This is a genomic window from Bartonella harrusi (assembly GCF_024297065.1).
Lineage (GTDB): Bacteria > Pseudomonadota > Alphaproteobacteria > Rhizobiales > Rhizobiaceae > Bartonella > Bartonella harrusi.
Genome location: NZ_CP101114.1, coordinates 1,151,088 through 1,208,758 on the forward strand (window position 1 = coordinate 1,151,088; position 57,671 = coordinate 1,208,758).

At 35.5% G+C, this 57,671-nt stretch carries 44 protein-coding genes, 1 tRNA gene, 9 pseudogenes and 1 other annotated feature (2 of these 55 cut by a window edge); of the genes and pseudogenes, 24 read left to right on the forward strand and 30 right to left on the reverse strand.

All coding sequences use genetic code 11. The features are described from left to right. The 5 genes from NMK50_RS05440 to NMK50_RS05460 all read left to right on the forward strand — a co-directional run. Positions 1 to 610, forward strand: partial view of an aminotransferase class V-fold PLP-dependent enzyme gene (locus NMK50_RS05440; protein ID WP_254769621.1) — the final stretch only. The gene continues 635 nt to the left of window position 1, outside the view; the window shows 610 of its 1,245 coding nt (coding positions 636–1,245); the start codon falls outside the window, past its left edge; the stop codon is at positions 608 to 610. Continuing rightward, on the forward strand, positions 603 to 1,004 hold the full coding sequence (locus tag NMK50_RS05445) for an SUF system Fe-S cluster assembly protein (RefSeq protein ID WP_254769622.1): 402 nt from the start codon (positions 603 to 605) through the stop codon (positions 1,002 to 1,004). Before NMK50_RS05440 ends, NMK50_RS05445 begins: the two co-directional genes overlap by 8 nt. Before the next feature lie 61 nt (positions 1,005 to 1,065). Then, positions 1,066 to 2,709, forward strand: a complete 1,644-nt coding sequence (locus NMK50_RS05450; protein ID WP_254769623.1) for a site-specific DNA-methyltransferase — start codon at positions 1,066 to 1,068, stop codon at positions 2,707 to 2,709. 21 nt (positions 2,710 to 2,730) lie between these two features. After that, entirely contained in the window at positions 2,731 to 5,514 is a 2,784-nt protein-coding gene (locus tag NMK50_RS05455) for a DEAD/DEAH box helicase (RefSeq protein ID WP_254769624.1), read from the forward strand. A 204-nt stretch (positions 5,515 to 5,718) separates the two neighbouring features. Continuing rightward, the gene (locus NMK50_RS05460) at positions 5,719 to 6,666 is read left to right on the forward strand and encodes a COG2958 family protein (RefSeq protein ID WP_254769625.1); all 948 of its coding nucleotides are present in this window, start codon (positions 5,719 to 5,721) and stop codon (positions 6,664 to 6,666) included. Between the two features lie 364 nt (positions 6,667 to 7,030). On the opposite strand, the gene sodC is transcribed toward NMK50_RS05460, so the two are convergent. The 4 genes from sodC to NMK50_RS05480 all read right to left on the reverse strand — a co-directional run bounded on the left by sodC (position 7,031) and on the right by NMK50_RS05480 (position 10,147). Then, entirely contained in the window at positions 7,031 to 7,558 is a 528-nt protein-coding gene (gene sodC, locus NMK50_RS05465) for a superoxide dismutase [Cu-Zn] SodC (protein ID WP_254769626.1), read from the reverse strand. Positions 7,559 to 7,884: 326 nt separating this feature from the next. Beyond that, on the reverse strand, positions 7,885 to 8,211 hold the full coding sequence (locus NMK50_RS05470; protein WP_254769627.1) for a hypothetical protein: 327 nt from the start codon (positions 8,209 to 8,211) through the stop codon (positions 7,885 to 7,887). Continuing rightward, positions 8,183 to 8,533 carry a hypothetical protein gene (locus NMK50_RS05475; RefSeq protein ID WP_254771198.1) on the reverse strand — a complete coding sequence of 117 codons (351 nt, stop codon included), beginning with the start codon at positions 8,531 to 8,533 and terminating at the stop codon, positions 8,183 to 8,185. The genes NMK50_RS05470 and NMK50_RS05475 overlap by 29 nt, the downstream gene beginning before the upstream one ends. Before the next feature lie 390 nt (positions 8,534 to 8,923). Beyond that, positions 8,924 to 10,147 (reverse strand): UbiH/UbiF family hydroxylase, encoded by a 1,224-nt coding sequence (locus NMK50_RS05480; RefSeq protein WP_254769628.1) that lies wholly within the window; start codon positions 10,145 to 10,147, stop codon positions 8,924 to 8,926. Positions 10,148 to 10,324: 177 nt separating this feature from the next. Here NMK50_RS05480 and pcsA point away from each other — a divergent pair, with 177 nt between their 5' ends. From pcsA to NMK50_RS10685, 3 genes and pseudogenes are all read left to right on the forward strand, one after another. Beyond that, on the forward strand, positions 10,325 to 11,128 hold the full coding sequence (gene pcsA / locus NMK50_RS05485; protein ID WP_254769629.1) for a phosphatidylcholine synthase: 804 nt from the start codon (positions 10,325 to 10,327) through the stop codon (positions 11,126 to 11,128). Positions 11,129 to 11,154: 26 nt separating this feature from the next. Beyond that, positions 11,155 to 12,195, forward strand: coding sequence for an enoyl-CoA hydratase/isomerase family protein (locus tag NMK50_RS05490; RefSeq protein ID WP_254769630.1), 1,041 nt, complete (start codon positions 11,155 to 11,157; stop codon positions 12,193 to 12,195). Between the two features lie 6 nt (positions 12,196 to 12,201). Beyond that, positions 12,202 to 12,378: pseudogene (locus NMK50_RS10685) on the forward strand (DUF6163 family protein); the annotation flags it as partial. Positions 12,379 to 12,884: 506 nt separating this feature from the next. On the opposite strand, the pseudogene NMK50_RS05500 reads toward NMK50_RS10685, so the two are convergent. The 10 genes and pseudogenes from NMK50_RS05500 to NMK50_RS05545 all read right to left on the reverse strand — a co-directional run. Next, a pseudogene (locus NMK50_RS05500) lies at positions 12,885 to 13,223 on the reverse strand (hypothetical protein). A 60-nt stretch (positions 13,224 to 13,283) separates the two neighbouring features. Beyond that, the gene (locus NMK50_RS05505; protein ID WP_254769631.1) at positions 13,284 to 14,099 is read right to left on the reverse strand and encodes an MBL fold metallo-hydrolase; all 816 of its coding nucleotides are present in this window, start codon (positions 14,097 to 14,099) and stop codon (positions 13,284 to 13,286) included. Between the two features lie 11 nt (positions 14,100 to 14,110). Then, the gene (locus NMK50_RS05510) at positions 14,111 to 14,884 is read right to left on the reverse strand and encodes a TatD family hydrolase (RefSeq protein ID WP_254769632.1); all 774 of its coding nucleotides are present in this window, start codon (positions 14,882 to 14,884) and stop codon (positions 14,111 to 14,113) included. Next, on the reverse strand, positions 14,874 to 16,433 hold the full coding sequence (gene metG / locus NMK50_RS05515) for a methionine--tRNA ligase (RefSeq protein WP_254769633.1): 1,560 nt from the start codon (positions 16,431 to 16,433) through the stop codon (positions 14,874 to 14,876). Before metG ends, NMK50_RS05510 begins: the two co-directional genes overlap by 11 nt. Before the next feature lie 61 nt (positions 16,434 to 16,494). Further along, complete coding sequence (locus tag NMK50_RS05520; protein WP_254769634.1) at positions 16,495 to 17,550, reverse strand: DNA polymerase III subunit delta'; 1,056 nt, start codon at positions 17,548 to 17,550, stop codon at positions 16,495 to 16,497. After that, on the reverse strand, positions 17,547 to 18,191 hold the full coding sequence (gene tmk, locus NMK50_RS05525) for a dTMP kinase (protein WP_254769635.1): 645 nt from the start codon (positions 18,189 to 18,191) through the stop codon (positions 17,547 to 17,549). The genes NMK50_RS05520 and tmk overlap by 4 nt, the downstream gene beginning before the upstream one ends. 32 nt (positions 18,192 to 18,223) lie before the next feature. Then, positions 18,224 to 19,387, reverse strand: a complete 1,164-nt coding sequence (locus NMK50_RS05530) for a D-alanyl-D-alanine carboxypeptidase family protein (RefSeq protein ID WP_254769636.1) — start codon at positions 19,385 to 19,387, stop codon at positions 18,224 to 18,226. A gap of 482 nt (positions 19,388 to 19,869) precedes the next feature. Further along, positions 19,870 to 20,724, reverse strand: a complete 855-nt coding sequence (locus tag NMK50_RS05535) for a septal ring lytic transglycosylase RlpA family protein (protein WP_254769637.1) — start codon at positions 20,722 to 20,724, stop codon at positions 19,870 to 19,872. 563 nt (positions 20,725 to 21,287) lie between these two features. Continuing rightward, complete coding sequence (locus tag NMK50_RS05540) at positions 21,288 to 21,431, reverse strand: hypothetical protein (RefSeq protein WP_254769638.1); 144 nt, start codon at positions 21,429 to 21,431, stop codon at positions 21,288 to 21,290. Then, a pseudogene (locus NMK50_RS05545) lies at positions 21,418 to 21,645 on the reverse strand (phage terminase large subunit); the annotation flags it as partial. The gene NMK50_RS05540 and the pseudogene NMK50_RS05545, both read right to left, overlap by 14 nt. Before the next feature lie 185 nt (positions 21,646 to 21,830). Here NMK50_RS05545 and NMK50_RS05550 point away from each other — a divergent pair. The 5 genes and pseudogenes from NMK50_RS05550 to NMK50_RS05570 form a co-directional block, all read left to right on the forward strand. Then, positions 21,831 to 22,999: pseudogene (locus NMK50_RS05550) on the forward strand (tyrosine-type recombinase/integrase). Between the two features lie 218 nt (positions 23,000 to 23,217). Next, positions 23,218 to 23,424 (forward strand): helix-turn-helix transcriptional regulator, encoded by a 207-nt coding sequence (locus NMK50_RS05555; protein ID WP_254769639.1) that lies wholly within the window; start codon positions 23,218 to 23,220, stop codon positions 23,422 to 23,424. 98 nt (positions 23,425 to 23,522) lie between these two features. Beyond that, positions 23,523 to 24,429: pseudogene (locus NMK50_RS05560) on the forward strand (DUF7146 domain-containing protein). Further along, positions 24,426 to 25,455 (forward strand): annotated as a pseudogene (locus tag NMK50_RS05565) (DUF3987 domain-containing protein); the annotation flags it as partial. The pseudogenes NMK50_RS05560 and NMK50_RS05565, both read left to right, overlap by 4 nt. Then, positions 25,451 to 25,967, forward strand: a pseudogene (locus tag NMK50_RS05570) (DUF3987 domain-containing protein); the annotation flags it as partial. The pseudogenes NMK50_RS05565 and NMK50_RS05570, both read left to right, overlap by 5 nt. A 1,687-nt stretch (positions 25,968 to 27,654) precedes the next feature. Beyond that, positions 27,655 to 28,186: a sequence feature (23S ribosomal RNA rRNA prediction is too short), on the reverse strand. Between the two features lie 671 nt (positions 28,187 to 28,857). Here NMK50_RS05570 and NMK50_RS10595 read toward each other — a convergent pair. The 6 genes and pseudogenes from NMK50_RS10595 to NMK50_RS05585 form a co-directional block, all read right to left on the reverse strand. Next, complete coding sequence (locus NMK50_RS10595; protein ID WP_374112212.1) at positions 28,858 to 29,088, reverse strand: cupin domain-containing protein; 231 nt, start codon at positions 29,086 to 29,088, stop codon at positions 28,858 to 28,860. Positions 29,089 to 29,158: 70 nt separating this feature from the next. Then, positions 29,159 to 29,502, reverse strand: a pseudogene (locus tag NMK50_RS10600) (YqcI/YcgG family protein). Positions 29,503 to 29,564: 62 nt separating this feature from the next. Then, entirely contained in the window at positions 29,565 to 29,789 is a 225-nt protein-coding gene (locus tag NMK50_RS10605) for a YqcI/YcgG family protein (RefSeq protein WP_374112163.1), read from the reverse strand. Positions 29,790 to 29,998: 209 nt separating this feature from the next. Next, positions 29,999 to 30,301: a hypothetical protein gene (locus tag NMK50_RS05575; protein WP_254769640.1), complete on the reverse strand. Its 303-nt coding sequence runs from the start codon at positions 30,299 to 30,301 to the stop codon at positions 29,999 to 30,001. A gap of 103 nt (positions 30,302 to 30,404) precedes the next feature. Continuing rightward, positions 30,405 to 31,046 (reverse strand): ATP-grasp domain-containing protein, encoded by a 642-nt coding sequence (locus tag NMK50_RS05580; RefSeq protein WP_254769641.1) that lies wholly within the window; start codon positions 31,044 to 31,046, stop codon positions 30,405 to 30,407. Positions 31,047 to 31,102: 56 nt separating this feature from the next. Next, complete coding sequence (locus tag NMK50_RS05585; protein ID WP_254769642.1) at positions 31,103 to 31,879, reverse strand: MFS transporter; 777 nt, start codon at positions 31,877 to 31,879, stop codon at positions 31,103 to 31,105. 853 nt (positions 31,880 to 32,732) lie between these two features. Between NMK50_RS05585 and NMK50_RS05590 the strand changes: the two are divergent. Then, positions 32,733 to 32,967: pseudogene (locus NMK50_RS05590) on the forward strand (tyrosine-type recombinase/integrase); the annotation flags it as partial. Between the two features lie 68 nt (positions 32,968 to 33,035). On the opposite strand, the gene NMK50_RS05595 reads toward NMK50_RS05590, so the two are convergent. The 3 genes from NMK50_RS05595 to NMK50_RS05605 are packed head-to-tail and all read right to left on the reverse strand — an operon-like array spanning position 33,036 to position 35,377. Next, a complete protein-coding gene (locus NMK50_RS05595; RefSeq protein WP_254769643.1) occupies positions 33,036 to 34,457 on the reverse strand; it encodes an ATP-binding protein in 1,422 nt (473 codons plus the stop codon). Next, positions 34,454 to 35,122, reverse strand: coding sequence for a response regulator transcription factor (locus NMK50_RS05600; RefSeq protein WP_254769644.1), 669 nt, complete (start codon positions 35,120 to 35,122; stop codon positions 34,454 to 34,456). Before NMK50_RS05600 ends, NMK50_RS05595 begins: the two co-directional genes overlap by 4 nt. An 18-nt stretch (positions 35,123 to 35,140) precedes the next feature. Further along, complete coding sequence (locus NMK50_RS05605; RefSeq protein ID WP_254769645.1) at positions 35,141 to 35,377, reverse strand: hypothetical protein; 237 nt, start codon at positions 35,375 to 35,377, stop codon at positions 35,141 to 35,143. Between the two features lie 343 nt (positions 35,378 to 35,720). On the opposite strand from NMK50_RS05605, the gene NMK50_RS05610 reads away from it, so the two are divergent. The 4 genes from NMK50_RS05610 to NMK50_RS05625 all read left to right on the forward strand — a co-directional run bounded on the left by NMK50_RS05610 (position 35,721) and on the right by NMK50_RS05625 (position 40,383). Continuing rightward, positions 35,721 to 37,871 (forward strand): transglycosylase domain-containing protein, encoded by a 2,151-nt coding sequence (locus tag NMK50_RS05610; RefSeq protein ID WP_254769646.1) that lies wholly within the window; start codon positions 35,721 to 35,723, stop codon positions 37,869 to 37,871. A 17-nt stretch (positions 37,872 to 37,888) separates the two neighbouring features. Next, positions 37,889 to 38,485, forward strand: coding sequence for a DUF1214 domain-containing protein (locus tag NMK50_RS05615; RefSeq protein ID WP_254769647.1), 597 nt, complete (start codon positions 37,889 to 37,891; stop codon positions 38,483 to 38,485). Continuing rightward, positions 38,478 to 39,017: a DUF1254 domain-containing protein gene (locus tag NMK50_RS05620; RefSeq protein WP_254769648.1), complete on the forward strand. Its 540-nt coding sequence runs from the start codon at positions 38,478 to 38,480 to the stop codon at positions 39,015 to 39,017. Before NMK50_RS05615 ends, NMK50_RS05620 begins: the two co-directional genes overlap by 8 nt. Before the next feature lie 580 nt (positions 39,018 to 39,597). Beyond that, positions 39,598 to 40,383, forward strand: a complete 786-nt coding sequence (locus NMK50_RS05625; RefSeq protein WP_254769649.1) for a DUF1499 domain-containing protein — start codon at positions 39,598 to 39,600, stop codon at positions 40,381 to 40,383. Between the two features lie 1,545 nt (positions 40,384 to 41,928). On the opposite strand, the gene NMK50_RS05630 is transcribed toward NMK50_RS05625, so the two are convergent. Then, on the reverse strand, positions 41,929 to 42,183 hold the full coding sequence (locus NMK50_RS05630; RefSeq protein WP_254769650.1) for a hypothetical protein: 255 nt from the start codon (positions 42,181 to 42,183) through the stop codon (positions 41,929 to 41,931). Between the two features lie 335 nt (positions 42,184 to 42,518). Here NMK50_RS05630 and NMK50_RS05635 point away from each other — a divergent pair, with 335 nt between their 5' ends. Genes NMK50_RS05635 through NMK50_RS05645 form a run of 3 tightly spaced genes read left to right on the forward strand, consistent with a single transcriptional unit; the run spans position 42,519 to position 45,878 of the window. Then, positions 42,519 to 44,096, forward strand: coding sequence for a peptidase domain-containing ABC transporter (locus NMK50_RS05635; RefSeq protein ID WP_254769651.1), 1,578 nt, complete (start codon positions 42,519 to 42,521; stop codon positions 44,094 to 44,096). Further along, a complete protein-coding gene (locus tag NMK50_RS05640; RefSeq protein WP_254769652.1) occupies positions 44,086 to 45,414 on the forward strand; it encodes an HlyD family type I secretion periplasmic adaptor subunit in 1,329 nt (442 codons plus the stop codon). Before NMK50_RS05635 ends, NMK50_RS05640 begins: the two co-directional genes overlap by 11 nt. Continuing rightward, complete coding sequence (locus tag NMK50_RS05645) at positions 45,414 to 45,878, forward strand: toxin-activating lysine-acyltransferase (protein ID WP_254769653.1); 465 nt, start codon at positions 45,414 to 45,416, stop codon at positions 45,876 to 45,878. The genes NMK50_RS05640 and NMK50_RS05645 overlap by 1 nt, the downstream gene beginning before the upstream one ends. Positions 45,879 to 46,149: 271 nt before the next feature. On the opposite strand, the gene NMK50_RS05650 is transcribed toward NMK50_RS05645, so the two are convergent. Next, a tRNA-Gln gene (locus NMK50_RS05650) sits at positions 46,150 to 46,224 on the reverse strand. Positions 46,225 to 47,180: 956 nt separating this feature from the next. Here NMK50_RS05650 and NMK50_RS05655 point away from each other — a divergent pair. Then, positions 47,181 to 47,783, forward strand: a complete 603-nt coding sequence (locus NMK50_RS05655) for a superoxide dismutase (protein ID WP_254769654.1) — start codon at positions 47,181 to 47,183, stop codon at positions 47,781 to 47,783. A gap of 87 nt (positions 47,784 to 47,870) precedes the next feature. Here NMK50_RS05655 and NMK50_RS05660 read toward each other — a convergent pair whose 3' ends face one another. Beyond that, positions 47,871 to 49,964 carry a S9 family peptidase gene (locus NMK50_RS05660; RefSeq protein ID WP_254769655.1) on the reverse strand — a complete coding sequence of 698 codons (2,094 nt, stop codon included), beginning with the start codon at positions 49,962 to 49,964 and terminating at the stop codon, positions 47,871 to 47,873. A 752-nt stretch (positions 49,965 to 50,716) separates the two neighbouring features. Here NMK50_RS05660 and NMK50_RS05665 point away from each other — a divergent pair. Next, a complete protein-coding gene (locus NMK50_RS05665; protein ID WP_254769656.1) occupies positions 50,717 to 51,154 on the forward strand; it encodes a Ros/MucR family transcriptional regulator in 438 nt (145 codons plus the stop codon). A 77-nt stretch (positions 51,155 to 51,231) separates the two neighbouring features. Here NMK50_RS05665 and NMK50_RS05670 read toward each other — a convergent pair whose 3' ends face one another. Both NMK50_RS05670 and NMK50_RS05675 read right to left on the reverse strand, forming a co-directional pair. Next, positions 51,232 to 51,642 carry a SufE family protein gene (locus NMK50_RS05670; protein ID WP_254771199.1) on the reverse strand — a complete coding sequence of 137 codons (411 nt, stop codon included), beginning with the start codon at positions 51,640 to 51,642 and terminating at the stop codon, positions 51,232 to 51,234. A gap of 136 nt (positions 51,643 to 51,778) precedes the next feature. Further along, positions 51,779 to 52,129: a DUF5330 domain-containing protein gene (locus NMK50_RS05675; RefSeq protein WP_254769657.1), complete on the reverse strand. Its 351-nt coding sequence runs from the start codon at positions 52,127 to 52,129 to the stop codon at positions 51,779 to 51,781. A 917-nt stretch (positions 52,130 to 53,046) separates the two neighbouring features. Here NMK50_RS05675 and NMK50_RS05680 point away from each other — a divergent pair. Further along, the gene (locus NMK50_RS05680) at positions 53,047 to 53,892 is read left to right on the forward strand and encodes a peptidoglycan-binding domain-containing protein (protein WP_254769658.1); all 846 of its coding nucleotides are present in this window, start codon (positions 53,047 to 53,049) and stop codon (positions 53,890 to 53,892) included. Positions 53,893 to 54,326: 434 nt separating this feature from the next. On the opposite strand, the gene ppdK is transcribed toward NMK50_RS05680, so the two are convergent. After that, positions 54,327 to 56,993 carry a pyruvate, phosphate dikinase gene (gene ppdK / locus NMK50_RS05685; RefSeq protein ID WP_254771200.1) on the reverse strand — a complete coding sequence of 889 codons (2,667 nt, stop codon included), beginning with the start codon at positions 56,991 to 56,993 and terminating at the stop codon, positions 54,327 to 54,329. Between the two features lie 181 nt (positions 56,994 to 57,174). Further along, on the reverse strand, positions 57,175 to 57,671 hold the 3' portion of the coding sequence (locus NMK50_RS05690) for a DsbA family protein (RefSeq protein WP_254769659.1). The gene runs 160 nt beyond the window's last position; the window shows 497 of its 657 coding nt (coding positions 161–657); the start codon falls outside the window, past its right edge; the stop codon is at positions 57,175 to 57,177.

A 57,671-nucleotide genomic window follows, 5' to 3' on the forward strand; every position in this document is an offset into this window, starting at 1 on the left:
TGTCCATTTGACAGTTGATGTGCAAAATCTTGATTGTGATTGGTACGTTTTTACGGGGCATAAGCTTTATGGTCCTACGGGTATTGGTGTTCTTTATGGTAAGAAAGATCGGCTAGAGGAAATGCATCCTTTCCAAGGAGGAGGAGAAATGGTTGAGGATGTAACAACTGATAAAGTTTCTTATAATACTCCTCCCTACCGCTTTGAAGCAGGAACGCCTCCCATAGTTCAAGCCGTTGGATTGGCTGCTGCTATTCATTATGTACAAGAAAAGGATAGAAATGCTATTCATGCACATGAAACAACTCTGTTAACCTATGCACATGAAAAGCTTGAAACGGTTAAGTCATTGCGTATTTATGGACGTTCTCCTCATAAAGGCGCTATTATATCTTTTGAAATGGAAGGTATCCACGCCCATGATATTGCTATGTTTATTGATAGACAAGGGGTTGCTATACGTGCGGGAACACATTGTGCACAGCCTCTATTACAACGCTTTGGTTTAACATCTATTTGTCGTGCTTCGTTTGCTATGTATAATACTTACGAAGATATTGACCAGTTAGTGGAAGCATTAGAAAAAGCAAGGACATTTTTTAATGGCTAAAACAGTTGAAGAGCATCATTCTACAGAATCTGTTGAAACTGTAAGTGAAAATGAAAAGGCTTATATATCAGCAATTCCAGCAGATGAAATTGAGCGTATGACGAATGATATCATTTCTGCTCTGAAAACGGTTTATGATCCAGAGATTCCTGCTGATATTTATGAGCTAGGATTGATTTATCGTATTGATATTGAAGATGATCGTTCAGTAAAAATTGAAATGACGCTTACAGCACCAGGATGTCCCGTTGCTGGTGAAATGCCAGGTTGGGTAGAAAATGCTGTAAGCGCAGTTGAAGGGGTTTCGCACGTTGAAGTCACCATGACATTTGATCCTCCATGGACACCTGATTGTATGTCAGAAGAAGCGCAAATTGCTGTTGGATGGTATTAAAAATTATTATCTATGATATATTTATTTAGTTTTTTTAAATTTTGCATTTAAGAATGTTCGTATGCTCTATAATAAACAAAAGTTGGAACTCACTTGGATTGGAAAAGAGAAACGCCCAAGACTTGAACCTCGTATTTTATTAGAAGATCTTGAGAAATCTTATCATGCTCCACACCAAGTATCTGCTCAAGATATTTTTGATAATAAACTCATCTTTGGTGATAATCTACTCGCGCTCAAAGCGCTTGAACAAGAATATACAGGTAAGGTAAAATGTATTTATATTGACCCACCTTATAATACGGGCAATGCATTCGAACATTATGAAGATGGATTAGAACATTCCATATGGCTTAGCCTTATGAGGGATAGGTTAGAGCTGTTGCATCATTTACTTGCAAATGATGGAAGTATTTGGATATCCATTGATGATGATGAACAAGCTTATCTTAAAGTTATGATGGATGAAATTTTTGGTCGACGAAATTTTGTAAACAATATCATTTGGCAAAAGAAATACGCTCCACAAAATGATGCAAAGTGGCTTTCAGATAACCATGATTTCGTGATGGTTTATGCTAAAGATAAAACTGTTTGGCGACCTAATTTGCTTCCTCGTTCAATCAATATGGATGCGCGCTATAAAAATCCTGATAATGATCCACGTGGTCCATGGCAGTCCGGAGATTTATCGGTAAAAAGGGTGACACCTAAGGATATTTATGAGATCATCACGCCTTCTGGACGCAGGGTGATGCCTCCTGCTGGAACGAGTTGGCGGGTTAGCAAACAAAAATTTTTAGAGCTATTAAAAGATAATCGTATTTGGTTTGGATCAGATAACGGTGGAGTACCACGTATTAAACGCTTTGTTTCAGAAGTAAAACAAGGAATAACAACTATGACCATTTGGCCTTATCAGGAAGTTGGTCATAATCAAGATGCAAAAAAAGAAGCCAAAGTCTTTAATTATGATAATGTATTTGCAACCCCAAAACCTGAACGTCTTATGGAACGCATTATTCAGCTTGCCTCCAATCCTGGAGATCTTGTATTGGATTCCTTTGCCGGCTCGGGTACCACTGGAGCAGTTGCTCACAAAATGGGCCGTAAGTGGATTATGATTGAACTTGGGGAGCATTGTCATACACACATCATACCTCGTTTAAAACAAGTGATTGATGGAACTGATCAAGGTGGTATTTCTAAAAATGTAAATTGGCAAGGTGGTGGAGGTTTTCGCTATTATCGTCTTGCACCTTCTTTGTTGCAAAAAGATCCATGGGGACAGTGGATTATTAGTCGCGAATATAATGCTGCTATGCTTTCGGAAGCCATGTGCAAACATATGGGGTTTACCTATGCTCCTGATGAAAACCATTATTGGATGCAAGGATATTCAACCGAAACGGATTATATTTATGTAACGACCAATGCAATGACACATGAACAACTCCGCGTTATCAGTGAAGAGGTTGGTCCTCATCGTACTTTGCTTATTTGTTGTGCAGCCTTTGATACAAAACCAGAATCTTTTGAGAATCTCACGCTTTCTAAAATACCGCGTGCTGTCTTAGAAAAGTGTGAATGGGGGAGGAATGATTACAGTTTGAATGTAGCAAATCTTGAACCAATGGTGGTAGTAAACGAGCCCACCAAAAAAGATACAGATATTGCACAAGCAGAATTAGATTTATTCGAATAAATAGAAAAAGCGGAGTTTTTCATGAACGCAGTTGAAAAAAAAATTGCTGCTCGTTTATCATTGCGCTACCCTCAACACAAATCCTTGAATGTTTTGGTGCAAATTCTAGAGAATATTGAACTTTCTAAAAATACTGATTTAGTTGCAGATTTAGAAGCAATAAAAAAACTTTATCCTTCTGTACAAGATTTTGAACGCGATTTTCCTTCTTTTTGTTTTGCTTTGGCAACTGGAGTTGGGAAAACACGTTTGATGGGCGCTTTTATCAGCTATCTTTATTTAACAGGACGCAGTCGCAATTTTTTTATATTGGCGCCAAATTTGACTATTTATGAAAAATTAAAACAGGATTTCAGTCCTCAAAGTCCCAAATATGTATTCAGTGGAATGAATGAGTTTGTTGCAAATAGACCGGTAATTATTACAGGTGATGATTATGAAAGTGGTAAAGGAATTCACTCTAATGAACCAAAATTTTATGGACAACAGCGTTTGTTTGAGGATGAAAATACAGCTTTTATCAATATTTTTAATATTTCCAAAATTAACACAACGGATCATAAAAAAGGAACTGCAAAATCAAATATTCCACGGATTAAACGCTTACAAGAAACTATTGGCGAAAGTTATTTTGATTATCTTGCAAATCTTCCTGATCTAGTGCTTTTAATGGATGAAGCGCATCGTTATCGTGCTTCTGCGGGTGTTTCGGCGATTAATGAGTTGAAACCTGTTTTAGGTTTAGAACTTACAGCAACACCGAAAACAATAGGGGCAAAGCCTGTAAATTTTAAAAATGTTGTGTACGGCTATTCACTTGCAGAGGCTATGAGAGATCGGTTTGTGAAAGAGCCTGCTGTCGCTACACGTAAAGACTTTCAGCCGAAAAACTACACGTCTGAACAATTAGAGTATATTAAACTACAAGATGCAATTCATGCACACGAAAAAGTAAAAGCAGATTTGGTTATCTATGCTAGTGATTATAAAAAAAAGTGCGTTAAGCCTTTTGTGTTAGTTGTAGCGCAAGATACAGAGCATGCGCAGAAATTGCATAATTTGTTAGAAGCGGATGATTTTTTTGCCGGAGCTTATAAGGGAAAGGTTATAGAAATTCATTCAAAACAATCGAATACAGAAGAAGATAAGAATATTCAGAAACTAATTGCAATTGAAGATCCAAATGAGCCAACGGAAATTGTTATTCACGTTAATAAACTGAAAGAAGGATGGGATGTCACTAATCTCTATACTATTGTACCGTTGCGTGCATCTACTTCAGAGATTTTAACTGAGCAAACGATAGGTCGTGGGTTACGTTTGCCGTATGGTAGTAAAACCGGCATAGAATCCATAGATCGTTTAACAATCATTGCACATGATCGTTTCCAAGATATTATTGATCGTGCTAATGAGCCAAACTCAATTATTAAAAAGCATATTGAGATTGGAATAGGGGGAGATATATCGGCCGAAAAATCAGATATACTCACAGTACCAAGTTGTGCAGAAACAGAATCAACAAAGACGACGGTGACACGCTACTCCAATATAAACGGAGCATCTGATTTCCAAGATGTCGCGTTGCATAATACGGCTCCGTCTTTCACTCCCGAGGAGAAAAAAATTGCTGATATCACGTGGAATATTATCAAAGGATATGAAAAATTGCCAAATTCTCAGGCACTTTGCTCCACTATAATACAAGAAAAAATCAGTAATGAAGTTATAGAAACCATGCACGCGTCAAAGGGTACTCTTATTTGTGATAACATAAAAGCAGAGACTGAAGCTTTGGTGCAAAAAGTGGTTGCAGACCTAACAGAAAATTTAGCAAAACGTATAATAGATATTCCCAATATTGTGCTTATTCCCTCTGGTGAGGTTACTTATGGTTTTTCTGACTTTGATTTAAAAAACCTAGAAAGTTTAAACTTGCAACCCGTGAGTAGAGAGCTTTTAATTCGAGAATTACGCACACATAAAAGTATTTTTCTTACCTCTGAAAATGAGTATCTCAAAGAGCCTCATCTTGAAAATTATATCATTCGTACTTTAATTGATAATGATTTTATTGATTATGACAACCATACGCCACTATTACGAAAATTAGCGGGGCAGTTGGTGCAACATTTTCGATCTTCTTTATCAAATGATGCTGCTGTTGAGAATGTATTGATTCATTATCAGCATCAACTTAATAATTTTATAGTTACTCAATTAAAATCACACCAGTGGGAAACACAACAAGATTATGAGGTTAAAATTACACGGGGATTTACAACCTTAACACCTCTTCACTACACACTACCACAGGGTACATTTCCTCTTGATTTTCGTTGTATTCCTTCCAATAAAAGCGATATTAAAACACTTGTATTCAAGGGATTTAAAAAATGTTGTTATCCTTTACAAAAATTTGATTCAGTGGAGGGGGAGTTGCGATTTGCTCAAATATTAGAGGATGATGTAAAAGTATTAAAGTGGATGAAGCTTGCTCGAGGTTTTTTCAAGATAGAATATGACAAAGGATTGATCTATGAACCGGATTTTGTTGTAGAAACGAAAGATGCCAAATATCTTTGTGAACCTAAAAAAGCATCTGAAATACACAATCCTATTGTTTTGAAAAAGACAAATGCAGCTGTTCAGTGGTGCTATCATGCAACGAGTTATGTTGTTACGAATGATGGAAAACCATGGCATTATGTTCTTATTCCACATGATGCTATTAAGGCCAATCGTAGTTTTGAGGGTTTGTGTGCAGAGTTTACAATTTCAAGAGCTGAACTTAATGCAGAATAGCTCTTTTGCCAAACAATAATAATCTTGATGAGAGAAAAAGAAGTCTTTTCAGAAGAAAAAACATCTGGATTCCATTTAGAAAATTGAGCAATGTAAAAGGAATAAGCTCTTCTCAAAAAAATAAAACCACTTATTGTTCTCTCTTGTAAAAGATAACTAGAGTGGTCTAACCATAGTAGACTATAAAAATGGATAATTTGATATATGTTCCTAAATTTAACGAAAACGACTTTTAGCTTTTTAAAGCAAAACCCAACAAAAAAATTTACAGCGAGAGAAATCGCTCAATGGATATTCGAAAATTATCCCGAGGAATGTCACAAAAAGCAAAAGCGCTCAACTGCGACAGTTGCTCCCCTTAACAGTGAGGCTGCTCTCATTCAGCAAATTGTTGCTGAAATAGGCTCTATGCGCCCTCAATTGCAAAAACGTTATCCAGAAATTAAAACCACGGAAGGTCGACCACGGCAATATTATTTTACACAATTAACAGATAAAGATGAAATTGACGAAGTAGAAGAAAATGTTGTGTGTTCGACTTCTAAGATAAATGATCTTTCTGTTAGAGAGCATGATCTGTATCCATTATTATCTCAATTTTTATGGACAGAGCTTGAAGTATATAGCAAGCGTATTGACGAAAAACGCTCTCGTAACAAACATGGCAATGGTGGCAATAAATGGCTTTATCCAGATGTTGTAGGGCTACAAGATTTAAGTAATGAATGGCACCATGAAATCAAAGATTGTGTTTTGCAGTATTTTGATAAAAAAACAAAACTTTGGTCTTTTGAAGTTAAAATTCTTATCAACCGTTCAAATCTGCGGCAAGCTTTTTTTCAAACAGTTAGCAATTCCTCATGGGCTAATTTTAGTTATTTAGTTGCGAGTGAAATTGAAGGTATTGATACTTTAAAAGAACTTCGGATACTTTCAAGTTTACATGGAATTGGATTTATAAGATTAGATAAGGAAAACACATCCGAGAGTCAAATTATCATTCCTGCTAAGGAACGCAATGAAATTGATTGGAATACTGCCAATAGATTAATAGAAGAAAACAAAGACTTCTTTGATTATATTAAACTCATTCGTCAATTCTATCAGACTGGCGAGATTCGCCCATCTGATTGGACTCAAATAACCCCATGAATAGTTTTAAAATTGCTCCTCATTCTCAAATTTTTAGTTTATTGTTTTTAAATACTCGCTATCAATATAAAGTTGTTGATTGTATCTTGAAAAACTCTTTATTTATGTTTCTCTTAATTAAAAAAATATTATTTTCGTAAGTACTTATGTCACAGACAAAAAATGACAAAATCAGTGATCAATGAAAGAATCCATCACTATTTACCGCACGGGTAAAGTTAGTAAATATAAAAAAACTCTCCTAAAAAAGTAAATATTTATAATCTCTTAATAAGAAATCACATGAAAAATTTTAGCAATAAACTATAAGGCTGATGAACTATAAAAAAGTTGTATATTTCTATAGTTCATTGCAATTTTTAGCTTATTCTTCGATAACGCCACATGCCAAACGCACTCCACCTCCGCCAAGTGGTAATGGCTTATCAGAGTGATTATCTCCTCCTAAATGAATTATTAATGAACGTCCTTTAATTTCAGAGATTGTTTTAAGTCGTGGGGCGAGAACACCCATTGTTGATTGCCCTTTATCATCAACATACAGCGCAGGTAAATCGCCCAAATGACCATTGATATTATAAGGTCCAAGATGTTTGTTAGTATGCTGCGGATCATAATGTCCACCAGCAGCACCACCAATGATACCATCTTTCGTATCACATGAAGGATTTACATGCACATGAAAACCGTGCAAACCTTCTGGCAAGGTGGATAAATTGGGTACAAAAATCAGACCATATATACTTTCTTCAATTTTAATTGTACCAATAGGCTTTCTTGTATTGATATTTTCTAACTCATAAACCTTTACTTGTATAGATTTTGCTAATGCCGTAGAATAATGAAATAAAAATATTAACAAAGTTAAGAAGAGAAAGAAAATTTTATTCATAGAACACCTTTTTATAATTTTTTAAAGTAAATTTTGTTAATGAAATACAAAATAAACAACTTAATGATAAAAATACTTTTATATTTTATGTAATTTTATACTTTATAGAACCTAGAGAAATCATACTTTTTCAAAAAACTCCTTTTATACATCTTTAAGTATATCTAAAAATAGTCTCATCGTTTTAAATGAATAATGTGTCTTTTATAGGTATTCTATCTATATTTTTAAAAAAAATTTAAAGCGGATTTCATAATTTTATAAAATATTTCTGTTGTTAAGAACGGTTAACTTACAAAAATTCCTAATTTATTATAAAGTTTAATCTATTGTAAGGTGTATTTGGTTCCTAAAAAAGTACAAAATGTACCAACAAAAATCCCCATTATTGATCCTATGATTACCCCAATTATCGTTCCGATGAAAAATGCTATACTTATACCCATTGCGATGATTGGGCCAAATCCTGGCAGAGAAATATACCCATAAGTTGCGAGAATTGATGCAATTGCTCCTGATACACTACCATTTAAGCCTCCTATAAAAGCAGGTTCTTTAATAGAATCATAAACTTTTTTTAAAAAAGTTCTCTCATAGCTAATAGGATTACCATTGCTATAAGTATTAAAATTCATCATATTGTTTTCTTTCATTTTGAATAGCAACTGTTCCAGAGTAATCAACTGATACGAGAAAATGGTGGTTTTTAAATTCTACTAAAGCGCGCCAAATACCTTTATCATCTAAACGCAATCGTTTAATATCCATGAAACCATTTTGCATGAGACAGTTTTTAATTTGTGAAGCCGTAAATGAATTTTGGCCTTGTTTCATAATATCTTTAGTAAAATTATAAGAAAAAGCTTGACAATAAGGAGTATAAAAAATCTTATTTACCGAAACTGCAACTATAGATGAGAGGCAGAACATTGCTATAAAAAAAATAGCTGAGTGCAAAAATTTACTTAATCTCATCATTTCACCATCTGTTAAAATAATACTTTATTAACATCTGTATTGCGAACAGGTTCCCAAAGCTCTTTTATTTTCAATGGTATACTTAATGAAGCAATTTTTTAAAATTTATGTTGATTAATCGAAATCATTTTATAAGAAAAAATGACGCGCGTTTCTGTTCTTAACAACCTTTTCTATTTTACAGGGTATATCTGCAAATAAATGATATCAAAAAGACTTATAATAACAGATTGCACGCATTATCATTTTTTATGCGCTTTATACATGAAAGAGCATTGCAAATTTAAATGTTGGATCATAATTTGAATGTCAAAAACACCTCCCAGTACAGGTATAAACGATCCTTTTTCGTCTTTAATTATTGTATGTTTGACTTTATTAAAAAATTTAAATGGAAGAGTTTCTAAGATTTTTGGAAAATTTTTGCATAATTGCTTTAAATCCTTGACCAGGAGACATTCCTTCACGCATAAATAAATTCCGTAACGGTGAACAATTACGTAATAATCCAAGCCCAACACTGCGTATAATATGAACAGGCAACAGACCAGAAAGTAAAGAAGAATTAAGCATATGAACAGCTCCACTTCTGACCAATATATCAGCTTTGCGGCGCCTATTATAGTGTGTAACAATTGTTTCAGAATTAGATTCGGATATTTGGTTGGGTAAAATATCAATCAAAGTTTGGACATCACGGATTCCTAAATTCAATCCCTGCGCCCCAATAGGAGGAAAAACATGGGCTGCTTCACCCACTAAAATTGTTCGATTAGCAGCGAAATGATGAGAGATAAGTCCTGAAAGTGGCCATGCTTGAATAGGAGTTTCTACTGTCAGTTTTCCAAGCATTGACTGCATCTGATTTTCTATTATTTTTTCAATTGCCTTTGACTCTATGTTTAACAATTTTTCAGCATGAGAAGAATGAACAACCCATATAAGACTGGATCTTTTTCCTGGTAATGGAACCTGTGTAAATGGACCATTTTCTGTATGAAATTCAGTTGATGTATTTTGATGAGAAAATTCATGAGAAAAATTGAGAACAAGTGCTTTTTGCGGATAATTCCACTGCTTAACACCGATATCCGCTGCTCTTCGTGCTGAAGAGTGGCGCCCATCAGCAGCCACAACAAGCGGCGTTTGAATATTCCTGCCATCTGCAAGAGTGATATATACATGCTTTTTTTTATGATGAAAAAAATTTGCTAAAGAAGTAAACCTTGTAATATTGGGTGTTAGTGCAATTTTAGAGAGTAGCGTATTGTTTAACTCTATATTAGGGATATTATAACCGAAAGCTTCTTCACCAATTTCAGCAGAAGAAAAATTGACAGTAGGAGCACGCATAACTCTAGAAGTTAGATCTATAATTCTCATGAACGATAAAGGTGCTGCATGATGTTTGAGAATATTCCAAATGTTGAGATCTTGAAGCATATATATTGCTGGCATCATAAGAGCCGTTGTTCGTAATTCATCTGCATGCGTAGGGGGGCCAATAAGAGAAACAGAATAGCCCTTATATCCAAGACTAAGCGCTGCTATCATTCCCACTGGTCCCGCACCAATGATAGCAATGTCTTTATGCGTGTTTTTTAATGTCACTGTTTGTTGAACCTTTTTTCATTTAATAAATATTTTTGTGTTTCCAAATGAATAATCTCTTTTTATTGTATGAAGCTTTTCTATTATATTATGTAATAATAAAGCGATATAAAAAAGTAACCTTTTTATGATTTTTTACTAAAAATCATATCATAAGTAAAAATAGCGTATTGGTATATGGATGAAACTTGTAGAAACGAGGGTAAGAAAACTTTGAAACGTAAGCTAACAAAAAAAATTAAAACGAATGCCGATCGATTGCGCCATAAAAAAGTAACAATGCCACAAGCAAAAGCCTTTTCCGTTCATTTACTAACAGCTTCCGGTTCGTTTTTAGCGTTTCTTTCTCTTATATCAGCATCACAAAAAGAATGGACTGCTATGTTTTGTTGGCTTGGACTTGCACTTCTCGTTGATGGTATTGATGGGCCAATTGCACGCAAACTTGATGTTAAATATATATTACCAACTTGGTCTGGTGAACTGTTAGATAATATTATTGATTATGTAACTTATGTTTTAATTCCAGCTTTTGCGCTTTATCAAAGTGGTTTAATAGGTTCAGGGCTGTCGTTTTTATTGAGTGCTATTATTGTCATTTCATCAGCTATCTATTATGCAGATACTGGGATGAAAACCAAAGAAAACTTCTTTAAAGGTTTTCCTGTCGTTTGGAATATGATGGTTTTTACCCTTTTTGTAGTAAAGCCAGGGGAGTGGGTTACTTTTATCATTATTGTTTTATCAGCCATTATTTCTTTTTTACCGGTTTATTTCATTCATCCAATAAGAGTTATCCGTTTGCGATGTTTTAATTTTCCAATTTTTCTTTTATGGTGTTCCTTTGGCGTTGTTGCTTTTTTTTACAAATTAGATGCTCCTTATTGGGTTAAGTTAGGAATTTCACTAACAGGCATTTATATGTATTGTATTGGTGCTATCATGCAGCTATTTCCTCAATTTGGTTTTAAAAAACAATAATATAAATATTATCAAAAGGAGATGAGATGCAAATTGATTTTGGAGCAGGTGATGATATTCTTTTTACAAAAGAGGGGCATGCTGGCGTTATAAAGCTCACGCGTCCTTTAGCATTAAATGCTCTTAATCACCGGATGGTTTTTGCCTTTAAAAAAGCTCTCAATACATGGGAAACAGATGATGATGTTTTATGCGTCTTGGTTGAAGGAGAGGGGCGTGCTTTTTGTGCTGGTGGAGATGTTGTCGAAATTTATCATATGGGGGAAAAAACTGCTTCTTATCAATATTTTAGTGATGAATATCGTTTAAATGCTTACATTCAGCGTTTTCCAAAACCCTATATTTCTTTTTTAAACGGTATTTGGATGGGAGGAGGGGTAGGTATTTCCATATATGGTTCACACCGAATTGTTACAGAAAATACACTCTTTGCTATGCCAGAATGTGCTATTGGATTTTTTCCAGATGTTGGTGCAAGCTTTTTCTTACCCTCTCTTCCTGATCATTTTGGCATTTATCTTGCATTGACCGGTGCGTACATAAAATGGGGCGATTGCTTAAATTTAGGGTTAGCAACACATGCTGTTCCTGAAATTGAATTAGAATGCATTAGAAAAACGATTATTGAACAAGGAAATCCTAAACTCGCTCTAGAAAAACGGGCTATCACAAAAGACTACGAAACAAGTTATGAAATACGCTGTATTATCAATGCTTATTTTAGTGCGGATACGTTAGAAGAATGTATTGAATTGCTTTATAAAAAAAGCAAAGAAGGTGTCTTATTCGCCAAAAAATGTTATGATATTTTGCAGTCACGGTCTCCAACAAGTTTAAAAGTTACTTGGAAACAAATGAAACGAAATCTATCTTTGGAAGATTGTATGAAAATTGAAAATCGTATTGCGCATCATATGATCCCTTCGCATGATTTTCGTGAAGGTGTGCGTGCCATGTTAATTGATAAAGACAAAACACCTCATTGGCAGCCAAACAAACTTTCATCTGTCTCAAATGAAATGATAGATGCTTACTTTCAACCTGTTGAAAAAGAATTATTATTGTGAAAAAAGATCTTCAAAAACAGATTAATTTATAACGGTTATTTGCGATTTTTAGTGCTCATTTTCTTAGGTTTAAGTATTTTTTATTGGATACGTCTTGTTCTTGTTGGTGTACTTCTTGATCTCATGCCATGGCAATTTGCATCAACCATGATGTATTCATTATGGGGAATTGTTTTATGGTGCACTTACTGACTGAGATATTAACGATTTTTATTTCCGTCATACCGTTTTTCACACGATGTTATTTCTAGTTAATAATAAGTTTTTGAGCCAGAATAACTGGCTCGATATTTTTAATTTTAAAAAAGTTTTCTCACACAAAAGGCACCCACCATAAATCAAAATAACTCTTGGCTTTTATTGAAAATATCCACAATAATGATGAGAGTGTACCCCAAACTGCCATTGCAACCATATAATTCATATCCTTTTTCTTAAAAGTTCCATAATATAAATTATGCGATAACATGATATAAAAAAGCCTAATCTCTAGAGCATCCCTTACTTTAGACGTATTATTCATAATTATGTCGCATAATTCATTATTTAAACAAAATTATGGCAATAGTTTGGCAAAATATATTAATAGAAAATAATATATTAAAAAATTGGCTTTAATTAGTATTACTTAAAACAAAAAAGTAAATATACTATAGTAATAAAAAATTATTTTGGTAGTTTACAATGTTTCATAGTTTTATATATGCGAGATCACTTAAAACAGCATTACGGTTGTTTAAAGCTGTAATTTTGTTGCTTTTACTTGACTTTACATCTAGAAAAAAATCAGGAACAAACACAACACTTACTTCTGTTAAAGCTACGTTTTTGTTTCTTGCCTTAGACCGCTCTATATCGTGTCATTATTTGCCTTTTATTAGCAAAAAACTCTCGTTGAATATCAGGGCAGTTCATTGCTTCATCGTGTAATGTTGTGACTGAAATGTTTTTTCTACACGTCCCCCACATGCTGACAAAGAAATCGCTAAAATCATAATACATGTGGCCCGCTTTAAATACCTATGCATAAAAACCTTACTTTTATATAAAAAATATAGTTTTGAAGATCATCTTAATTATTATTAATACTAAGTTTGTGCTTCTGTTTCAAAAATAAGTCCTTGATATGCAGGCTTAACGTGTGATGGGGTATAATTTACAACTTCATTGTAATCAAGCGATCTATCCATATGTGTGAGTATTGCTTGTTTTGGTTTTAAATATTTTATCCATTGTAATGCTTGATCAACAGAAAGATGACTTGGATGAGATTCAAATTGTAGAGCTTCAATAATTAAGACATCCAAATTCATTAATTTTTGTAATGTTTTTTCAGAAAATTTACTGACATCTGTACAGTAAGCAACATTACCAATACGAAAACCTAAAGAATGAATTTTCCCATGATATTGTAGATGTGTACGAACAGTTATTGTTCCACCCTGCCCTTGAATTATGAACTGGCTATCTTCATTAATAAGATGTTCTTTTAAAATGGGTGAATAAGGTGAATTTTTTGGATTTTGAAAACAATATCCGAAAGCATTTTTTAAATGCCTTAATGTGTCAGTATCAGCATAGATATCTATTAAGCACTTTTGTGCAAGTGCATAACTACGCAAATCGTCAATGCCATGAATATGATCAGCATGAAAATGCGTATAAAGTGCAGCATCAAGATGATTTACACAAGCCTCAATCATTTGTGATCTAAAATCCGGACCAGTATCAATAACGATGGTTGTTTTTTTTCCTGATTGATGAACACGTTCAACTAATAAAGAACTTCTGTACCTTTTATTTTTAGGGTTATTAGGATCACAATCTCCCCAATCACCATTAGGGCGTGGTACACCAGGAGAAGAACCACAGCCTAAGATTGTAAATCGGTACTTATCAGACATACCCCTTTACCTTATTTCATTTTTCTAAATAAACGAAAAGCATTGCACGTTGTTATCTGAACTGTTTTTTCAATGCTTAAACCAATCGTTTCAGCCAAAATAGCTGCTGTATGGCAAACAAAAGATGGCTCATTTCTTTTACCTCGATGAGGAATAGGCGCTAAAAATGGTGCATCTGTTTCCACCAATAAATGTTCATGAGAAACAATTTTTGCTATTTCACGGATTTTAAGCGCATTTTTAAAGGTAAGAATACCTGAAAAAGAAAGATAACCACCAAGTTCAATGCCAGCACGAGCAAGCTGCATTCCAGACGAATAACAATGGAGTACAAATGGAAAAGTACCTTCCTTTATCTGTTCGCGTAATATTTTCTCCATATCAGAATCAGCATTACGTGAATGTATAATAAGAGGAAGCTGTGTTTCTCGAGAAGCAATGATATGTTCTTGAAAAACTTTCTTTTGTTCTTCTGGTGAAGAATAATCATAATGATAATCGAGACCAGATTCCCCAAAAGCAACAATTTTAGGATGCTCCGAGTGATGAATAAGCTCTTCAGCTGTGATATCTTGTTCTTCATGGGCATGATTGGGATGTGTTCCAACAGAGCAAAAGACTTGTTCATAATTTTGTGCAATTGCTAAAAGCTTATCCAACTTATGAACATGTGTTGAAACTGTTATCATACGTTTAACATCAGAATCTAAGGCCCGTTGGATAACATCATCCAAATCTTGTGAGAAATCTTCAAAATCAAGATGACAATGTGTATCAATCAACATGGTGAAGCGCGTCTTTCTTCAAGATATAACGGGGGAAAATTGGTTCTGGTGGTGGAAGATCAAGACCTGCTTGAATTTCTGAATGACTGATATGATGTAGTAATCGACTGTCTTTTGCAATCGCAAGGCTATCAAGAAGCTTGGTTGCTGACTGTGGTATGAAAGGCAAGAGCATAATCCCTATTCGCCGCAGTGTCTCTACAGTGATGTAAAGAACTGTAGAAAATCTTTCTGGATTATTGTTTCGTAAACTCCAAGGCTGTTCGCTGGCAAAATAGCGATTAGCATCTGTTACAACTGAAAAAATAGCTGAAAGTGCTACATGCATCTCATGAGAAGACATAGCTTGGCGTATCATCTCAAGCGCTTGAAGAGATTGTTGTAAAAGCTGTTGATCTTGAACGAAAAGTGCAGCGGGGATAGGAATTTTTTCATTACAATTTTTGGCAATCATAGACAAAGAGCGCTGTGCTAAATTGCCAAGATCATTAGCAAGATCCGCATTAATGCGATTTACAAAGCTATCATGGCTATAACTACCATCTTGTCCAAATGGCACTTCACGAAGAAGAAAATAACGTACCTGATCGAGACCATAGTGATCAACCATTTCAAACGGATCAACAACATTTCCAATGGACTTTGACATTTTTGCACCACGATTGAGTAAAAAACCATGTGCAAAAATATGCTTAGGCATTTCAATTCCAGCAGACATTAAAAATGCCGGCCAATAAACCGCATGAAAACGAATAATATCTTTACCAATAATATGAGCATTTGCAGGCCAAAAATTACGTTTATTCGAATTTTTATCGAAAAAGCCAATTGCTGAAAGATAATTTGTCAGGGCATCAACCCAAACATACATCACGTGTTTTGTATTACCTGGAACAGGAACCCCCCAATTAAAATTCGTTCGTGAAATGGAAATATCTTTTAAACCTGATTTAATAAAACTTATAATTTCATTACGTCGCTCAAATGGAGCAATAAAATCAGAATGTTTTTCATAATATTCAAGAAGCGTTTTTTCATAACGGGAAAGTCTAAAAAAATAACTTTCTTCTTCGTTCCATTCAACTGGAGAGCCTAGCTCCTTTTCACGACGGATATTATCTTCTCCAACGACAGTATCCTTCTCATCATAATAAGATTCCTGACGAACTGAGTACCAACCCGTATAACGGCCAAGATAAATATCGCCATTTTCTTCCATCTTTTTCCAAATTTCTTGACAAGCTTGATAATGGCGCTCTTCTGTTGTGCGAATAAAATCGTCATTAGAACAATTTAATACTGTAAGCATTTTTTGAAATACTGCACTGTTGCGCTCTGCAAGCTGTTTAGGTGTTATACCTAATGCTGCTGCTGTCTGTTGCATCTTTAAACCGTGTTCATCTGTCCCAGAGAGAAAAAATACATTTTTTCCGTCCAATCGTTGAAAACGGGCCAAAACATCGCTTGCAATAGCACTATAGGCATGCCCAATATGGGGCGTGCCATTCGGATAAAAAATTGGAGTTGTTATGTAATATGTGTCACGCATGTCAAACTCGTCGTAAAATACAATAAAAGATACAATGACATAACGTCTGTTAATCACATTGTCACGGAAAAAGCTCACTTTCACGAATGATCTTGTGAACTTTAAAAAGCAGATTAATAATGAATTGCTTCTTATCGAGATTAAACGCTTGTATTTCCCCTATCTCTTGATGAATTTCCTGCCATGCTTGCGCACATTTTTTTGAGAGAGCTAAATTTTCCCTTTCGATAAGCATAATAGCTTTTTTTTGAATTTTATCAAGAATTTCATCACAAAATTGTTGAAATTGAACCCCTAAAGAAAGAGAGGAAAGTGTTTGTGCAACTGTATGTACAACCGTTGGATTGCAAACAGATTGTTCTAAGAGAGTATCAATAGTTCTCATAATTTCAAAACCACCATCGCAAAGAAATAAAGTCGCTTTCCGAGGACTTCCTTTAGACCTTTGAATAATCATTTCAACGGTTTTTTCATCCGGTAAATTCTGATTGGAAAAAATATGTGTAATGGCTTTTTTCATTTCATCATCACACAATGGTCGCAAAGAAATTTGCTGACAGCGTGAACGAATTGTTGGAAGTAATTTTCCTAGAGAATGGGTGATAAGAATAAATAAAGTCTTTTTAGGAGGCTCTTCAAGCGTTTTAAGAATTGCATTCGCCGCACTTCTCTTCATATCATCCGCAGAATCAATGATAACAATACGCCACCCATTATCTTGCGATGTTTGATTTAAAAAATGCATAATATCGCGGATATCATCAATGAGTATACCTGTTTTAAACTTTTGCGTTTTTAAATCAAAGCGACGTGAAATATATAAAAGATTAGGATGACTTCCCTGCCCAATTTGGTGCCATGTCATAGAATGATGTTCTGGTTGCAGGAAATTATCTCTTTGAGAACTTAAGATATTCCAAGCAAGATGAAATGCCAATGTAGCTTTACCAATTCCTTGCTTTCCTTCAAATAATAAAGCATGATGTAAACGCCCTTCTTTAAGCATTTGTGCTAAAAAATGACGAACATCTTTATGCCCAAAGATCCTGTTATTCTGCGAAGGGGATAAAACTGTATCAATATCATCATAATGGCGCAAAAAATTTACATCACTCATGAAAACTGTTCCAACATTGCCTGATAACAAATGTCTTTTATTTGTTGTGCAATAATTTCCACTGTACTTGTAGCATCAATTACACGAAACCGATGAGGTTCCTGTTTAGCTAATTGCAGAAAGGCTTGTCGCCTTTGCTCTTGTATCTCGACATTATCTTTTTCAAAATAATCTATCGTTGCTGTTTTGTTTCTTCGCAAATTTGCACGCTCCAGCCCATATGTTGCTGGTATATCTAACAAAAATGTTAAATGAGGCATTATTCCATTGAGGGCAATACATTCTAATGTAGAAAGAGTAGAAGAACTGATTTGACCATTGAGTCCTTGATAAACGCGTGTAGAATCAATGAAACGATCACATAAAACAACTTTGCCTTTTTGCAATGCAGGTATAATAACTTCACTCACATGATCGGCACGTGCTGCTGTAAATAAAAGCGTTTCCATTAACAATCCATACTGTTGAGCTTGACCAGACAATAGAATATAGCGGATCGCTTCTGCGCCTTCTGTCCCTCCTGGCTCTCGTGTTGTAACAACATCATACCCTTGGCTAGAAAGATACTGAGAAAGCAAAAAAACTTGTACTGTTTTTCCCGCTCCCTCTCCTCCTTCAAATGTAATAAAATAACCTGACACGTATAAACCTTAATCTTATTATGGAGCACATATTATAAATATTTTCGTAACCATCCAATTGTTATTTCATAGAATGCATTTTTTGCTTTTGCAAAAAAGCTTCCCTCCTGAACAATATTTCCAGCAAAAACCTTTTTTTCAAGAAGAACTTTTTTATCTTCTAGAATTTGAAGAACACCAACTTTTTGCCCCAGAAAAATGGGGGCTTTTAAAGGACCTCGATATTTAATTTTTGCCTTAACATTTAAATTTTTTTCATTTGAAAGCATAATGTCTACATGTTCTTTAATAATAAGGGAAACAGAGTTTTGTGTTCCACCATAAACAGAAGCATGGCCAACCGTCTCTCCCTTTGTAAAAATCGTTTTAAGATCAAAAGCTGTCATTCCCCATTGAAGAATGCGTTCTATTTCTTTTGTATGCCCTTTGTCCTTTTGCAAACCATTTATTGCTAAGAAAAGACGTCGATGATTTTGATAGGCGGCAATAACCATTGAAAAACCTTCTTCTGTACTGTAGCCGAACCCAAATCCTTCTACACCAATTTCCTTAGAAATAAGAGGATTTTTATTCCGTTGAAAAATCTTATTCCAAGTAAAATCAGGTTCACGGTAAAGCATATAATAATCAGGATACTCACGAATAATATGACGCACTAATATAATCATATCGCGTAATGTCACGAACTGCCCTTCTTCTGGAAGACCTGTCGCATTAACAAAATGGCTATGCGATAATCCAAGCACTTTTGCTCGTTCATTCATCAGTTTTGCAAAATCAGACTCGTTTCCCGATACTCCTTCAGCAAGGGTAATAGCAGCATCATTTCCATTGACAATAATTAAACCGCGCAAAAGATCAGAGATACTAACTTCTGACTTCACTTTCGCAAACATCGTTGTTGTACCGGAGGGTGCTCCCCCCTTACGCCAAGCATTTTCACTTACAGTAAATGTTTGTGTACTGCTTAACAATCCTTTTTTTAATTGATGAAATATGACTTCAGCTGTCATCAATTTTGCTAATGAAGCAGGAGGAAAAGTCATATCACTCTGTTTTTCAAAAAGTATTGTATCTGTGTCATTATCTAATAGCAATAATTGTGATGCAGAAGTTTGAAAATCCTGCGCGTTTCCCCCTCCATCCAATATTAATATCCAAAATAATGTAAATAAAATTCTCAATGCTCTGCGCATAACCGCTCCTCCCATATCTAAAGGAGAAGCATAAAGAATCTTCTCATACAAGGAAAGATTTGTTTTTTCGCAAACTGAGAATCATTAAAAAATGAAAACAGTTTTTTATTTTTGCTCAGTATCATCAAAATAAATCAGCATGCTATGCTCTCTTTTTTTCTCGCATAAAATTTATTTTTGATATCTTAAATACGTGCAAAACGTTTAGCTATTTAAAAACGGTTTTGCTTTTTCTAATGCTTCCACTAACTGATCAATATTTTCGTGAGTAATGACTTAACCGTTTAAAGCTTTTTGTGTGTATAGGTTAACAGGATTGCTTCATGTGAATGATGCTTTTAGAAGATTACCTTTTTTACAACAATACACAATCTCATTTTTTTTAAAGACAGAGTTCTAATACAAAACAGCGCTCCTTATCATCTATAATTTTCAAATCATAGATAATAAGAGACAAAAATATTCTATTAAAATACTTGTCATTAATTGAGGTGTATCTTTTTTGCTGGTTTATTTACAAAAGCTACTTGATCAAACAATATTGGCTTATCAATCAAAACAGGACCAATTTCTGGCAATCTTATTAAACCAGCCTCATTTGGTCGCTTTTGGTTATCTGCTCCGAACTTTCTCTCTAATATGGCTTTTTCTCTTTCTTTAGAAAAATTTGCCAATACCAATGAGGATGAAGCGTAATTTCCTGATGTATAAGAAGCCATTAAATAATTACTATCATAATGGCCAACTGGTGCTTCAGAAATATATTCCACTTTAACATTTGCCACACCTGCACTTGCATAACCAAGCATTTCCGCAGCTTTTTTTGATAGATCAATAATTCTATCTTTCATAAAAGGACCACGATCATTAACTCTAACAACGATAGAAGATCCATTTGCTAGATTAGTAACACGAGCATAACTGGGCAAAGGCATAGTCGGGTGAGCTGCAGTCAAAAGATTCATATCATAAACCTCACCATTTGCTGTTAAACGCCCATGAAAATCTGAACCATACCATGATGCTTCACCAATACGTTTATAAGTTGGATCATTTTGGGGATGATACCATTTCCCTTTTATTTGGTAAGGTTTACCAACAACAGCACGTCCACTTCCCTTTCCTTTTGATTGACTTTGCTTACTTGGTGTTTTTTTAAGAAGTACAGCAATTTTTACATCCGTTGGTTTATTATTATGATAAAAATTCTTTACTCCCAAGAATGTTGTTTGGCTTGCGCAGCAAGATACCAGTAACTGGGAAACAGCAAATATAGAAAAAAAATGAAATATTGAATTAAGAATGGAAGTAAACTTCTCTTTGCTAATTAAAAGCATCTGTCAGCTCGCTCATTTCTATTGAAGTACATACTGCAAAAACCACACTGCATCTTCATGCCATAGTGAAATTCACATTTTTGGATGATTCCCCTCGCGCACTCACAATATCTTTAAAAAGCATTTTTTATCAAGAAATTAATACAACATTAATCTTTTTATGATCTTTCACAAAAAAGATTAGAGTATAACAAACATTAGAATGAATTAAAAAAATAAATAAATCAATATATTAATAAAAAATACAATCACACGATATAAACTGTGGATAAATACAATTATTCTGCAAAATGAGCGACAAATTTTTCTGATTACAATAGAAAAAATCATTATTAACGAAGCAGTTGAATAACTACGTACTATTCCTCTTAATATTGGTGAGCGCGTAGGGATTCGAATCATATTTTACGATACAAAATATTGATTTTATTGATATTTTAAATGGTTAGTGACCTTATAATAAGGTGTGAGAATAAGATTTTCTAACGCACCTCCGCAACATGAACATTTTTTTATTTTCCTCTTTTCTAATCACTCCTAATATTTCTTTGAAGGATTTTCAATCATGTTATAAAAAACTTTAAAAGTTTTATAAACATACCAACAGTTTTACGATACAATGGATCAGAAGATGTAATAGTGAAACTATCGCGACAAACATCCGATTCTGTCCTTAAACGGGCAGCCGCCTCTTGGTTCTGCCTCATCAACCCAACAAAGCAAAATACGCCCCATCGACTTAATGCTTGCTATACTGCGGTCAAGACCTGAAAGCTGAAAGGCGATACGATCATCACGAGACTTAATTGAAGACTCCCCAACCTTGTAATAGTCCTTTAAGAAATCATGACCTTCAATGGCTCGTTTGATTTCCTCCAAAGAGCTCTCTGCGAGCGAATTCTGGAACTGACGTGCACAAAGGGTATCCAATTCAACGTATTGATTTATAAAGACAATTTAGCGTTATTCATATTGAATGAGAGACCCGAATATTGTAAGATTCTCTCATCTCAAATCCCCTTATCTTGAATCAATCAAAACCATCCCTTTGCACGTCACAAGTGGGGTTGGTGTGTGGGGTGAAAACCGTTTAGAAAGGAACAAAAATGCCTCTTATGAATCGTCTCAATACCAAGGGCTGTCGCAACATTGGGGGCCGGTAAATAGTATGATGGTGCCAGCTTGCACCTTCATAAGTGTAAAGATGGGGGATGCTCAATGGCTTTATCGCTATACCATTCACGGGCGGCGGCGTGAAATGGGCTTGGGTGCTTTAAGAGATGTCTCTTTAAAACAAGCCCGTGAATTGGCAACTGGGTGGCGTTCTGTTTTACGTGAGGCTTGTAACCCCATTAAAGAACGTGAGAAACAAAAGCGTGAAGCGATGCGTAATCTGCATTACTTAAAAGATATCGCTCTCGATGCTTTTGAAAGCCGTAAAGCTGAACTCAAAAATGATGGTAAAAATGGAGATTGGTTTTCATCTTTACAACTTCATATTCTCCCCAAATGAGGTTGCTTACCGGTTTCAGAGATTACACAAACAAAGATACGCAATACACTCGCACCGATTTGGCATACAAAAGCTGGGACTGCCTATAAAGCACTAAACCGCCTTAATATTTGTTTCAAACATGCTGCTGCATTGGGTTTGGATGTTGATTTACAAGCAACAGAAAAAGCAAAAGCTCTTTTAGGCAAACAACGCCATAAAACGCAAAACGTACCGGCTATGGATTGGAAAGAGATACCGGCTTTTTATAAAATGCTCTGTCAAAAAGCAATCATGACACAACTGGCTTTGCGTCTGCTTATTCTGACAGGGGTTCGTACATATCCTTTGCGTCATATCCATAAAGATCAAGTTGATGAAGATATATGGACCATCCCTGCTGAGAATATGAAAGGAAGGCGTGATGCTACAACAGAGTTTCGCATGCCTTTATCAAATGAAGCATTGGAAATTTTAAAACAAGCACACTTGCTTTTTCGCAATGATTTCTTTTTCTCTGCAACTGGTCGTGGTCCCCTTGGTGAAACTTGTATGTCACAATATATGAAAAAAACTGAACTTGATGCCTGTCCGCATGGTTTTCGTTCTAGTCTACGAGATTGGCTCGCAGAAACAACTGATGCTCCTTTTGAGGTCGCAGAAACCATTCTAGGTCATACGGTTGGGGGTAAAGTAGAGCGTGCCTACCGTCGTACTGACTATTTAGAGCAGCGCCGTGTTTATATGGATAAATGGGCGACTTATGTCACAAGCAAATCTTAAAAGATGGGGGCTTGTACCCCATTTTTATTTCATTATCTGTGGATAACTTTCTCTCTTCGTTCTCTCATTCCGTTTCAATAAGACTCATAAATTATCAAATGAGAAATTACATCATAAAGTACTGTTTTTTATGATTAAACTTACTTTCCAATCTCAATAAATATGGTTAATAAATACTTATGATTTGTTACTCTTTTTTAGATTGAAAGGATTTAGTTATGACTGAAAATGATGTTCTTCTTACAGACCGTGAAAGTGCAAAATTATTGCATATAAGCGTTTCAACATTCCGTCGCCATGTCACCAATGGATCTTTACCAAAATCCTTAAAATTTGGTTCTTTATCGCGCTGGTTACAATCCGATCTGCTGAATGTGATTGAAAAAGCCAAAACGCAACGTCAACATCTCAGTGATGTGGCATAAAAAACTTGTCACGTAAGGACGGACAAGACTTTTTCAAATTATCGCAAATTGAGAATAGCAAAAACCGTCCTGTGACGCAATGTCTAAGGATGAGAAAAATGTATCATTTTATAAATGCTCGGGGCATTACAAATGCCTTGCGGGGTGTCTGGTATGGTGCTTATGGACTTGCCCGTTGCCCTGCTCATGATGATCAAGTGCCTAGTTTATCCCTTGCCAATGGAAATGACGGGCGTCTCTTGCTTTATTGTTATGCCGGCTGTTCTTTTAGAGAGATCTTACAAGCTCTTAAGAGTATTGGTCTTATCGATATACAAACATGTTTTGATAAAACTTATGATTATAGGTTTTCTCTCTCAAAACAGTTTTGTTGTGAAGATAACAAGGCAAAACAGAAAGCAGAGAGAACACAAAAGATTTGGAAGCAAAGTCAACCGATTAAAGAGGCCTTAGCAGAGCTTTATTTACGCAAGCGTGGGATCACTTGTAACTTGCCTCCCTAGTTTACGCTTTCATAGCAAATGCCCCCATCCCTCTGGGAAAACCATCCCCGCGTTTGTCGCTCTCGTTGAGGGTGGTGGCTCCTTTGCAATCCATAGAACCTTTTTACAAGACAATGGATGCAAAACAGAACAGTTACCAACAAAAGCTATGCTGGGCTCTGTTAAGGGCGGTGCTGTGCATTTATGCCAAGCTAATTCTCAACATCTGGTCATTTGTGAGGGAATTGAAACAGGTCTTTCTCTGCTGTCTGGTCTGTTATCAGAGCCTGTGACTTTATGGGCATCCCTTTCAACCAGTGGCATGGTGCATGTGTGCTTACCTCATATCAAATCAAAAACCCATCTCACCATAGCTATGGATGGCGATGATGCGGGTCGTAAAGCAGGTTTTGCCCTTGCTGCCCGTGCGCAATGCCAAGGCTTCAAAGTTTTTATCATGCAGGCCCCCCATGGCTCTGACTTCAACATTTTATTATTAAATTATGAAAGCGAAAAACAATGACAAAACATAGTCTTGATAACAATGAAAATAGTTCTGTAAATGATACTGATAATGATAACACCCCTGTCTCTTTAAAGGAGCATCCCTGTTTACAAGCCATTCCTTATGAACAGGCTTTGCAACAAATGGGTTGGGGCGAATTAAAACCAATCAACAAAGCGCTTTTACCGGTTGAACCTTTTCACCCCGAACAAATGCCTTCAACTTTACGAGACTATATTTATGACGTGGCTGAATGCCAACAATCTTCTCTCGATTTTATTGTTGTCTCGGCTCTGTGTGGGTTAGCTGCCCTGATTGGTAATGGAATTCGCATTGCTCCAAAACAAAATACGCACAATTGGAAAATTGTCCCTAATCTATGGGGCGCCATTATCGGACGATCTGCAACTCTCAAAACACCTGATATGCAAGCTGCTCTCGCTCCTCTTTATTCCTTTCAAAATGAATGGTATCAACAATGGCATAAACAGAAAGAGACAAAAAATCTTCTCATTGAATTAGAGAGACAAGAAAAGAAAAAACAAGCCCGAAAAGCTTTTAAAAATAAAAACAAGCAACAAGCTCTCGCTCTTCTTAATGAATCTCTTGAAGACCAAGAAAGTGAGGATGAAACTCTTGTTAAACGACGTCTTCTTGTCAATGATGCAACGGTTGAAAAGCTTGGAGAATTACTGAGAGAAAACCCGCGCGGGTTATTAATGGTCCGTGATGAACTTTCTGGGTTTTTAGCTAATATGGAAAGAAAGGAATATCAGACTGACCGTTCTTTTTATCTGACAGCTTTTAATGGGGATGGTTATTTTTTCTATGACCGTATTGGGCGTGGAACAATTTATATTCCCAATGCAACGCTCTCTATAATCGGAACAATCCAACCTACGCGCATTCTCCATTTTATCCGTCATGCTTTATATGGAAAAGGAGATGATGGTTTCTTTCAACGGTTTCAAATGATGGTATGGCCCGATAACAATAAAGAGAGAATGGAGGGATGAATATCCCAATAGAGAGGCATGGGAAGCGTAAAGCTATCGCTCTTCTTAATGAACCTCTTGAAGACCAAGAAAGTGAGGATGAAACTCTTGTTAAACAGCGTCTTCTTGTCAATGATGCAACGGTTGAAAAGCTTGGAGAATTACTGAGAGAAAACCCGCGCGGGTTATTAATGGTCCGTGATGAACTTTCTGGGTTTTTAGCTAATATGGAAAGAAAGGAATATCAGACAGACCGTTCTTTTTATCTAACGGCTTTTAGTGGAAATTCTCCTTATATCTATGACCGTATAGAACGTGGAACAATTTATATTCCCAATGCAACACTTTCCATTATAGGAGGCATTCAACCTTCTCGGATTATTCCCATTGTACAAGCGATAAACCGTGGAATAAACGATGATGGTTTATTGCAACGGTTTCAACTGATGGTATGGCCCGATAACAATAAAGAGAGAATGGAGGGATGAATATCCCAATAGAGAGGCATGGGAAGCGTATGAAAAAGTGTTTCGTTCTCTTTATGATAAACCGGTAGGATCTTCTTGAGAATCTACACTTTTATGCATATTCAATTGATCATTTTTATAAGCAATTGCTCTCTAAAAACAGAGCATAAAAAAACAAATCATGATGCAAATATTATATTGCATGTGAACATTCAAATGAAATGGAAAGAAACTATCATGCATAACAGTTCATAAGTGTTACAATATGTTTTATTACAATAAATCACATGGTTAAAAATGCAATCGTTTAAAATTGTCTATAACGAAATCACATAGGTTTAAAACTACATCTTGTTTTTAAAATTACATTGATAACGCATAAAGAAATTCCTGTCTCTAAAATGAGGGAAGCGTAAAATAGAGAAATATTATCAAAGCATCATTATAACACCAGCTGCTTTAAAGATTGCATAAAACTGTGAAAAAATATCAATTGATAGATTTTTCTAAAAATTTAGAAAATAGTCTATAACTATTATAGATAAAAATCATCATGTTATGTTTTATAAAATCGAAAGTCTTTTAATGATATCATCAAATTAGGTATAAAAAGCTGTTTTGCAAGTTACAGTTTTAACAAAGTAATAAAACCGAATTTGGATTGCATAATTTTAGACATCTTTAAAATGAGAGCACCCTCTTTACGATAAATAGAGAGAAGTTAAGAGAGATAATATCATTAAACGCCAATATTTAAAGAGAGTTATAGAAAGATAACGTTTCTAAATTAGGGATATTGAATTTTGCTCACTCAAAAATGAGCCAGCGTATTTAAAAAGAGATTACATTTACTAAAAAAGAAATAAACTTATGAGAATCTCTTTAAATGAATGTTTAATCGTTTAAAACCATTAAGAAAGCAATAACATATGGATTATATCAATAGTATCTATATAAGAACTAAAATCTGGTATTTATCATAAACCCAATGGATGCTTTCTTTTGAAAGCATTTTCTTATGAAAAAAACTCATAAACTGCAGAGTTAACAGCAAAACAAATTTAAAAGCCTGTAATTTACGAAAAGCTGCTGTTGTTTATTTTATGCAACATTTCCTTAAAAACCAACGCTTACAATCATAAATAAAAAAAACAGATTTTTACCTATTGCACTTAAAACGCATTCCCTCTTGATTGACTTGATATCAATTTACAAAGCGTTTTGATTTTAGAATGTAAGTTATTTGAAATTGATCCAATTCAAAAATAAGCTTAATATCTTAATACGTTTTAAGAGAGACGTTTTGATAATGTGCTTTTTTTAATGAACCACCTCAAATATGATGGTGTTGTTATTGATGGATTTTAAACAATCACAGAACTAAAAAACACTTTCATATTCTTCTTTGGATATGATACGAAATCAACACCACGGGCGCCCTGTACAAACCATTTGGAATTGCATTTGTGCGTAATAGTCAAACTTTCTCTCGTTATCTCACACCGCCACTATTTGTTTTTGTTTGGTTGGTATATATTTGATATCTTGAATATGTATGTATTCGAGCCACCTTTTAAATCGTGCTTGGAACACTTTCATCTGAACCCAAGAGTCTATATAAATGGCTATTGAATAAATTAAAACAATTCATTATTAAATAGAAAAAGATAAACGTGCTATCAGATGATATTGTAGAGAGTTCTAAGAGAAAAAAATTGATGCATAAATGATATCCCGTGACCTAGAACAAATCTTCGGCTCAGACTGTTTGTCAGTGTGCGGTTTCAGGTGCTCTTTCACTCCCCTTGTCGGGATACTTTTCACCTTTCCCTCACGGTACTGGTGCGCTATCCGTCATGCACGCGTACTTAGACTTAGATCGTGATCGCCCCATATTCAAACAGGATTTCACGTGTCCCGCCCGACTCTAGGACTTAAATCAGATTTACGTATATGGGACTATTACCCAATTTGGTATGACGTTCCAATCGTTTTTACTTTTCTCCATTTAAACCACTGGCTTGGTCTGCGTTCGCTCGCCACTACTAACGGAGCCTCATTTGGTATCCTGTCCTACAGATACTTAGATGTTTCAGTTCCCTGCATTTACTTCTTAAATTCTATTTCATTCAGATGTAGATATTTTTTATGGCTAGAACTTTAAACTGTTTTTACAAAACAACTTAATTTTTCCAGCCATCAAAGGTGGAATGCCCCATTCGGAAATCTACGGATCAAAGGGTATTTACACCTCCCCTTAGCATATCGCAGCGTATCACGTCCTTCATCGCCTGTGCATGCCAAGGCATCCACTAATTGCCTCTATTCATTCAACAATCACTGTTGTTCAATAATTTGTTCACACACTTTGTTGTTCAACACAGTGAATGATTTGTCTATTTGTCTGCATTCTTTACCCTGTACGAAACAAAGCGCGAAACAAACAAAATATCAGCAGAAAAGACCAACTTCTCGCGATATATCCCATGGCATGGTTAAGCCTCCAACCATATGCAAAAACGCCTTCTGTCAAGAATAATGACATAGTGTTTTTAAATATGGCGGCAAAAATCTAAAAGTTATGGGAGCAATAGAAAAATGAGGTATATTCAAAAAACAGACTGCATCTCATCAAGTGTTTTGAAAGATTCTCTTGAACCATTTATTTTCCCAACAAGCTATCTCACTATTGGCCATAATCAAAGACAATAAAGATTTTTTCCAAGTGATAGAAAGGAAGCGCAGGACAAAGAAACTGCTGCTACAAGATGCGCTAATTACTGAACGAACTCTTTTCCGTTTAATCTCTGTGTAATTGGCTGATGAACAGTTTAATGCACTAGCCTCTTTCACCTATAATCTGAGTAGAAACACCCTCTAAAACTCTAGCTTAACATTGAAAATTTAAGAAGCACCTCTTTATAGGAAGCAGCAATAAAAAGATAAAACCCTAGATCAGACGGAATCCATTAAAGAACACTCGGCTACTCATTTTCAATAGCAATATTTTCCGTAGCAATCGCGTATATGCATCCTGCATCTGCTGCAACTGATTTATGCCTTGTATTAGCAGGGAGATGTATAATATTTCCTAGTGTACATGTTATACGTTTTTCATTATAGAAAAAAACTAGCTCTCCTTCTGTAATTAAGAGAGTTTCATCAACCCCGTGAGTATGCCAATCATATATTGGAAAATCTCTTTGTAGCTCTATCGCTCCTTATTCTGGCAGCAGAATTTTTAATATATCATATATACTTTTATTTAATTTAATTTTACAGAATTTAGTCATTATTGCACTCCATTATAGGATATGGACAGGGTGAGGATTCAATATTATTATCTTGTAGGAAATACTGCATCCACTCTTTGTTTTTTGGATTACCATATTTTCCTAAAAGAGGGGGATTTTGTGACAATATCAAAAAGTTCAAGTTTTTTCTTACAATGGGAAAGGCATTTTCTGCGTTTTTTTTCGTATCCAGAAAATCAGAAAAACCCCACCTAGGTCGGAAAGTTAACATAAACGTGCAACTTTTTCTACTGAGTCTGTTTATGTGGGATGGTGTATTGCAACTATGAACATAGGTTCACCATGAAAACAAAACTCCCATAAAGGATTATCCATATTTTGGGGATATGTTTAGGCCATTCTTGGTCATCAAATGTTTGCAAGTCTCTCAGTATAAATCAAAATTTTTCTTTATAAACTTCGATACTTTGTATGGAGGTGGGCTTTTCAAATGCAACAAAAGATGTATTCTTTCCAAAGCTCTTATAATTATCACAGTAATTGATAAGGTGTTCCCTAATATTTTTTGCGGTCAACCTTTTGTAGAACCCAAATCTAAGCATATCTTTTTGGTATCCCTTTACCCAAAATAAGCAGGGAAAGGGCCTGTCTTTGTTATTCATTATTGCATCAAACTCTTTAAAAACTACCTGCTTCCATTTTTCATATTTGTCTATATTTTCAATGAGTTGCGTTGCTGAATCTGTATTTTCCCTTCCAAAGGTTGTATTTTATAGGAAATTGCTACGAATTATCCGTTCTAAGGCCGATAATTCATCATCACTCCGGCCAAAAATTGCTATAATAGCGGGGCAAGTGTTTAAATCGGTTGTCAGAGGCAGCGGTTCATTGTCTTTAAAAAAAGTGCAAAATGAACTACATTTTGCCAAGAATGAAGCTTTTGCTGCCATAGGCTAATATCTTTTATGATGCGACCATCCTCCTTATTGATAAGAAAGAATATACGTCCCTTTTTCTTAAATAGGCTTGGTTCTTCAGAAAACACCCCTGTAATAAGGTTAACAGAGCTTTCAAGTAAATCATTGTCATAACAATGTGCAAACAAAGCGGGTGCAATTCCCCCGTGGAGGCGCGCTCCCACTTCAATCATCACCGGGCCGCGGGCAGTTTGCATAATTTCCATATGTGCGGGCCCATATTCAATCCCCACCGCACGAATACATTGTTTTGCATAAGAAATAAGAGCAGTATAAAGAGGTTCTTATGCATCAAGTACATCAAAGCGGTTCATAAACGAAGGCACTTCCATTATGCATACCCTTTTTATATCGTGATAAAGCACATATCTTTATAGCGTCCCCATTTACAACAGCGTCTACTATGTATTCCTCTCCCACCAACCTTTCTTGAAGCAAATAAGCTTCATTAGGTAGGCCAAAAATATTTTTCTGCATCCAATCGATTTCAGAAGCCCACGCCACCACTTCCTCACGACTGGAAAAAAATAAAACACCATCGCTCCCAGAAGAATCATTCGGCTTCACTACATAACCGCTGCGACTTTCAAAACCATCGAGAGCATAATCGTTTTTTGTAAGAATTTTCGAGCGAATGTAAGATAAACCTTTTTCACAAAGACGCCTTTGCATCATCACCTTTTTCCTTCGCCAATCTGTCGTCAAGGGATTGTTCCCAGGACAACCATAATAGGCAGCCAATTGCTCTGCACAATAAATACCCCCTTTGGCACCTGCTACTATAGCCTCTATGGTGCCAATTGGAAAGCGTTGCTTTATCTCATCTACGCTATGAAGCTTCGCTTCTTCCATGCCTTCACCTCGATAAGAAAGCGTAAAATGCGAAGAAGGAGGTACGGGTTGAGGTAAAACGCCGTAACAGTCATAACCCAATTTTTGCAAAGCAGGACCCTAGAAGGCGCTCGTGGAGAAAGGATCGACAATAAGAATGGATTTGCTCATGCTGTAACACGCCGCGATAAAAAGAAAAGGACATAAATAAAGATTATCAACCCTGTAAGGGGGAGAATATACATAGCTGCCTGTGATCCCATAAAGGCGGGACTTGTAAGAAAACCAAAGATAATATAACCCACCGATTGAGAGATAGTATAAAGCATGCCACTATAATTCCCCAAAATCTCTGCTTGAGATTCTGTTCTCGTCGCTTCGATCGTATGCTTGCGAGCGTTAATGCGCATGGTGTTCACTGAAAAACCAATAAAAAAGCAAAAGACCACAACCAAATAGGGTGATTGGGTGATACTAAAAATGAGATCAGAAGTACTCAACATAAGGGCTGGGAGAATGAACTCAAAGCGAGGGATTTTGATAAAAGCAGCTAAAAAAGCACCCACCCCAGCAAACGCACTACAAAGCCCATAATATTCAGAGCTAAAATTTTTTACACTCTGAAAAAGAATAGTCGCCAGTGTATTATAGGCGCAAATATGAAAGCCAATAAAGCCTATGCAAGCACATAACAATTTAAGTTCAAGGGAAAGACTCTCTGCCTTTGATGTAAATGTTGGCTTCTTCTCAGCTGCAGACGTCACGTTGCCCGTAGCATTATTATATTCATCACGAAAGATAACATACCCAGCCATAAGGCTTATAATGATGTCAAACACACAAATTGCCGCAATCAAACCATTATAGCCAATTTCAGCCGCTGCTCTTTGTGAGCTGGCTATTTCTAAGAGATAACCACTAAGGGGCTGCTCCCAAAAAGGCACCAATCTGCACCACTGTTTGCATGATGCGAGAAGCCTTTTGGGCGCTAATATAACCACTAAGCGCTAGTTTAGTATTATAAGTTTCAAGCGTACTCAAAGTGACCAAAGAGAGATAACCAATAGAGATAGATACAATAATAAAACCAAGGAAAGAGTCAATGTAATGGAAAAGAGCAATCAATAAAAGAAGGCTATAAATGATGATCTGTCTTTTGTATAAATCTACCAACTACAGCGAGGATTTAATACGCACACGGCCGCTTTTTTAAAAAGATAGGGTGTCAAGGTTCCTAACGCCATGGTTACACCCAAGAAAACCGATGAGGATGTTACGCGATAAGCATTCCAAAGGTTACTTAAAAAGCACCATATCAGAAAAATACAGCAAAACAACAAGTCCGTAAAACCGAAAAACAAGTTTTTTGCGCATCTCCCCCCTCTCCGATTCTAAAAAGCCGTATTATGATTGATATACATATTGCAGAGCATGTCAAATATTTTCGATAGGGATATGATATAAACTTCAACGCTGACATTTATCGTGATGATAGATCATTTTCGGGAAACTGAGTAACGAAGGGAACTGATGTTTTTGCTTCTCCTATGACAAGGTAAGCCTTATCGATAATTCTTTTGCAAAGCGCATAATTTTGCGTACTCTTTTATCTTCCAATCAACCTGCAGAATGGATGAGGTTTACCAGCACAAAGGCCTCTTTTTATTTTTCATATCATGCATTCCTTCAAGCTAAATTGGATGATTCATCACAAAATTCCTCCTTTTTTCTGAAAAACGATGAAACACAACAATTTTACCTGAATGAGAAATGTTCCCCGCCTTTTGCCAACGATAAAGTTTTGGCAACCTTTTTCGTGAGGCTTATAACGTAGCTGAAATAAAAAAATCAGCGCATGGCTTAAGAAAATGAGCAGCAACGCATGCTAGCTAACTCAGGCGCAACAGTCTCACAACTCAAAGCGATTTTTGAATGGATAGATGATAACATGGTATCTCTTTATACCAAAAGCATAGATCGTAAAAAACTCGCCCTTGAAACAATAAAAAAATTTCAAAAAAGTGAGGGATAGAGGCAAAAAACGTAATAGAATCATAACTATAATTTCCCTCTACATTTATTAATATATTGATTTTGTTATTAAAACTTATTAACCCTGGGTAGTAAAACTTTTGCATATAGTCCCCCCAAATCAGAACGCGACAACACAAGACTTCCACCGTATTCATTAACCATATCTGAAACGATCGCTAATCCTAAACCTGTCCCCGGTTTACTTTCATCAAACCGCCGACCTCTTTTTAAAGCTTCATCAATTTGCTCTTCTGTTAAACCAGAACCATCATCTTCTACGAGGATACTAAAGAATTCTGCTTCTGCAATATTTTCTTCTAAGTGACAAGAGATGAGAACTTTTGTATGAGACCATTGTGCAGCGTTCTCAATCAAATTCCCTACAACTTCCTCTAAATCTTCCTTTTCACCAGAAAAAATAATATCATTAATATCCATAACAAGTTGAAACTGTTTTTCAGGGTTAAGCTTTTCCATAACCCGCACTAAACGATCAATCACTGTGCGAACTGATGTGTGATAAACAACACTGTCGCATTGTGCGGCAATCCGAGCACGCTGTAAATAATGATTTATTTGAGACTGCATCATATTAGTCTGTTCTCTCAATAAAATTGCCTGTTCTCCCCACATCCTATCAACCTCATTCATAATAACTGACAAAGGTGTCTTTAATGAATGCGCAAGATTACCAACCTGTGTGCGAAACCGTTCAATAATACGTTGATTATTATTGATGAGAGCATTCATCTCTTGTGCTAACGGCATGACTTCACTGACCAAATCCGTATTCACGTAATTAACTCTGCCTTCACGAATATCATTCAACGCTCGTCGGATAAGTTTTAATGGTTGAAAACTAAAGAAGATAATAACAATGTTAATAAGAACACTTCCTATCCCAAAGCTCCAGAGAAAAATTTGTAAAGTCCGCTTAAATTCCTGCACTTGTGCATGTGCTTCATCAATATTTCCAACGAGACGAAAACGCGCAACATGATTTTGATTATCAAGAACAACGTCACTCTCAATGACTTGTAAATTTTGACCATTTTTTCCCTTCATTCGATAAGAGCGAAAAAATTTGTTGTTAAAAGGCACATTAACATCGTTCCCCGAAAATATTCTTTCTGTTCCCAATGATGGGGATGTCAATCTTCCTTTTAGATTATGGGATAGAGCAACAACTTCCCAATACCATCCTGTTGTTGGATCAAAATAACGAATATCATCAAGTCCCACACTCCCTTTCAAATTTCCTTCCGGTGAAACTGTAACTGTCGCAATAAGACTGTAAAGATGAGCTGAAAGAACGCGCTCTAAGCTTTGTTCACTTGAACGCTGATAAAACAAAATACTTACCGCAGAAATCGATGAAAGCGAAATAATAATCCATAATGTTGATAATATCATAACGCGTAAGCTCAGAGATCTACTAATGAAAAAAAAGAGTCTCTTAAACCCGTTATCCTTTTTTACAACATTCATTGATCACCTGGCGTTCTCACGCGATACCCCATCCCTCGAATCGTCTCTATTAAATCGACTCCAAGCTTTTTACGTAATCGACCGACAAAAACTTCCACCGTATTTGAATCCTTATCAAAATCTTGATTATAAAGGTGTTCCGTAAGTTCTGTTCTTGAAACAACCCTATCACGATGATGCATAAGATATGAAAGAAGTCTAAATTCGTAGGATGTTAGTTTAATCAGTTGACCATCAACAAGAACACGAGATGTTTTCGTATCCAACAAAACACTACCACAGCATAATGTGCTTACCGCATGGCCCGTCGCTCGACGAATTAACGCCCGCAACCGCGCCATTACTTCTTCTAAGTGAAATGGCTTAACAACATAATCATCAGCGCCTGCATCAATACCACGCACTTTATCAGACCAGCGATCTCGCGCCGTTAGCATTAAAACAGGCATGGAATATCCTTCTTGACGCCATTTTTCAATGATACGAATTCCATCCATATAGGGCAAACCTATATCGAGAATGACAGCATCATAAGATTCTGTGCTTCCTAAAAAATAAGCCTCTTCCCCATCGAAAGCACTATCCGAAACATATCCTGCATTTTTCACGGCTTCCGTTAATTGATGATTGAGATTCCGGTCATCTTCAACAATTAAAATACGCATTATAACACCTGCCAAACTCTAATCAGCAGGGACAGTAACTTCAATACGACGTAACTTTTCACCTTCACGAGCAGGCGCTACAACCACAACCACACACGTATCTCTTCCATCCTTAATAACCGGTGTCGAACGCACCAAAACCCCATTCTCATGAGTAGCAACTTTCTTACCCACTTCGGCACACCCCGCAGCTAGAACAGAATTGGCCCCTAAAAAAACTGCTATCATTACAAATAAAAAAAATTTTCTCATCATAGATATTTTATAATCTATTTTCCCTGAATATAAAATGAATGATATTTTTTATTTACCAAAAATCCTGTGTGAAGGACAACAATCCTTCTGTGTAATAAAAGAATGGTTGGATAATATTCCTCATTTTTATAATTTTAAACTAATCCTTTTTATAAAAATTATACAATAATCGAAATAACAAGATTTAACTAAAGAAAATAAATATATAACCCATGGTAGATTGTTTATCATAACCTTAAAATAAACTCTTTCTCTCCTAACACTATAGCAAAAAAATACTTTTACTCCATATAAAGATTACAGATTGGTTTGGTTATATTCTTTTATTATAGGCTCTCTTTATATGTTTCATTTTTTTAAAAAAAAGAAAGAAAAACATAATAAGCCATTCCACAGTCCTAGGCTCATTGAATTAGATGCGTTGTTTGATACAGCACTTTATCGTATCCGTTCTGCTAACCATTTCTTTTGGAACAAAGCAAAAATTATCTCACAATGTTTTCATATCCGAGGAGGAAAACGCTTTATAATAGAAATTCTTGATGAAACACTAACATTAGGATTGATTGGTTTTACACTGTTTACCATTGTAGGCATTCCAGTTTTTGAATTAACAAAAAAAGATTGGTACTCTCTCAAAAAATTTTCCATTCTTTTTCTAGACCGATATGGAAATCCCATCGGTCACCGTGGTACATTACCAGCTGCCTCAGTTCCTGTGGAAGAAATGCCAGATTATGTTATTAAAGCCGTTCTTGCAACAGAGGACAGACATTTTTTTGATCACTGGGGTATTGATTTACAAGGTCTCACGCGAGCAATCACACAAAATATACAAGCTAAGGGTGTTGTTCAAGGTGGTTCAACCCTTACACAACAACTGGCTAAAAATTTGTTTTTAACAAATGAAAGAACCATAACACGTAAAATCAAAGAAGCTTATCTTGCCCTTTGGTTAGAAGCAAACTTCAGCAAACAACAAATTTTGCAACTTTATCTTGATCATGCATATATGGGTGGAAACAATTTTGGTATTACAGCTGCTGCAAAATTTTATTTTGATAAAAACATACGCAATCTTTCCCTTAGTGAATCTGCTATGTTAGCAGGGCTGTTCAAAGCCCCAAGCAAATATGCTCCTCATAGACATCTCTTTGCTGCCCAAACACGTGCCAACGTAGTACTCTCTAATCTTGTTAATAGCGGGTTTATGACGGCAAGCCAAATTATCAACGCTCATCGCCATCCCGCAAGAGCACTTATAAAAACAGAAAGTACGCAACCTAATTATTTTCTTGATTGGGTATTTGGCGAAGTCAAAAAAATAAGTAGCGAACTTCCAAGCCATAGTTTGATTATTCAAACCACTCTCGATCCAGATATTCAAAGAACAGCAGAAGAAGCAATCGCGTACCATTTACACCAATATGGTCAACAATACCGCGTAACACAAGCAGCAACAGTTATTCTTGACAATAACGGAGCTGTCTGTGCAATCGTTGGAGGAGTGGATTATAGTAAAAGTCAGTTTAACAGAGCCACACAAGGTGGCCGACAACCTGGTTCTTCATTCAAACCTTATGTTTACGCATCCGCAATGGAACATGGCCTGTCTCCTTCAACAATCGTCTTAGATGCTCCCATTCGTTGGGGCGGCTGGTCACCCAAAAATAATTCTGGTCATTATCTTGGTAAAATTGATCTAGCAACCGCTTTGGCTTTTTCCATCAATACCGTGCCCGTCTATCTTACCTATCACTACCTTAACCGCGATACCCAACCCATCATAGATCTCATCAAAAATATGGGAATCCATGCACATATCTTATCACACAAAACTATGGTTCTAGGCACATCTAATATGACACCTATGGATCAAGCAATTGGTTTTAATGTCTTCGCAAACGGGGGCATAGCCGGAAATCTCCATGGATTTACACAAATCCGCACAACAGATGGACGTATTGTATGGGACTTCGAACATAACGGTAATAAACTTCATCGTGTCCTTAGTGAACAAACCACCGCTTATATAAACCAAATGATGGTGGGTGTCACAACGCGAGGATCTGGTAAACGCGCAGCCCTCCCCATGACACTTGTTGCTGGGAAGACTGGAACATCACAATCCTATCGCGATGCATGGTTTGTTGGCTTTACTGGTAATTATACGGGTGCTGTATGGATGGGAAATGATAACTTTTCATCAATGAATCGCGCCTTTGGTGGGGGTATTCCTGCCATGATATGGCATAGCATTATGCTTTCTGCACATCAAAATATTATGCTCAAGAAACTCTATGGTGTTAAAGACTCTCTTCTTCCTTATCAACCACCGACATCCCCTTCTCACAATGATTCTGAGCTTACAGTCCCAATACCCCATACGCTCTCACATGAAACATTGAATATTGTACGCCTGATTCATCATAGCCTGAAAAAACTGCCTACAATCTCTTTGAAAAGAGACAATATAGGCACTTCAAGATTTTGAATTTGAGATCTCTTAGAATGTTTGTCAAGATTATGGTTCCCTTTTTCATTTTTGCTTTTTCCATTTTATGCGGGATATTGAGTGTTGATTATGCACTCAATTCCTTTCATCATTTTGGACGCTTTACAATTGGACAATGGAGTGCTTATCCTCAAGTGGGAACAACCAACACTGATCCCTATACGCGTGCGCGCGCTGCCAAACGAGGTGATATATCAATTGGACACACAGAAGGTCTCATTTTCCAAATTTGGAAAGATAACCACGGGCGTCCACTCCAAGCAAATTGCCATTACTTAATGAAAGGTTATATCCCTGAAGCACGCTTTTTTACCCTTTATACAGCGGATAGATCACTCAAACCATATACTTCATCTCACAAAATACCATTCGAACTCTACAGCAATAATATTACCTATGAGAGTGATGGTTCCTTTTTCATCAATATTTCACAAAAGCCGCACCCAGGCAATTGGCTTGCAATGGTTAGCCCAAAAGAATTTGGTCTTATTCTTACCTTATATGATACCTCAATCATCTCCGCAACGGCATTGCAAAAACTTACGATGCCATCAGTGGAACAAATTCCATCAGGACAAATAAACTGTGATTAGATTCATTTACATCGGACTTCTTGCCATCATTGGCGCTGTCATTGTCCATATTTGCGTTCTCTTTCTCATACCCTATTGGACGCAAAATAATATATGGACAGAACTGAAAAAATCTGGAGCCCCCTATCAATTCGTTGACTTAGATGCTCAGAATCCTATTCAACAATCTACGGATCCATTTTTTCTTCTTAAAGTCTGCCGATTTAATCTAGAAAATGGTCCTGTTCATTTAAAGGCTTTGAAAACAACACAATTTTGGTCATTCGCCGCCTACACATATGATGGAATTATTTTCTATAGCCTTAATGATCGCACTGCTCCTGATGCTACACTCGACCTCATCATTGGAAAACCAATACAAATTATAGAACTTAAACAATCAAAGCCTAAAAACAATATCAATTCAGTTTTGGTCGCTAAAAATTTGAATAAAGGTTTTGTACTCTTACGCATTTTTGCTCCCTCTTTTCTTGCTAAGAAAGAGAGTGAAGCCTTCTTTTCATCTGCAACTTGTCACATATTGAATGAATAAAAGCATATCAAAATGATTATTTGCAAATTTTATCAATTGAATACCATCATGAAGATACCATTCTTATGCAAAATTTTAAAAAACTGATTTTTTATCGAAGTAAAAAATCATTTATCATGATTTCCATAACAATCACCTCTTGAAATATAAATTTTGCATATAAGGATATAAAAAATAGTATATTAATTATAAATATGCAAAAGAAGATGATCTCTTTTGCAAATAATCCTCTCTTCTTCGATACAAAATATCTCTTTGCAAAAAAAAACAATAAAGATAGCTAAAAGTTCTGTAAAAACAGCATTTTATAAACCTGACAGTTTGTCTTCTCATTTTATTTCTATGTGATTATAAATTTTTCTCATAAAATCAGATTAACACGATAATAAACTATAAAAAAAATGATTATTATTTACCCTTTATGAAGACGTTAAAATAATTTGCTGAAAATTTGATGAATACAACGATCCTTGATCTCAAAAAAAACTGCTTTACTTTTGTTGTATGACTAGGAAAATTTTAAGATAGAGAATCTGAAAAAGCTTTTCTTAAGGGATACTGTTGAGGGGAAAAAAGTTTCATGAAAAAAAAATATGTTCGGTTCGTTTCAAGGGCCGCAGTGTGGTCTCCCCGTTTTAGCGGGTTGGCGTTTTTTATTTTATTATTTTCAGTGTTTCTACAGCGTTTTTCTGTCATCCATGTCGTTGACTTTATAATTTTAACTGTCATTTCTGCTTGCTGTATTGTTGTTTCTCTTTTTCTTGCATTCAAAGCACTTTACAATTTATGGGTGTTTGGCGCTCTGGGTGGAATGAAAGCTTTAAAAGGGATTATTTATTCATTAATTACTGGTACGCCATTGGTGTTATTTTTTGGGGGATGGTTTACTTTACCAGCTCTTCATGATGTCTCTACTGACACACAAAGACCACCCGCTTTTTTTCGTGCAACACGCCCCAATGATGCTTTGCCGCTTAAGAGTGTTTTAACTGAACAAACAGCCTTACAAATGTTACAATGGCCGGAAATGTCAGGACGTCGTTATGACGGTTCACCTGAACGTATTCGTAAATTAGTTCTCAATGTGTTAGAAACTTATGACTGGCCTGTTGTGGCTCAAAGAGAGTTTACAGAAAAAGAAAATGAGATTTATATTGAAACGATAGCAAAAACTTTTTACCTTGGCTTTATTTCAGATATTGTCATCCGTTTAACTGATGAAGGGGATACAACTTTCGTTGATATGCGCTCCGCTTCTCGTTATTTGCCAAGAGATTTGGGGACAAATGCTGCTTTTATTATCGATTTTATGGATGCACTTGATACAGAAGTCGCTTCCCTCCCCCTTTCTCAAGATGGTGAGTAGAGACTTAACAATAGATATTTTTTTAATAAACAGCTTATTTCTCAATGAAGTTCAATACGGACGAGAGTGAATAGATCAGCTCTAAATTTTCAACACTTAATCTACATATTTAAAAAACTATTGATTAATTTAATAACAGTTTTTAGCTCTTTGTCTTGGTTATTTTAATAGTTTTATCATTTTACTCTCTGTGCTTTTAGAAAATAAATATCTCGAAATACTAAAATAAATAACAAGATACAATTTTAACAACTTCCAAAATAATAAATATAAAATACTTTATATATCATGATAAATTATTATTTTATCATAAAACTTTTACAAAAAAAAGCATATAAATTAAAAAAAATGTAACTATAATTATTTACAATAATTCAAAAATTTTATCTATTTACGAATGATTTAAGATATATATAAATATATTGTAATAAAGTATAACATAAAAAGGAAAATTATTTCAAATAATTCTAACTTTATACTTTTAAAAGTTTTATATTTAAATACATAAGAAAAAATTTTAAAAATAACATGAATAATTGTTAAAATAAACGCGATTTTAATAATATTTAAATTTACAAACATAATTAATATAAAAAACTAATATTTAATATATTCAAACGAAACATAAATAAAACAAAATGCTAAAAAAGTCAAAAAGAATAACCTAAATGTCTTAAGCGATTCCTTTATACTATTTTTCCAACTGTCACCACTGTATCTATAAATTAATGCAAATAAAAATATAAAAATAAATATTGAATACAGCATATTAAAAACATTACTAGTTAATAGTGAAATAATATTATTACTAAGATACATAATAAACATCCAAAATGAAATTTTTTATATGTAGCTGAAATTATTTAATTTTTCTATATTTATTAATCTACAACTATAAAAATACTAACTTCAGAGATATCCTTCTGAATATTATCTACAAATCATAGTCAGTATTCTTTAACTTCACCGGTTAAGATAATCAGGAACTTATTTAGCCAAGTGGATTATATTAGAAATTTTAGTGCGCATTTATAGTCATGTTTTAAATCTTTCCTTGCCTGATTTTACGCACTTGGTAAATAGAGTCGTTGTTTAAACGCATTAGAAAAGTTAATTTTATGTCTTTTAACAGGAAACTCTATAAAAAAACTAAATAAAATTACATTTTATAATAATATTATAATTTATTTTATAAATAAAATTAGTGTATATCAAAAACTATATTTTTATAATTACAAACCAATATATACAATAATATAATCAACAATCTTTATCATTATAAACACCATAATTCCTAATGATAACGATTCCTTTGCAGCTTGTTTCCAACTATAACTGCTAAAAAATCTATAGCACAACATACATCCCAAAACACTTATAACTAGTGGAAGAAATAATTTTATAAGTTTATAAATAATATCCATAACAAAAAAACCAAACATCTATTTACAATAAATAATAGATATCTCTGAGATGAGTTGTGCCATAACTTTTAAATTATGTCGCAATGTTACTAACCTCAGAGATATTCAATTACTTTACTCGTTATTCTTTAGTGCATTCATCCAGCTTATTGAACCAAGCGTCAGCACCCCGGTCTACTGCACCGATCGCCGCTCCATAGCCAGCGCCTGCCAATCCTCCCCTAGCTCCGCCTATTGCTCCTCCTATTACTGCGCCTTTAATACCATTTGCAACCACATCATAAGTATAACCACCCGCATCACACCTGTCAGAATGAAACCAACTTGATGAATGTGAACTATTGTCTGAATCACGTGATGAACTTGAACTACCCATTTTATCCTCCTTTTTATTAAAACGACGTATCATTACGATACATTACCTTTGTAATGTATTTAAAATTAATGTCAAACATAATTTGAACAAAATTTACATTTTTCTTTTATAAATAAATAAATAGATTATGTATATATTGTTATAAACAAAATATATTTTTGAATTAAAAATAATTTTTATTTATAATACTGTTTAAATATGATACATGAAGCGATGTTTTCTCTTAACAAAATAATAAAAAGCAAATGAGCAATTCATCCGAAAAACGAGTATCCTTCTCTTGGTTTACTAAAACTACTAAGAAGTATATTCACTATGTTATTGAACTCAGTCTTGTGGCCATTGTTTTGCGCTTACTCGGCTTGGTCAATCCTTTTATTTTCCAAGCGATTATCGACCGTATCTTACCCTTTCAGCGTGTAGAAAGCCTTTATATTATCGTTATCCTTATGATTGCTATCATGCTGTTTAGCACGGCTCTTAGCTCCCTCTCGGGCTATTTAGGAGCTTATTTAGCCAATCGGCTGACTCTAGAATTTGCACGTCGTATTTACACCCATGTGTTAAGCCTCTCATTACCTGTCTTATCTTCTTGGCAGGTAGGAGAACTGTTCACACGAATCGGAGAGGTTGATACAATTCGTGGTTTTTTAACGGGAACCATTGCGACAACCGTCCTGAATGTTCTTTTTGCCATTATTTATATTGCTGCACTCTTTTCCATTAGTCCGAAACTCACTTTTATCGTTCTTATCATCTTACCCTTACAAATGGGTTCTTTAGCAGTGGTCGGTCCCTTTTTACGCCACCAATTACGCCGCACTTTCACTCTGCAAGCAGCCCATCAATCGCGCCTTATTGAAAGTTTTACCAATCTTGAAGCCATAAAAGCGCATGTAAAAGAGCCAGCCCATACAATACGCATGCAAGAAACTCTAACTCGTAGCTTAGATCAAAGCCTTACAACCAGTAAATTGCATCTTCTCAATGGAGCCATGAGTCATATTTTTGGTGATCTTTTCACTATCTTTATTATCTTTTTTGGTGCTCAAGCAGTTCTTCAAAACCAGATTACGCTAGGGCAACTTATTGCCTTTCATCTCCTTGCCGGTAATGTTTCTGGTCCTATCTTAAGTCTTGCCTCTTTATGGGAAGAATGGCAGCACTTAAAAATCTCTCGCCTTCGTTTGGGCGATATTCTTAATACCCCATCAGAATGGGAAGTAGAAAAACCTCCTCTTCAGCTCACTACAACACCCCTTCTTGAAGCCAACGATCTTTGTTTTTCTTATGGAGAAAAACCTATTATCAGCCACCTTAATGTCTGTTTACAAGCTGGAAAACCGATTATGTTGCTTGGTCCTTCAGGATGTGGAAAAACAACCTTGGCTAAGCTCCTTTGTGGTCTCTACCCGCCAACAAGTGGAAAGATATTCATTAACAACCAACCTTTACAGAACTTTGATATCCGCAGTGTGCGTGAAACAATCGCCTATTTCCCCCAAAATCCTTGCCTTTTTTCTGGAACCATTCTTGAAAATATGCTTCTCGCCAAACCAGATGCCACAACAGATGAAATCAACGCTGCACTATATGCTAGTGCTTGTCACTATTTGATTGCTCAGTTGCCTCAAGGACTAGAAACACAAGTGGGAGAGCAAGGTGGATTTTTATCAGGTGGTCAGCGCCAACGCTTGGCTTTGGCTTGTTTCTTTCTCATAAACCCAAGCCTTCTTATTTTGGATGAGCCAACCTCCGCATTGGATGATACTGTCAGTGCACAGATTGTTGAACATTTATATAAACTTTCGCAAGAACGCATCGTTCTCGTTATTACCCACAAACGTGATCTTTTTCCTCAGCACGCAACTGTCTTAAACTTTGCTGATCTGGAGGTAAAAAATGACGGATAAAACACCTCGTTTACGCCCTTTGTCACCAACGCTTCATATGGTGATTATCGTTTTGGTCACGTTATTCTTCTTTATTGTGATTGGCAGCTTTGTCACAAAAACAGAAATCGTTGCACGAGGGCAAGGAACGGTCATTCCCACCGCCTATGTTCAACTCGTACAAGCACAAAATACAGGTCGTATTGAGAAAATTCTTGTAAAAGAAGGACAATTTGTTCATCAAGGGGATCTCCTTATCCAATTGGATCAACGCGAAGCCATCAATGAACGCGCACGCGTTCAAGCCGATATTGCGCAACAAACCCTTCAAGCACAAATCGCAACAGCTATTTTAACAGCTTTGCGTGAAAGTGATCCTTTAGATAAAGATTTTGTGACCAAAGGGCTTGCCTATCTACAAGACGTCCCTTCTTCTGGAAACAAAACGGTAAGAATCGAAGGGGAAAAACTTATTAGCGCTACCCTTCAATCTCTACAAAATAAATTAAGGGCGCTAAAAGCACAAGCGGACCGCGTCGAGCACAGCGGTGCAACACAACATGCGCAATTAGATAGGCTGGAAGATGATCGTCAATTAAGCCAAGGAAAATTAAAAGCTGCAAAAAGCCTGATAGAAACAAAAGTTATCAGCCAAGCTCTTTATTTAGAGCGTTTACATGATCTTAAAAATGTAGAGCATGAGATTTTAATCAATCAAAAGCGTCTAGAAGAAAATGCCGCTGAAATAGATACCCTCCGCCAACAACGACAAAGCCTTATTTCCGATGAAATTGCCCGCTATCGTCAACTTTCTCGTGAAACAGAATTAAATCTTCAAGGGTTAAAAGCAAAACTTGATAGTACTCAATATCGTCTTGATCACTTATCACTCTACGCCCCCGTTGATGGTCGCATTGATGATTTAAGTATCCACACTTTGGGCGGATTTATCGAGGCTGGTAAAACTCTCATGCGTATTGTCCCTGTCACCGGCGGCCTCATTGTCGAAGCATTTTTTGATAACCGAGATATTGGCTTTTTAGAAAAAAACCAACGTGCTTATGTAAAGTTTTCCGCCTTTCCTCCTGAACGTTTCGGCGTTATTTACGGTACAGTTGTTAATGTAGGCGCGACAGCGCGCTATGATAAAGAAATTAATGGGGCTTATGCAGTTTTAATCAAAATTGACCGAGATCATCTCAATTTGAATGGTAAACAGCTTAAATTTATCCCCGGCATGACCGTGACAGCTGATGTCATTACAGCAAAACGGCGTTTAATTTCCTACTTCTTTGAACCTATCACTAAAATTTTAAAACAATCTCTACAGGAAAGATAATGCGTGTAAATGAAAACCCTCCACCATCGCTCATAGATTCCCTCACAGCTTTAGGAGTTATGGTGGTTTTAATGCTTCAATCCCCCTTACACCGCCGTTGGAAAATTTGGGATATCGAATTCAACATAGGACCAGCCTTACGTACTGGACAGTATAGGCTCTATAAAAATGAACGTGGAGAATTTTGCGCGTTTATCACTTGGGCTTTTTTAGATGAAAAAAATCATCAATCTATGCTTGAAAAAGGAGAGCTTTTGCCTCATGCCAATTGGCAAGGCGGAGAATATGTGTGGTTCATTGATTATGTCGCACCACACGGTAATACCGCTGCTATTGTTCGCGATATGCAACGGCATGTGTTTCCTCATCAAAAATATTTCTATGCCGTCCGACGGAATGAAGACGGTGGAATACGGAAAATTGCCCGCTGGTGTAGCTATAGACCCCAGAGCTCTTCACAGTAGATTTTATATTTCGCGTTGATAGAATCCTCTACCCCTTCCCTCTCATACTCCCCTATGAATTAAAACTCCTAAAAATCAATTTTTTGAAAACTATTTATCTCTCGTAAGCGCAGACATGACGAGTTCCAGCTACTCACCAGTAGGATTCCTTTACTCAAAGACGAGAGAAATACTTATAGATTAGATAATGTATAGCACTTAGCTATACCTCCACGAGCCCGCTAGAGCCTTACTCTCAAATTTCTACTTTACAACCGATTTTATTAAATATTGGCTGGGGTACCTGGATTCGAACCAGGGAATGCCGGTACCAAAAACCGGTGCCTTACCGCTTGGCTATACCCCAAAGAAAAATATTCTTATAGCGACTCCCGCACTTTATAACGATTCCTGTAAGCATACGCAATATCTGAAAATCAAAGCTCTTATTTTTTTATCATAAAATTTTGAAGTCTTATTACTGTTGCTTTGATACAAAATTCATAACAAACTCTATATTCATTTATTCTCCTAACATTAAGGAATAACTATCCATCCATCTTTTTTTGTATTTTGCTTTTTTATTCATTCCTTTTATGGTAACAGAAAGCATAAATTTTGCGCTTTATCGATATTTATAATTATCACAAACTTACGTTTTCTTGATGCACTCAAATCTAAACTCTTTGACATGAGATAGGAAAACAGAGCAAGCTTGTGTGTTTAGGATTTTTTGTCTTTTAATCGTATTCCCGATTTTTGTTGTTCAAAGTACAACAATTTATCTTCACCTATTAAGAAAATTGGGTCAATATGCATTATGCATGACGAATATCATTTGTTAATCATGAATAAGCGCTTTTGAAATCAATCTGTCTAAGCTGTTAGTTGTTATTGAACTTATTAAAAAATTTCTCAGGTCTATGTAAAATCAATATATCTATAAAAGACAACCGCTAGCATTTTGTTAAACACTCGATATTAAAAAAAATGGCATCATGTAAATAGAGTGAAAAAATTACAAACATTGAAGATATTTTGTATGGTATTTGAGGAAATATTTTAGACAACAAAACAAGAGCTGATAACGCTCTAAATTCATTTTTATGGCTCTTAATGAAACACCACATTATTTTTGAAAATGATCATTGCATTTTTTGTGAGGCTATAGATGGAAAAAATTTTCAAAGGAAGTCTTTTTATAAAGAGATGATAATCAAATTTTCATACAAATAGATATTCAAAATTTGCTTTTAGGCACAGTAAATGGCAAATTAAGCTTTTGAAATGAGCTTAACAAATAGAATCGAGGAGATTTTTAAAATGGCTTTTGAATTGGCCGCGTTGCCTTATGATTATGACGCCCTTTCGCCCTATATGTCACGCGAGACACTTGAATACCACCATGATAAGCATCATCTCGCTTATCTTACCAATACCAACAACTTTGTAAAATATGAAGGTTTAGAAAACGAAAGCCTTGAAGATATTGTTAAAAAAAGTTTTGGAAAAAATGTTGGTTTATTTAATAATGCAGCGCAATATTACAATCATAACCATTTTTGGCATTGGATGAAAAAAGGTGGAGGAGGTCAAAAACTTCCTGAAAAATTAACAAAAGCTGTTGAATCTGATCTAGGTGGTTATGATAAATTTCGTACAGATTTTATTGCTGCTGCCAGTGCCCAGTTTGGTTCTGGATGGGCGTGGGTTGCTGTTAAGGATGGCAAGCTTGCAATTATGAAAACACCTAATGGTGAAAATCCTTTAGTTCATGATGCTCAACCTATTTTGGGTGTCGATGTGTGGGAGCATTCCTATTACATTGATTACCGCAATGCGCGCCCAAAATATCTTGAAGCTTTCGTAGATCATTTAATTAATTGGGATTATGTTTTAAAACTTTATGAAGATTGCGGCTTTTAAGCTCTCTAAATAATTTTTTATTTTTTACTAAAGGCTCCATAATCTAGCGGGTTATGGAGCTTTTCAAAAAGATAAGAATATTTTCAATTAACAGCAGTTTTTTCCCATTATTTTTAAGATATACGCATAGATATATGCAACCTCTTCTAACTTCGAGAAACGTCCAGCGGCTCCTGCATGGCCTGAATCCATATTAATGCGCAATAAAATTGCATTATCATCTGTTTTTAAGTCTCGTAATTTTGCTACCCATTTTGCAGGCTCCCAGTAGGTGACACGAGGGTCAGTTAATCCTGCCGTCACAAGCATAGGAGGATATCCTTGAGCTTTAATATTATCATAGGGGGAATAGGATGCGATAAGATCATAATCCTCTTTTGATTCAAGTGGATTCCCCCATTCGGGCCATTCCGGAGGTGTAAGTGGAAGTGAAATATCTAACATGGTATTTAAAACATCAACAAAAGGCACATTCGCTATGATTCCAGCAAAATCTTGTGGAGCTATATTGGCAATAGCTCCCATCAACATCCCTCCTGCTGAGCCACCTTGAGCAATGAGGCGGTCATGAGAAGTGAAGTTATTTTCTACAAGGTAGCGCCCACAAGCAATAAAATCTGTAAATGTATTGTATTTAAAGAGATGTTTTCCCTTTTCATACCATTCCACTCCTTTTTCTTTTCCTCCACGAATATGGGCAATAGCATAAATAAAACCTCTATTAACCAAAGAAAGTGCATTGCTATTGAAACTCGCAGGAATGGAGATTCCATAGGCACCATAACCGTAAAGTAAACAGGGGGCACGACCATTAAGAACAGTAGTTTTGTGATAAAAAATTGAGATAGGGATTTTCTCACCATCTTCTGCTGTTGCCATAATACGTCGCGTTATATACTCATCCTGATGATGTCCAGAGGGGATTATTTGCGTTTTTAAAAGCGTGCGTTTGCGACTTTTCATCTCATAATCAAACACTTGATCCGGTGTTGTCATAGATGAATAGGAAAAGCGAATAGTTGGGCTGTCATATTCTGCTGCACCTTGTAGACCTAAAGAATAAGCTTCTTCAGTAAAAGCAATGGAATGAACTTGTTGAGTGGTACGGTCCATTATTTTTATACGTGGAAGCCCCTCAAAACGTTCGACCCAGATAAGAAAATTTTGATATGCATCATGGGATAATATAAAATAGCCAAGCCGATGTGGCACAAGCTCAGACCAATTTTCTGATTGTGGAGATGCATACGGCGTTACCATAATTTTGAAGTCTTTTGCATTATCCAAATTTGTCAGAATATAAAAAACATCACCACCTTCTGTTAATGAATATTCAATACCTTTTTGTCGCTTCCGTACACATTGAGGAACAGTAAGAGGTGCTTCAGCGGGAATCAACCAGATCTCTGACGTTTCGTGATCATGAATATTAATATAAATAATATCATTAAGTTTAGAACCACTCACATGTAAGAAAAATCCTGGATTATCTTCACGAAAAATAAGCTTATCTTGTGATTGATCGGTGTTTAATCGGTGATAATAAAGCTTCGAAGGGCGGTGGTTTTCATCCATCTTAGTATAGAAAACACCTTCAGATTTAGCATCCCACACAATTTGTCCCGATGTATCTGTAATGATATCCATACTATCAGATAATGTTTCCAAATTACGAACTTTAGCGGTGTAGAATTCTGAGCCTTTGTCATCATAAGTCCATACAACATGTGTGTGATCAGGAGATTCTTCAACTGCACCAAAATTAAAATATTCTTTCCCTTCAGCCAAAGCATCACCATTAAGATAAACGTTTTTTTCTCCTCCATTCCTCGGTGTGCGAAAATAATGTGGTTGTTGGCCTCCTGTAACATAAGAAAATCCATAAGCAAAAGGACCACGTTTTACAGGAACGGAACTGTCATTTTCTTGGATTCGGCTTTTCATTTCTGCAAAAAGTGAATCCTGTAATGGTTTCGTATCAGCCATCTGCAAAGCTTGGTAAGCATTTTCTTTTTCAAGATGTTGTCGAATATTTTCATCAAGATAGCTCGGGTTTTTAAAAACATCTTGCCAATTAGAGGCACGTAGCCAATGATAAGGATCATCACGATAAATACCGTGATGTCTTTCGCTATGTGCAATTTTTGATGCTTTTGGGGGGAGAAGCAAAGAGCTGTTCATGCACGATCCTATCTTAAAAGAGACTAATGATTTTACTTATATGTTAGAATCACAAGATTTATGCAAGTGCATAAAAGCGGTCAGCTCTGCTCACTTAATAAAAAACAGATGCGATAGAACAGCTACGATAAATTGCGCAATTATACCATGTATTGCTATTTATAGCATACCTCCGGTACCGTTTTCTATGAGAATAATACTGCTTTTATAAAAATGGTAGATTAGAAAAACAAGGCTATTTTGTAGCAGAATTGGTTTTTTTCTTAAAGAAAAATAAATGTATTTTTAATATACAAAATAAAATTTATTTTAAAAGTATATATATAAAAATATTTTTTACATAAAAAATATTTTTATATATCATGTTTATTTGTAATTTTATTATTATTAATAATAAATTGTTAAATTAAAATTTGTTTTATTTTATTAAAAGTATTTATATATTAAATATAATATTTTTTATTTATATAAAATATATACAATAAATAACTTTATAATATTTTTTATTTATGATATAATATAATAAAAGCTGTATTCTAACAGATTAATATTTTCAGTTTTCTTATTGTATATTATGTCTAAAAATAGGTTTTTATTTGATTTTTTTATGTTTTAGCAATTTTGTAGAATAATTGAATTGACAAAAAAGATTTTTGTACAATATGAAGCCTATGTACATTGGATCTCATATCATGAGTATACGTGTTGTATCTCGATTTTAAATTACTTGATTTTAAATAAAGGAAACAAGAATGGAACATCGTCCAGTCTTAGAGACTGAAAGCAATTTAGTTATTACATTGGTTGCTGATATCGTTGCTGCCTACGTAAGTAATAATTCTATTCGACCGACTGAAGTACCAAATTTAATTGCTGATGTTCATGCCGCTTTTCGTAAAGCGGGGAATGTAGAATCAACAGAGGTCGAAGTTGAAAAGCAAAGGCCAGCTGTTAATCCAAAACGTTCAATCTTTCCAGATTATCTCATTTGCCTTGAAGATGGAAAAAAGTTTAAATCTTTAAAGCGTCATCTTATGACCCATTATGGAATGTTGCCAGAAGAATATCGTGAAAAGTGGCAGTTGGACAGTTCATACCCTATGGTAGCACCTAATTATGCAAAAGCACGCTCCGCTTTGGCAAAGGAAATGGGACTTGGGCGCAAAAGCAAACGAAAAAAAAATAAATGATAGCGTCTAGGAGGACCTTGTGTCTTTATAGAGATAAAGTGCTTTTTAACAGACGTTTGTTCTTTAAAGGGTTAGTTTTATATATAACTTTCGTTACGAATTCGTTCAATCATTGATTTAAGACCATTTGATCGTTGTGGTGTAAGGTTTTCTTTTAATCCGAGTGTTTGAAAAAGGCCTTCAGCATCAGCGTTGCGAATTTCAGAGGCTTTTTTGCCTGAATAAAAAGCAAGAAGAATGTAAATAAGCCCACGTACAATATGAGCATCGGAATCGCCTTGAAATGTTAATGTTGGATTATCTGAATTATTACGTGAAGATAAAAGCCACACTTGGCTAACACATCCAGGCACTTTGTGCTCGTCGTTTCGCGCATTCTCCGGAAAAGGCGGTAATTCACGACCTAATTCAATTACATAGCGATAACGATCTTCCCAATTATCCAGAAAAGAAAAATTTTCTATAATATTATCAATCGTTTCTGCCATAATCTCCGTCCTGTCTTGCATTGATTATCATATTACATAGACTTTATTGACACATAAGTACTGATACCTCATAACATAACATCAATAGGAAGCACTAAAAGTTTTTATTTCAAGGTAACGTCATACGCTTCTGTTTTTATGTGGATTCTTCTGTTTCTCTCTTAAACATAATATCTGGAGGAGATCCCATATTTTGACTATCCATTATGCGTCCAAAATATTTGTAAGCTGCTCTTGCACCATGATACGCTCGTTCGCCAAGTGAACTTAAAAAAGACTTTCCGGTTTTACAGGCTTCTATATTACGATCACAGAATGTTCCTAAATCTTTTAAAGCTTCCTTAAAAGCAATAATCACATCACTCATTATTGTCTGATTTTCCCCTTGGATAGGGGAATAATCATTACTCGGCTTTTCTACAAAAAACGAAATAATGACAAAAACAAAGAACAAAAATAATAATAATTTGATCAAAAAACGTATCATGGGCAATCAATGCACCCTAGCTGTAAATAAAATAAAGCAGCAGTGTAGGCGCTTCTGCTTTATAAAAAATTTATAAAATAAGACTTTTATCAAGTTGAGCATTTGTTTATCCGATTTATAGCATTAACTTTGTTATAATAAGATATGAAATAGCTATAAAAAATGAGAGGTATGATCTTTTTATTAAAAAATTAACGTCAAAATTATGCAATAAAAATAAAACCCTTGAGAATATGTAAGCTGGATTTCTCTATGACATATAACAAGAGTAAAATAAAAGAGATTATACCTCATAACCATGACAACACGTGATGATTACAGTACCTCATGTTGCCATTTTCTTTTTTATAAAAAAAGTATGATATCAAGTTGTAAGGATTAAACAGTCCACTTATTTTTCACCAATATTTTTCAAATGATTACCGTTGATATTTATGAAATATTAGTAGAGTGAATTTATAAGAACATAATGATTATTGAAAAACAATGATACCCATTAACATTGTATGGAAATATGAACCTATGTACATGTAAAATATTTGAAAAACCCCTACCCTGCTACTGGCTCCGCAGCGTGTTAAATAAATGTGTTTCAATTTTGATTTTAAATACTGCAAAATATATACGCAAAAAATAAGAAAATAACATAGATCTTTCAGTTTAGATGATGATATGTGATGATGTGACTTACAAATGTAAAATGGTATCGTATAGTTGTAAAGTTTTTATACACATCCAAAAATGCTGTCTAACATGAGATTAAGAAATTTGAATGAGAGCTACTGCTGATTTATCAGCTTACATATTTACACAACAAGCTTACTTATTTTAACAATTTGAAAGAAAAAGCAACAACATAGATATGACTCTCTCACTGGAAGTAACAATAATTCTATCGAAAATAAAAAACTAAAATAATGACAAAAAAACGAAAAAAGTACAAAACAAACAATGTCAAACAGAGTAAATATTATAGTAGTATTTTTATAACTTTTTTGCTTATAATCGGGTATTTTCTTTTTTGGATAATAAAAACACTTTGTTTTTATACAAAAAAAAATACTTTATTGTTCGCTGGATTAATCCTTTTTACCATTAGTTTTGTTTTTGTTTCATTTAATGCTTTATTTTCACAAATGATAATGCATCAAGACGTCTTTACTAAAATGAAGTTTGCATTTGATTCAGATATCGAACAAAACTCTTCTTTACCTGGAAAAGAAGAAAAAACTCGGGCAGTTTCTCGTGATGCTTCTGTATCGTTTCTAATCCCTTTACAGAACAATTTATCTTCTCCTGCTTTGTTAGAAAATACACTAAAAATGCAAAAAAAGCTAGCAAAGCTAGGATTTTATGATGGTCCTTTAGATGGAATAGAGGGACCTAAAACGCGTCGTGCCATAGCACTTTGGAAACAACAAACTGCTCACGAAATGCAAAAAAATATTTTACTTAAAACTGCAACAGATGAAATTGCGATATTAATTAGGCGTAGTGAAAGAGAAATGACAAATGAAACAACAAGAATAAACGATGTGCCGCGCTTAAAAGAAAATGTTTCAGAACCTCTTGTTGTAGATATTATACGAGTGCAAAAAGCTTTACGCATTTTTGGTCATAACGAGGTGATTATCACGGGTATAGAGGATCACAAAACAACAGAAGCCTTAAAACAGTTTCAAAAAATGTTTGATCTTCCTATAACAGGTAAAACTGATCATACAGTTTTGATGAAAATGCATGAAGTTGGTTTGTTGAACTAAAAGACGCATTCACCTGATAGAGTAAACGCTGAAAACTTGGTGATAACACATTCCCTTGCCTTATACTTTTTTATAAATATATAAGAGGAATACTGTTTTTTCTTATTCCTACAACTTAAGGTGTATCTTCATTTTTTTCTTTTAGTCAAGAAAATATAAAAACACACGCAAGTTATCTTACATACCGCAATCAAAATATTTGATTTACAATGATTATTCATCGTTTTTATCACTTAAAAGAAAGCGACCAATACAGAAAAGTTCTCTCACCTCAACTCTTTTTATCATGAATTATGAAAGTGCGTTGTCTTGCATATTACAAGAAACATCCGCATAGAAAAAAACATTTAAGTGAGAAGTAAACACACCCCTTATGAGCCGTTTAAATGCATAAATAGCTGCACATTCTACAATGAAAAAACTCAAAATCTTTTTTATATTTTGTTTATAAGAGCCGATTGTGCTGCTGCTAAACGCGCAATTGGCACCCGAAAAGGAGAACATGAAACATAATCAAGACCATTCTCTTCACATAAAGCAATAGACGCAGGATCACCTCCGTGTTCACCACAAATTCCCAGTTTAATTTTTTCGCGTCGTGAACGTCCCCGCTGCGCAGCAATAGAAACAAGTTCCCCTACTCCATCACGATCAATCGATACGAAAGGATCTTGTTCTAAAAGTCCTTTTTGGAAATAGGTTGCTAAAAAGGGAGCAGCATCATCGCGTGAAATTCCAAAAGTCGTTTGCGTCAAATCGTTTGTTCCAAATGAAAAAAATTCAGCTGTTTCAGCAATTTCATCTGCTCGAAGAGCAGCCCTTGGAAGCTCAATCATCGTTCCAACCATGTACTGAATATTCTGACCCTTTTCCTTAATCACTTCACTAGCAACCTTATCAATATGGGCTTTTACAAAATCAAATTCAGATTTAAGCGCAACAAGCGGCACCATAATTTCAAGCATAACAGGAGAGCCAGATTTTTGAGCAGCTTCTGCTGCTGCTTCAAAAATAGCCCGTGCCTGCATTTCTGCGATTTCAGGATAAGTAATAGCTAAACGGCATCCTCTTAATCCAAGCATAGGGTTAAATTCGTGCAACTGCTGTGCACGTGCAGAAAGCGCATCTACTGAAACTCCCATAGCCGTTGCAACTTCAAAGATTTCTGTGTCTGTTTTTGGCAAAAATTCATGTAATGGTGGATCTAGCAAACGGATAGTAACAGGCAAACCACACATAATTTCAAATAATTCACTAAAGTCTGAGCGCTGCATTGGCAAAAGCTTATCCAATGCTTTACGACGTCCACTTTCATCATTACTTAAAATCATTTCACGCATGGCCACAATACGTTCACCAGAAAAAAACATATGTTCCGTGCGGCAAAGTCCAATACCTTCAGCTCCAAAGGAACGCCCCATACGTGCATCAGAGGGTGTTTCAGCATTGGCGCGAACTCTTATACGCCGGATTCCATCAGCCCATTCCATCAATTTTGCAAAATCTCCACAAAGCTCAGGTTGCAACATCGCAACTTTCCCTTTGAAAATTTCTCCGCACCCACCATCAATGGTAATAACATCACCCTCTTTAAAATTTTGCCCTGAAGCAAACATTGTCTTTGTGTTATAATCAATGCGTACATTACCAGCACCAGAAATACATGGCTTCCCCATACCACGCGCGACAACAGCAGCATGACTTGTCATACCACCACGCGTCGTTAAAATCCCTTCCGCAGCATGCATGCCATGAATATCTTCTGGGCTTGTTTCTACACGCACCAAAATAACTTTGCGACCTTCTGTGGAGGCAGTTTCTGCCTCTTCTGAAGTAAAAACAATTTCACCCGTTGCTGCTCCTGGGGAAGCAGGTAATCCGCGTGCAATAACAAAACGCTCTGCTTTAGGATCAAGAGTTGGATGGAGAAGTTGGTCGAGCGACTTTGCATCTATTCGCAACACCGCTTCTTCATGACTGATTAATCCCTCTTCCACCATTTCAATCGCCATTTTTAGAGCAGCACGCGCGGTTCGCTTTCCCGAACGAGTCTGTAACATCCACAATTTACCTTTTTCAATGGTGAATTCGAGATCCTGCATATCGCGATAATGCTGTTCAAGCTTCTGTGCAATCTGACACAACTTCAAAAAAGCCTCGGGCATGATTTTTTCCAAGGATGGTTTATTTGAGCCCGCAACAATACGTGCATTTTCTGTAATATTTTGGGGCGTTCGAATGCCTGCGACAACATCTTCACCCTGCGCATTTACTAAAAACTCACCGTAAAGCTCTTTCTTACCTGTTGATGGATTGCGAGTAAAAGCAACACCCGTTGCCGAATCTTCACCCATATTACCAAACACCATCGCCTGTATATTCACTGCTGTTCCCCAACTTTCAGGAATATTATGTAAACGACGATAAGTAATTGCACGTGCTGTCATCCAACTTGAAAAAACGGCTCCGATTGCTCCCCATAATTGTTGTTCAGGATCTTGTGGAAAAGGTTTCCCTAACTTTTCTTCAACATATGCTTTATAAGAAACAATAACATCTTTCCAATCAACCGCTGTCATCTCTGTATCGATAGCATAACCATTGCGTACTTTTACATCATCAAGAATCTCTTCAAAATGAGAATGTTCTAATCCCAAAACAACATGAGAATACATTTGGATAAAACGGCGATAGCTGTCATAAGCAAAGCGTTCGTTATCGGCTTGTAAAGCAATTGCTTGTACAGTTTTATCATTCATACCAAGATTAAGTACCGTATCCATCATTCCTGGCATAGAAGCACGAGCTCCAGAGCGAACAGAGAGTAAAAGCGGTTTTTTTTCATTACCAAATGCACGTCCTGTTTGTTCACCAATGCCTTTAAGCGCTTGTTTAACAGCTTCCTGTAATTCTTTTGGATATGACTTATCATGAGCATAATAAAAATTACAAACTTCTGTCGTAAGAGTAAATCCAGGAGGTACAGGCAAACCAAGATGACTCATTTCAGCTAAATTTGCCCCTTTACCGCCGAGAAGATTGCGCTCACTTGCACTTCCTTCTGCATTGCCATCACCAAAACTATAAACCCATTTTGTCATCATAAAAATCCTCCCATATCAGCATTAAAATAATTATTTGATTGGAGCCCATTATTAAAAAAATGCCTCAGTTCAAAATTGGCTAAATTAAAAAAAATATTGCCTCAGAAATGCGAAAAACCAACCCTTCTAAAAGAGAAATAGCGAAAAGCATCAATATCTCATCTCTTGGAAAGAAGATTTAGTTTTTAAGAAAACTATCAATTACCGAAAAGAAAGATTCTACTGACATAACACCTTCATACTTATTACCATTAATAAAGAATGTAGGTGTTGCAGTAACACCAAGCTCTTTACCACGCTCAAAAGATGCATTCACTTCATCTAAAAGTGACTGATTTTTTAGACACGCATTAAAACTTTCATCTGTAAAGCCAGCCATTAAGCCAATTTTTTTCAATGGTGTTAAGGCATCTTTTTCCCAAACCCACTCCTGCTGTTTTTGAAATAAAACTTCGATCAAAGGAAAATAACGGTCTTCTGGTGCACATCGCGCTAACATAAAACCTGCCGTTGCTCTAGGATCAAAAGCATAATCTCGAAAAATAAGTTTTACTTTTCCCGTTTTTATATATTTTTTACGAATTTGGGGAAGGACATCATTATAAAAATGTGCACAATGAATACATGTCAATGAAGCATATTCAATAATTGTTACCGGTGCATTCTCTTCCCCCT

What these genes read in the sequence shown, in the direction of transcription:
- NMK50_RS05445 (WP_254769622.1), top strand. Translation starts at nt 603, where the DNA reads ATGGCTAAAACAGTTGAAGAGCATCATTCTACAGAATCTGTTGAAACT.
- NMK50_RS05450 (WP_254769623.1), top strand. Translation starts at nt 1,066, where the DNA reads ATGCTCTATAATAAACAAAAGTTGGAACTCACTTGGATTGGAAAAGAG.
- NMK50_RS05455 (WP_254769624.1), top strand. Translation starts at nt 2,731, where the DNA reads ATGAACGCAGTTGAAAAAAAAATTGCTGCTCGTTTATCATTGCGCTAC.
- NMK50_RS05460 (WP_254769625.1), top strand. Translation starts at nt 5,719, where the DNA reads ATGTTCCTAAATTTAACGAAAACGACTTTTAGCTTTTTAAAGCAAAAC.
- sodC (WP_254769626.1), bottom strand. Translation starts at nt 7,558, where the DNA reads ATGAATAAAATTTTCTTTCTCTTCTTAACTTTGTTAATATTTTTATTT.
- NMK50_RS05470 (WP_254769627.1), bottom strand. Translation starts at nt 8,211, where the DNA reads ATGAAAGAAAACAATATGATGAATTTTAATACTTATAGCAATGGTAAT.
- NMK50_RS05475 (WP_254771198.1), bottom strand. Translation starts at nt 8,533, where the DNA reads ATGAGATTAAGTAAATTTTTGCACTCAGCTATTTTTTTTATAGCAATG.
- pcsA (WP_254769629.1), top strand. Translation starts at nt 10,325, where the DNA reads ATGGATGAAACTTGTAGAAACGAGGGTAAGAAAACTTTGAAACGTAAG.
- NMK50_RS05490 (WP_254769630.1), top strand. Translation starts at nt 11,155, where the DNA reads ATGCAAATTGATTTTGGAGCAGGTGATGATATTCTTTTTACAAAAGAG.
- NMK50_RS05505 (WP_254769631.1), bottom strand. Translation starts at nt 14,099, where the DNA reads ATGTCTGATAAGTACCGATTTACAATCTTAGGCTGTGGTTCTTCTCCT.
- NMK50_RS05510 (WP_254769632.1), bottom strand. Translation starts at nt 14,884, where the DNA reads ATGTTGATTGATACACATTGTCATCTTGATTTTGAAGATTTCTCACAA.
- metG (WP_254769633.1), bottom strand. Translation starts at nt 16,433, where the DNA reads ATGCGTGACACATATTACATAACAACTCCAATTTTTTATCCGAATGGC.
- NMK50_RS05520 (WP_254769634.1), bottom strand. Translation starts at nt 17,550, where the DNA reads ATGAGTGATGTAAATTTTTTGCGCCATTATGATGATATTGATACAGTT.
- NMK50_RS05530 (WP_254769636.1), bottom strand. Translation starts at nt 19,387, where the DNA reads ATGCGCAGAGCATTGAGAATTTTATTTACATTATTTTGGATATTAATA.
- NMK50_RS05535 (WP_254769637.1), bottom strand. Translation starts at nt 20,724, where the DNA reads ATGCTTTTAATTAGCAAAGAGAAGTTTACTTCCATTCTTAATTCAATA.
- NMK50_RS05540 (WP_254769638.1), bottom strand. Translation starts at nt 21,431, where the DNA reads ATGAGGCAGAACCAAGAGGCGGCTGCCCGTTTAAGGACAGAATCGGAT.
- NMK50_RS05555 (WP_254769639.1), top strand. Translation starts at nt 23,218, where the DNA reads ATGACTGAAAATGATGTTCTTCTTACAGACCGTGAAAGTGCAAAATTA.
- NMK50_RS10605 (WP_374112163.1), bottom strand. Translation starts at nt 29,789, where the DNA reads ATGAATAACAAAGACAGGCCCTTTCCCTGCTTATTTTGGGTAAAGGGA.
- NMK50_RS05575 (WP_254769640.1), bottom strand. Translation starts at nt 30,301, where the DNA reads ATGCAAACTGCCCGCGGCCCGGTGATGATTGAAGTGGGAGCGCGCCTC.
- NMK50_RS05595 (WP_254769643.1), bottom strand. Translation starts at nt 34,457, where the DNA reads ATGAATGTTGTAAAAAAGGATAACGGGTTTAAGAGACTCTTTTTTTTC.
- NMK50_RS05600 (WP_254769644.1), bottom strand. Translation starts at nt 35,122, where the DNA reads ATGCGTATTTTAATTGTTGAAGATGACCGGAATCTCAATCATCAATTA.
- NMK50_RS05605 (WP_254769645.1), bottom strand. Translation starts at nt 35,377, where the DNA reads ATGATGAGAAAATTTTTTTTATTTGTAATGATAGCAGTTTTTTTAGGG.
- NMK50_RS05610 (WP_254769646.1), top strand. Translation starts at nt 35,721, where the DNA reads ATGTTTCATTTTTTTAAAAAAAAGAAAGAAAAACATAATAAGCCATTC.
- NMK50_RS05615 (WP_254769647.1), top strand. Translation starts at nt 37,889, where the DNA reads ATGTTTGTCAAGATTATGGTTCCCTTTTTCATTTTTGCTTTTTCCATT.
- NMK50_RS05625 (WP_254769649.1), top strand. Translation starts at nt 39,598, where the DNA reads ATGAAAAAAAAATATGTTCGGTTCGTTTCAAGGGCCGCAGTGTGGTCT.
- NMK50_RS05630 (WP_254769650.1), bottom strand. Translation starts at nt 42,183, where the DNA reads ATGGGTAGTTCAAGTTCATCACGTGATTCAGACAATAGTTCACATTCA.
- NMK50_RS05640 (WP_254769652.1), top strand. Translation starts at nt 44,086, where the DNA reads ATGACGGATAAAACACCTCGTTTACGCCCTTTGTCACCAACGCTTCAT.
- NMK50_RS05645 (WP_254769653.1), top strand. Translation starts at nt 45,414, where the DNA reads ATGCGTGTAAATGAAAACCCTCCACCATCGCTCATAGATTCCCTCACA.
- NMK50_RS05655 (WP_254769654.1), top strand. Translation starts at nt 47,181, where the DNA reads ATGGCTTTTGAATTGGCCGCGTTGCCTTATGATTATGACGCCCTTTCG.
- NMK50_RS05660 (WP_254769655.1), bottom strand. Translation starts at nt 49,964, where the DNA reads ATGAACAGCTCTTTGCTTCTCCCCCCAAAAGCATCAAAAATTGCACAT.
- NMK50_RS05665 (WP_254769656.1), top strand. Translation starts at nt 50,717, where the DNA reads ATGGAACATCGTCCAGTCTTAGAGACTGAAAGCAATTTAGTTATTACA.
- NMK50_RS05670 (WP_254771199.1), bottom strand. Translation starts at nt 51,642, where the DNA reads ATGGCAGAAACGATTGATAATATTATAGAAAATTTTTCTTTTCTGGAT.
- NMK50_RS05675 (WP_254769657.1), bottom strand. Translation starts at nt 52,129, where the DNA reads ATGATACGTTTTTTGATCAAATTATTATTATTTTTGTTCTTTGTTTTT.
- NMK50_RS05680 (WP_254769658.1), top strand. Translation starts at nt 53,047, where the DNA reads ATGACAAAAAAACGAAAAAAGTACAAAACAAACAATGTCAAACAGAGT.
- ppdK (WP_254771200.1), bottom strand. Translation starts at nt 56,993, where the DNA reads ATGACAAAATGGGTTTATAGTTTTGGTGATGGCAATGCAGAAGGAAGT.